The sequence below is a fragment of the Thiothrix winogradskyi genome (genome assembly GCF_021650935.1).
GTDB lineage: Bacteria > Pseudomonadota > Gammaproteobacteria > Thiotrichales > Thiotrichaceae > Thiothrix > Thiothrix winogradskyi.
Genome location: NZ_CP091244.1, coordinates 1,824,795 through 1,879,362 on the forward strand (window position 1 = coordinate 1,824,795; position 54,568 = coordinate 1,879,362).

At 53.2% G+C, this 54,568-nt stretch carries 62 protein-coding genes, 1 tRNA gene and 1 pseudogene (2 of these 64 only partly in view); 30 read left to right on the forward strand and 34 right to left on the reverse strand.

The window, feature by feature from the left end; all coding sequences use genetic code 11:
• On the forward strand, window positions 1-9,552 hold the 3' portion of the coding sequence (locus L2Y54_RS09240; RefSeq protein WP_236502016.1) for an IPTL-CTERM sorting domain-containing protein. It extends 4,581 nt beyond the left edge of the window; the window shows 9,552 of its 14,133 coding nt (coding positions 4,582-14,133); its start codon lies off the left edge, out of view; its stop codon occupies window positions 9,550-9,552.
• Between the two features lie 89 nt (window positions 9,553-9,641).
• On the opposite strand, the gene L2Y54_RS09245 is transcribed toward L2Y54_RS09240, so the two are convergent.
• On the reverse strand, window positions 9,642-10,250 hold the full coding sequence (locus tag L2Y54_RS09245) for a metal-dependent hydrolase (RefSeq protein ID WP_236501558.1): 609 nt from the start codon (window positions 10,248-10,250) through the stop codon (window positions 9,642-9,644).
• Between the two features lie 384 nt (window positions 10,251-10,634).
• On the opposite strand from L2Y54_RS09245, the gene aroC reads away from it, so the two are divergent.
• The 7 genes from aroC (at window position 10,635) to L2Y54_RS09280 (ending at window position 16,040) form a co-directional block, all read left to right on the forward strand.
• Window positions 10,635-11,732: a chorismate synthase gene (aroC, locus tag L2Y54_RS09250; RefSeq protein ID WP_236501559.1), complete on the forward strand. Its 1,098-nt coding sequence runs from the start codon at window positions 10,635-10,637 to the stop codon at window positions 11,730-11,732.
• Window positions 11,729-12,904 (forward strand): MFS transporter, encoded by a 1,176-nt coding sequence (locus tag L2Y54_RS09255; protein ID WP_236501561.1) that lies wholly within the window; start codon window positions 11,729-11,731, stop codon window positions 12,902-12,904. The genes aroC and L2Y54_RS09255 overlap by 4 nt, the downstream gene beginning before the upstream one ends.
• Entirely contained in the window at window positions 12,891-13,724 is an 834-nt protein-coding gene (locus L2Y54_RS09260; protein ID WP_236501562.1) for a biotin--[acetyl-CoA-carboxylase] ligase, read from the forward strand. The genes L2Y54_RS09255 and L2Y54_RS09260 overlap by 14 nt, the downstream gene beginning before the upstream one ends.
• 5 nt (window positions 13,725-13,729) lie before the next feature.
• Window positions 13,730-14,488 (forward strand): type III pantothenate kinase, encoded by a 759-nt coding sequence (locus L2Y54_RS09265; RefSeq protein ID WP_236501563.1) that lies wholly within the window; start codon window positions 13,730-13,732, stop codon window positions 14,486-14,488.
• Window positions 14,473-15,117, forward strand: coding sequence for an SPOR domain-containing protein (locus L2Y54_RS09270; protein WP_236501564.1), 645 nt, complete (start codon window positions 14,473-14,475; stop codon window positions 15,115-15,117). The genes L2Y54_RS09265 and L2Y54_RS09270 overlap by 16 nt, the downstream gene beginning before the upstream one ends.
• Before the next feature lie 129 nt (window positions 15,118-15,246).
• Window positions 15,247-15,597 carry a hypothetical protein gene (locus L2Y54_RS09275; protein WP_236501565.1) on the forward strand — a complete coding sequence of 117 codons (351 nt, stop codon included), beginning with the start codon at window positions 15,247-15,249 and terminating at the stop codon, window positions 15,595-15,597.
• Window positions 15,598-15,623: 26 nt separating this feature from the next.
• On the forward strand, window positions 15,624-16,040 hold the full coding sequence (locus L2Y54_RS09280; RefSeq protein WP_236501566.1) for a lysozyme inhibitor LprI family protein: 417 nt from the start codon (window positions 15,624-15,626) through the stop codon (window positions 16,038-16,040).
• Between the two features lie 3 nt (window positions 16,041-16,043).
• Here L2Y54_RS09280 and corA read toward each other — a convergent pair whose 3' ends face one another.
• From corA to def, 11 genes are all read right to left on the reverse strand, one after another.
• The gene (gene corA / locus L2Y54_RS09285; protein WP_236501567.1) at window positions 16,044-17,093 is read right to left on the reverse strand and encodes a magnesium/cobalt transporter CorA; all 1,050 of its coding nucleotides are present in this window, start codon (window positions 17,091-17,093) and stop codon (window positions 16,044-16,046) included.
• 139 nt (window positions 17,094-17,232) lie between these two features.
• Entirely contained in the window at window positions 17,233-18,135 is a 903-nt protein-coding gene (locus tag L2Y54_RS09290; protein WP_236501568.1) for a F0F1 ATP synthase subunit gamma, read from the reverse strand.
• Window positions 18,132-19,559, reverse strand: a complete 1,428-nt coding sequence (locus L2Y54_RS09295) for an alternate F1F0 ATPase, F1 subunit alpha (RefSeq protein WP_236501569.1) — start codon at window positions 19,557-19,559, stop codon at window positions 18,132-18,134. Before L2Y54_RS09295 ends, L2Y54_RS09290 begins: the two co-directional genes overlap by 4 nt.
• Complete coding sequence (locus L2Y54_RS09300; protein WP_236501571.1) at window positions 19,552-20,355, reverse strand: F0F1 ATP synthase subunit B family protein; 804 nt, start codon at window positions 20,353-20,355, stop codon at window positions 19,552-19,554. The genes L2Y54_RS09295 and L2Y54_RS09300 overlap by 8 nt, the downstream gene beginning before the upstream one ends.
• 3 nt (window positions 20,356-20,358) lie before the next feature.
• Complete coding sequence (locus tag L2Y54_RS09305) at window positions 20,359-20,637, reverse strand: F0F1 ATP synthase subunit C (protein WP_236501573.1); 279 nt, start codon at window positions 20,635-20,637, stop codon at window positions 20,359-20,361.
• A 30-nt stretch (window positions 20,638-20,667) separates the two neighbouring features.
• Window positions 20,668-21,339: a F0F1 ATP synthase subunit A gene (locus L2Y54_RS09310; RefSeq protein WP_236501574.1), complete on the reverse strand. Its 672-nt coding sequence runs from the start codon at window positions 21,337-21,339 to the stop codon at window positions 20,668-20,670.
• Window positions 21,329-21,613: an ATP synthase subunit I gene (locus L2Y54_RS09315; protein WP_236501575.1), complete on the reverse strand. Its 285-nt coding sequence runs from the start codon at window positions 21,611-21,613 to the stop codon at window positions 21,329-21,331. The genes L2Y54_RS09310 and L2Y54_RS09315 overlap by 11 nt, the downstream gene beginning before the upstream one ends.
• Complete coding sequence (locus L2Y54_RS09320; RefSeq protein ID WP_236501576.1) at window positions 21,606-21,935, reverse strand: AtpZ/AtpI family protein; 330 nt, start codon at window positions 21,933-21,935, stop codon at window positions 21,606-21,608. Before L2Y54_RS09320 ends, L2Y54_RS09315 begins: the two co-directional genes overlap by 8 nt.
• A 10-nt stretch (window positions 21,936-21,945) precedes the next feature.
• Window positions 21,946-22,347, reverse strand: coding sequence for a F0F1 ATP synthase subunit epsilon (locus L2Y54_RS09325; RefSeq protein ID WP_236501577.1), 402 nt, complete (start codon window positions 22,345-22,347; stop codon window positions 21,946-21,948).
• Window positions 22,340-23,770, reverse strand: a complete 1,431-nt coding sequence (gene atpD, locus L2Y54_RS09330) for a F0F1 ATP synthase subunit beta (protein WP_236501579.1) — start codon at window positions 23,768-23,770, stop codon at window positions 22,340-22,342. The genes L2Y54_RS09325 and atpD overlap by 8 nt, the downstream gene beginning before the upstream one ends.
• Before the next feature lie 136 nt (window positions 23,771-23,906).
• The gene (def, locus tag L2Y54_RS09335; RefSeq protein ID WP_236501580.1) at window positions 23,907-24,455 is read right to left on the reverse strand and encodes a peptide deformylase; all 549 of its coding nucleotides are present in this window, start codon (window positions 24,453-24,455) and stop codon (window positions 23,907-23,909) included.
• 99 nt (window positions 24,456-24,554) lie between these two features.
• Between def and L2Y54_RS09340 the strand changes: the two genes are divergently transcribed.
• The 9 genes from L2Y54_RS09340 (at window position 24,555) to L2Y54_RS09380 (ending at window position 32,267) form a co-directional block, all read left to right on the forward strand.
• A complete protein-coding gene (locus L2Y54_RS09340) occupies window positions 24,555-25,835 on the forward strand; it encodes an AI-2E family transporter (protein ID WP_236501581.1) in 1,281 nt (426 codons plus the stop codon).
• Between the two features lie 122 nt (window positions 25,836-25,957).
• A complete protein-coding gene (locus L2Y54_RS09345; protein WP_236501582.1) occupies window positions 25,958-26,470 on the forward strand; it encodes a HyaD/HybD family hydrogenase maturation endopeptidase in 513 nt (170 codons plus the stop codon).
• Complete coding sequence (locus tag L2Y54_RS09350; protein WP_236501583.1) at window positions 26,467-26,892, forward strand: hydrogenase expression/formation C-terminal domain-containing protein; 426 nt, start codon at window positions 26,467-26,469, stop codon at window positions 26,890-26,892. Before L2Y54_RS09345 ends, L2Y54_RS09350 begins: the two co-directional genes overlap by 4 nt.
• On the forward strand, window positions 26,873-27,985 hold the full coding sequence (locus tag L2Y54_RS09355) for a hydrogenase small subunit (protein WP_236501584.1): 1,113 nt from the start codon (window positions 26,873-26,875) through the stop codon (window positions 27,983-27,985). Before L2Y54_RS09350 ends, L2Y54_RS09355 begins: the two co-directional genes overlap by 20 nt.
• Window positions 27,982-28,641 carry a hypothetical protein gene (locus tag L2Y54_RS09360; protein ID WP_236501585.1) on the forward strand — a complete coding sequence of 220 codons (660 nt, stop codon included), beginning with the start codon at window positions 27,982-27,984 and terminating at the stop codon, window positions 28,639-28,641. The genes L2Y54_RS09355 and L2Y54_RS09360 overlap by 4 nt, the downstream gene beginning before the upstream one ends.
• Entirely contained in the window at window positions 28,638-29,915 is a 1,278-nt protein-coding gene (locus L2Y54_RS09365; protein WP_236501586.1) for a (Fe-S)-binding protein, read from the forward strand. The genes L2Y54_RS09360 and L2Y54_RS09365 overlap by 4 nt, the downstream gene beginning before the upstream one ends.
• Window positions 29,912-30,352 carry a hypothetical protein gene (locus L2Y54_RS09370; RefSeq protein ID WP_236501587.1) on the forward strand — a complete coding sequence of 147 codons (441 nt, stop codon included), beginning with the start codon at window positions 29,912-29,914 and terminating at the stop codon, window positions 30,350-30,352. Before L2Y54_RS09365 ends, L2Y54_RS09370 begins: the two co-directional genes overlap by 4 nt.
• Window positions 30,353-30,362: 10 nt before the next feature.
• The gene (locus L2Y54_RS09375) at window positions 30,363-32,084 is read left to right on the forward strand and encodes a nickel-dependent hydrogenase large subunit (protein ID WP_236501589.1); all 1,722 of its coding nucleotides are present in this window, start codon (window positions 30,363-30,365) and stop codon (window positions 32,082-32,084) included.
• A gap of 107 nt (window positions 32,085-32,191) precedes the next feature.
• Window positions 32,192-32,267: transfer RNA gene (locus L2Y54_RS09380), tRNA-Thr, on the forward strand.
• 254 nt (window positions 32,268-32,521) lie between these two features.
• Here L2Y54_RS09380 and L2Y54_RS21865 read toward each other — a convergent pair.
• From L2Y54_RS21865 to L2Y54_RS09425, 9 genes and pseudogenes are all read right to left on the reverse strand, one after another.
• Window positions 32,522-33,389, reverse strand: a pseudogene (locus L2Y54_RS21865) (IS982 family transposase).
• Window positions 33,390-33,498: 109 nt separating this feature from the next.
• Window positions 33,499-33,756: a hypothetical protein gene (locus L2Y54_RS09390; RefSeq protein ID WP_236501591.1), complete on the reverse strand. Its 258-nt coding sequence runs from the start codon at window positions 33,754-33,756 to the stop codon at window positions 33,499-33,501.
• 98 nt (window positions 33,757-33,854) lie between these two features.
• Window positions 33,855-34,079 (reverse strand): hypothetical protein, encoded by a 225-nt coding sequence (locus tag L2Y54_RS09395; protein ID WP_236501593.1) that lies wholly within the window; start codon window positions 34,077-34,079, stop codon window positions 33,855-33,857.
• The gene (locus tag L2Y54_RS09400) at window positions 34,076-34,732 is read right to left on the reverse strand and encodes an HNH endonuclease signature motif containing protein (protein WP_236501594.1); all 657 of its coding nucleotides are present in this window, start codon (window positions 34,730-34,732) and stop codon (window positions 34,076-34,078) included. The genes L2Y54_RS09395 and L2Y54_RS09400 overlap by 4 nt, the downstream gene beginning before the upstream one ends.
• A complete protein-coding gene (locus tag L2Y54_RS09405) occupies window positions 34,733-34,969 on the reverse strand; it encodes a hypothetical protein (protein ID WP_236501595.1) in 237 nt (78 codons plus the stop codon).
• On the reverse strand, window positions 34,966-35,160 hold the full coding sequence (locus L2Y54_RS09410; RefSeq protein ID WP_236501596.1) for a hypothetical protein: 195 nt from the start codon (window positions 35,158-35,160) through the stop codon (window positions 34,966-34,968). Before L2Y54_RS09410 ends, L2Y54_RS09405 begins: the two co-directional genes overlap by 4 nt.
• 1 nt (window position 35,161) lies before the next feature.
• Window positions 35,162-35,464, reverse strand: a complete 303-nt coding sequence (locus L2Y54_RS09415) for a hypothetical protein (RefSeq protein ID WP_236501597.1) — start codon at window positions 35,462-35,464, stop codon at window positions 35,162-35,164.
• Window positions 35,461-36,219, reverse strand: a complete 759-nt coding sequence (locus L2Y54_RS09420; protein WP_236501598.1) for a Rha family transcriptional regulator — start codon at window positions 36,217-36,219, stop codon at window positions 35,461-35,463. Before L2Y54_RS09420 ends, L2Y54_RS09415 begins: the two co-directional genes overlap by 4 nt.
• Window positions 36,220-36,296: 77 nt before the next feature.
• Window positions 36,297-36,458, reverse strand: coding sequence for an Arc family DNA-binding protein (locus L2Y54_RS09425; RefSeq protein ID WP_236501599.1), 162 nt, complete (start codon window positions 36,456-36,458; stop codon window positions 36,297-36,299).
• 558 nt (window positions 36,459-37,016) lie between these two features.
• Here L2Y54_RS09425 and L2Y54_RS09430 point away from each other — a divergent pair.
• The 4 genes from L2Y54_RS09430 (at window position 37,017) to L2Y54_RS09445 (ending at window position 39,473) form a co-directional block, all read left to right on the forward strand.
• Window positions 37,017-38,483: a 3'-5' exonuclease gene (locus L2Y54_RS09430; protein ID WP_236501600.1), complete on the forward strand. Its 1,467-nt coding sequence runs from the start codon at window positions 37,017-37,019 to the stop codon at window positions 38,481-38,483.
• A 4-nt stretch (window positions 38,484-38,487) separates the two neighbouring features.
• Window positions 38,488-38,706, forward strand: a complete 219-nt coding sequence (locus tag L2Y54_RS09435; protein WP_236501601.1) for a type II toxin-antitoxin system HicB family antitoxin — start codon at window positions 38,488-38,490, stop codon at window positions 38,704-38,706.
• 372 nt (window positions 38,707-39,078) lie between these two features.
• The gene (locus tag L2Y54_RS09440) at window positions 39,079-39,291 is read left to right on the forward strand and encodes a hypothetical protein (protein WP_236501603.1); all 213 of its coding nucleotides are present in this window, start codon (window positions 39,079-39,081) and stop codon (window positions 39,289-39,291) included.
• Window positions 39,288-39,473 (forward strand): hypothetical protein, encoded by a 186-nt coding sequence (locus L2Y54_RS09445; RefSeq protein WP_236501605.1) that lies wholly within the window; start codon window positions 39,288-39,290, stop codon window positions 39,471-39,473. The genes L2Y54_RS09440 and L2Y54_RS09445 overlap by 4 nt, the downstream gene beginning before the upstream one ends.
• 251 nt (window positions 39,474-39,724) lie before the next feature.
• On the opposite strand, the gene L2Y54_RS09450 is transcribed toward L2Y54_RS09445, so the two are convergent.
• The 13 genes from L2Y54_RS09450 to L2Y54_RS09510 all read right to left on the reverse strand — a co-directional run bounded on the left by L2Y54_RS09450 (window position 39,725) and on the right by L2Y54_RS09510 (window position 47,317).
• Window positions 39,725-40,843: a tyrosine-type recombinase/integrase gene (locus L2Y54_RS09450; protein WP_236501607.1), complete on the reverse strand. Its 1,119-nt coding sequence runs from the start codon at window positions 40,841-40,843 to the stop codon at window positions 39,725-39,727.
• Window positions 40,840-41,058: a hypothetical protein gene (locus L2Y54_RS09455; protein WP_236501608.1), complete on the reverse strand. Its 219-nt coding sequence runs from the start codon at window positions 41,056-41,058 to the stop codon at window positions 40,840-40,842. The genes L2Y54_RS09450 and L2Y54_RS09455 overlap by 4 nt, the downstream gene beginning before the upstream one ends.
• The gene (locus L2Y54_RS09460; RefSeq protein WP_236501610.1) at window positions 41,052-41,255 is read right to left on the reverse strand and encodes a hypothetical protein; all 204 of its coding nucleotides are present in this window, start codon (window positions 41,253-41,255) and stop codon (window positions 41,052-41,054) included. The genes L2Y54_RS09455 and L2Y54_RS09460 overlap by 7 nt, the downstream gene beginning before the upstream one ends.
• Window positions 41,256-41,425: 170 nt before the next feature.
• Window positions 41,426-41,584 carry a hypothetical protein gene (locus tag L2Y54_RS09465; RefSeq protein WP_236501612.1) on the reverse strand — a complete coding sequence of 53 codons (159 nt, stop codon included), beginning with the start codon at window positions 41,582-41,584 and terminating at the stop codon, window positions 41,426-41,428.
• 60 nt (window positions 41,585-41,644) lie between these two features.
• The gene (locus L2Y54_RS09470) at window positions 41,645-43,603 is read right to left on the reverse strand and encodes a hypothetical protein (RefSeq protein WP_236501613.1); all 1,959 of its coding nucleotides are present in this window, start codon (window positions 43,601-43,603) and stop codon (window positions 41,645-41,647) included.
• Window positions 43,604-43,607: 4 nt separating this feature from the next.
• Window positions 43,608-44,738, reverse strand: coding sequence for a transglycosylase SLT domain-containing protein (locus L2Y54_RS09475; protein WP_236501614.1), 1,131 nt, complete (start codon window positions 44,736-44,738; stop codon window positions 43,608-43,610).
• Window position 44,739: 1 nt separating this feature from the next.
• Window positions 44,740-44,991 carry a hypothetical protein gene (locus L2Y54_RS09480; protein ID WP_236501615.1) on the reverse strand — a complete coding sequence of 84 codons (252 nt, stop codon included), beginning with the start codon at window positions 44,989-44,991 and terminating at the stop codon, window positions 44,740-44,742.
• A 79-nt stretch (window positions 44,992-45,070) separates the two neighbouring features.
• Window positions 45,071-45,415 (reverse strand): hypothetical protein, encoded by a 345-nt coding sequence (locus L2Y54_RS09485; protein WP_236501616.1) that lies wholly within the window; start codon window positions 45,413-45,415, stop codon window positions 45,071-45,073.
• 42 nt (window positions 45,416-45,457) lie between these two features.
• A complete protein-coding gene (locus L2Y54_RS09490; protein WP_236501617.1) occupies window positions 45,458-45,709 on the reverse strand; it encodes a helix-turn-helix domain-containing protein in 252 nt (83 codons plus the stop codon).
• 267 nt (window positions 45,710-45,976) lie between these two features.
• A complete protein-coding gene (locus L2Y54_RS09495; protein WP_236501618.1) occupies window positions 45,977-46,258 on the reverse strand; it encodes a ParE family toxin-like protein in 282 nt (93 codons plus the stop codon).
• On the reverse strand, window positions 46,243-46,467 hold the full coding sequence (locus L2Y54_RS09500) for a DUF2281 domain-containing protein (protein WP_236501619.1): 225 nt from the start codon (window positions 46,465-46,467) through the stop codon (window positions 46,243-46,245). Before L2Y54_RS09500 ends, L2Y54_RS09495 begins: the two co-directional genes overlap by 16 nt.
• A 113-nt stretch (window positions 46,468-46,580) precedes the next feature.
• Window positions 46,581-46,877: a hypothetical protein gene (locus L2Y54_RS09505; RefSeq protein WP_236501621.1), complete on the reverse strand. Its 297-nt coding sequence runs from the start codon at window positions 46,875-46,877 to the stop codon at window positions 46,581-46,583.
• A gap of 23 nt (window positions 46,878-46,900) precedes the next feature.
• On the reverse strand, window positions 46,901-47,317 hold the full coding sequence (locus tag L2Y54_RS09510) for a helix-turn-helix domain-containing protein (RefSeq protein ID WP_236501622.1): 417 nt from the start codon (window positions 47,315-47,317) through the stop codon (window positions 46,901-46,903).
• A 70-nt stretch (window positions 47,318-47,387) separates the two neighbouring features.
• Between L2Y54_RS09510 and L2Y54_RS09515 the strand changes: the two genes are divergently transcribed.
• From L2Y54_RS09515 to L2Y54_RS09550, 9 genes are all read left to right on the forward strand, one after another.
• Window positions 47,388-47,651: a Cro/CI family transcriptional regulator gene (locus L2Y54_RS09515; RefSeq protein WP_236501623.1), complete on the forward strand. Its 264-nt coding sequence runs from the start codon at window positions 47,388-47,390 to the stop codon at window positions 47,649-47,651.
• Entirely contained in the window at window positions 47,648-47,779 is a 132-nt protein-coding gene (locus L2Y54_RS21695; protein ID WP_255697924.1) for a hypothetical protein, read from the forward strand. The genes L2Y54_RS09515 and L2Y54_RS21695 overlap by 4 nt, the downstream gene beginning before the upstream one ends.
• 17 nt (window positions 47,780-47,796) lie before the next feature.
• Entirely contained in the window at window positions 47,797-48,093 is a 297-nt protein-coding gene (locus tag L2Y54_RS09520) for a hypothetical protein (RefSeq protein ID WP_236501624.1), read from the forward strand.
• 455 nt (window positions 48,094-48,548) lie between these two features.
• On the forward strand, window positions 48,549-48,989 hold the full coding sequence (locus L2Y54_RS09525) for a hypothetical protein (RefSeq protein WP_236501625.1): 441 nt from the start codon (window positions 48,549-48,551) through the stop codon (window positions 48,987-48,989).
• The gene (locus tag L2Y54_RS09530; protein WP_236501626.1) at window positions 48,986-49,402 is read left to right on the forward strand and encodes a hypothetical protein; all 417 of its coding nucleotides are present in this window, start codon (window positions 48,986-48,988) and stop codon (window positions 49,400-49,402) included. Before L2Y54_RS09525 ends, L2Y54_RS09530 begins: the two co-directional genes overlap by 4 nt.
• Complete coding sequence (locus tag L2Y54_RS09535) at window positions 49,389-50,258, forward strand: guided entry of tail-anchored proteins factor 1 (protein WP_236501627.1); 870 nt, start codon at window positions 49,389-49,391, stop codon at window positions 50,256-50,258. The genes L2Y54_RS09530 and L2Y54_RS09535 overlap by 14 nt, the downstream gene beginning before the upstream one ends.
• 702 nt (window positions 50,259-50,960) lie before the next feature.
• A complete protein-coding gene (locus tag L2Y54_RS09540) occupies window positions 50,961-51,245 on the forward strand; it encodes a hypothetical protein (RefSeq protein ID WP_236501628.1) in 285 nt (94 codons plus the stop codon).
• Between the two features lie 52 nt (window positions 51,246-51,297).
• Window positions 51,298-52,773 (forward strand): terminase large subunit, encoded by a 1,476-nt coding sequence (locus L2Y54_RS09545; protein WP_236501630.1) that lies wholly within the window; start codon window positions 51,298-51,300, stop codon window positions 52,771-52,773.
• On the forward strand, window positions 52,764-54,568 hold the 5' portion of the coding sequence (locus tag L2Y54_RS09550) for a portal protein (protein WP_236501631.1). 196 nt of this gene lie beyond the right edge of the window; the window shows 1,805 of its 2,001 coding nt (coding positions 1-1,805); its start codon is at window positions 52,764-52,766; its stop codon lies beyond the right edge, outside the window. Before L2Y54_RS09545 ends, L2Y54_RS09550 begins: the two co-directional genes overlap by 10 nt.

Sequence of the window (54,568 nt, forward strand, 5' to 3'; positions counted from 1 at the left end):
AAGCAGCAAGGCAGCCTCAGCGGGGTAGTGTGGACAGATACCGATACCGACGGCGTGCGTGATGCTGAAGAAACCGGCATTCCGGGCGTGACCGTAAAGGTGCTGGACAGCAATGGCACAGTCGTTGCCACGTTGACCACGGACAATACCGGTGCTTATTCAGCGACTGATTTGCCACCCGGCAACTACACCGTGCAGATTGATCCGGCAACCTTGCCCGCAGGTTCACAGCAAACTGGCGATCCTGATGCTGTGCTGGATCATCAAACGGTTGCTGAGGTCAAACCGGCGCAAGCAACCAGCGGGTTGGACTTTGGCTATGTCGGCAACGTGTACCTTGGCGACCGCGTATGGCATGACCTGAATGCCAACGGTATTCAGGATGACGGCGAACCCGGTTTGGCTGGCGTCACCGTGATGCTGTATCGCGATGCCAATGGCAACGGCTTGGCAGAGCCGGATGAGCAACTCAAATCCGTGGTGACACCAGCAAGCGGTGCTTACCTGTTCGCTGACCTGTTACCGCTGGATTATTTGGTGAAATTCACCCTGCCCAATGGCTATCTGCGCAGCTCGTCCAATCAGGGCGCGGATGATGCGTTGGATTCCGACACGGATGCCGACGGGCAAGTAGCCGTTAGCCTGAAAACCGGCGCGAATAACACCATTGATGCCGGTTTCTACCAACTGGCAAAACTCGGTGATTACGTGTGGCTGGATGCCAATGGCAACGGTGTGCAAGATGCCGACGAACCAGTCATGGCAGGTGTGGAAGTGCAATTGCTGGACAGTGCCGGTCAAACCTTGGCAAGCACCACAACAGACAGCAATGGCAAATACCTGTTCAGCGACCTGACTCCGGCTGCTTACAGCGTCAAGTTTGTTGCCCCAACCGGGATGAGCTTCACCGCTATCAAGCAAGGTACTGATGCGGCACTGGATTCCGATGCGGATGGCAATGGTCTGGCAACAGTGACCTTGATTTCTGGTGAAACACAGCTTGGCATGGATGCTGGGATTACCCCAGCAGCTATCAGCGGACGTGTGTGGAGCGACAACCAAACTCCGAACGCCCAAGATGACGGTATCGGTACCGAATCCGGTGTCGTGGGTGTCGGCGTTAACCTGATTGACGTGAAAACCGGCAAAGTGGTGGCTACTACCACCACAGGTGCAGACGGTATCTATCAATTCACGGGTGTCTTGCCGGGCGATTATCAGGTACAAGTCATCGAACCTGCCAACATGGGCTTCGTCAAACAAGACCAGGGCGGCGACGATGCCAAAGACAGTGATGTCAATGTGGAAGATGGCAAGAGCCATACCTTCACCGTCAAATCCGGCGACAGCATTACCGATGTGGACGCGGGTATTGAACCGGGCGCACTGGGTGATCGCGTGTGGCTGGACAGCAATGGCAATGGTCTGCAAGACAGCGGTGAACCGGGCATTGCCAACGTCACTGTCAACCTGCTGGATGGCGGCGGCGCAATCGTTGCCACTCAAACCACCGATGCGACGGGCTTCTACAACTTCGCCGCCGTCTTGCCGGGCGAGTACACGGTACAATTCGTTGTTCCAGCCGGAATGACGCTGGTCACAGCGAATCAGGGCAGTGACAAAACGCTCGACTCTGACCCAGCAACCGACGGCAAGATTGCAGTCGCCATCGTTTCCGGTGTCGGCAACCAAACCGTGGACGCAGGGATTGTCCCCGCCAAACTCGGCGATTACGTCTGGCAAGACTTGAATGGCGATGGCAAGCAAGACGCCAACGAATCTGCGGTTGCTGGTCTGGTCGTCAACCTGCTGGATAAAGATGGCAAGCCAATGCTGGATGTGGGCGGTAACGCGATTACCATCACCACCGACCAAGACGGCAAATACCAGTTCATGGTATTGCCGGGTGAATACCGCGTCGGTTTCAGCCTTCCAGCCGGTGTTGCCGCGACCAAAGCTGATCAAGGCAGCGATGACGCTGCCGATTCCGACGCTGACCCTGCGACCCTGATGACACCAGCCGTCACGCTGGCATCCGGTGCGGAAGATGTCACTTTGGATCTGGGTCTGGCTCCGGCTACTGTCTCCGGTTACGTAATCGAAGACGCCAATGCCAACGGCGTACAAGACAGCGGCGAACTGGTGATCGTGGGAGTGAGCGTGACCCTCACAGGCAAAGATGCCTTCGGTGTCGACATCACCCAAACCACCACCACGGACGCCAACGGTCTGTACAGCTTCACTGTGCCAGCGGGTGAATACACCCTCAAGGAAACCAACCCTGCGGATTACTTCTCTAGTGGCAGCAAAGCTGGTTCGGCAGCGGGTGCAAGCGTGGTCGGCATGGATGAACTCACGACTCCTGTTGCTGGTGGCACTACCTCCGAACGCAATGACTTCTTCGACTACCGTATTGGCAGCATTGCCGGTCAGGTACGCGATGACGTGGATTACGACGGTGCATTGGCTGATGTCGAAACCGGTATTCCGGGCGTGACCATCATCCTGCTGCGTGATGATGTCGAAGTGGCAAGAACCGCTACCGACAGTGACGGTAAATACTCGTTCCCTAACCTGAAACCGGGTAACTACGTCGTGGTTGAAACCGATCTGGCACTGTGGGATTCCACTGCTGACATTGAAGGTGCAAACGACAACCGTGTGGCGGTCACACTGGCCTCTGCGCAACACAGCACTGGTAACGATTTCCTCGACAGCAAGCAGCAAGGCAGCCTCAGCGGGGTAGTGTGGACTGATACCGATACCGACGGCGTGCGTGATGTTGGCGAACCTGTGCTGGCTGGTGTAAGTGTTACGGTGCTGGATAGCAGCGGCAATCCGGTGGCGACCCTGACGACAAATGAGCAAGGTGTCTACAGTGCCGCTGACCTGCCACCGGGTACGTATACGGTGAAAATTGACCCTGCCAGCTTGCCTGCGGGTGCACAACAAACCGGCGACCCGGATGGTGTTAAAGATCACCAAACCCAGGCGGTAGTGAAACCTTCTCAGGAAACCAGTGGTCTGGACTTCGGTTATGTCACGCTGGTGTCGCTGGGCGACAAGGTATGGCATGACCTGAATGCCAACGGTGTGCAAGACGCGGATGAACCGGGTCTGGCAGGGGTGATGGTGGCGCTGTACCGCGATACCAACAACAACGGTATCCCTGATGCGGATGAGCAGGTGAAAGCCGTGCTGACCGATGGCACGGGTGCGTACCTGTTCAGCAAGCTGCTGCCGCTGGATTACCTCGTGACCTTTAGCCAGCCGGACGGTTATCAGCGCAGCCCTGCCAAGCAAGGTAGCGATGATGCGCTGGATTCCGACACCAATGCGCAAGGTGTGGTGGCGATCAGCCTGACGGCGGATACCACCGCTGTGGATGCCGGTTTCTACAAGCTGGGCAAGCTCGGTGACTATGTGTGGCTGGATGCTAATGCCAACGGTTTGCAAGAGGTGGATGAGCCAGCAATTACCGGCATGACGGTGCAATTGCTGGATAGCGCTGGGGCAGTGGTAGCAACCACTACTACGGATGCAACGGGCATGTACCAGTTCAAGGACGTTGTGCCAGCCGCTTACAGCGTGAAGTTTGTTGCACCGGAAGGCATTGCCTTTACTCAGACGAAGCAGGGGACGGATGCGGCACTGGATTCCGATGCGGATGCCAGCGGTGTTGCATCTGTGACCTTGGCTTCTGGGCAAACCATCGACACCGTGGATGCGGGGATTCTGCCAGCCGCTGTCAGCGGGCGGGTGTGGATTGACCGTAACGCCAATGGCTTGGATGACACTGAAACCGGCGTACCGGGTGTGCGGGTTAATTTGCTGGATGCCAAAACCGGCGAAGTGGTCGCCACCACGACCACGGGGGCAGAAGGTCAGTACAACTTCACGGGCATTTTGCCGGGTGAATACCTGATCGAAACCGTGCAGCCTGCCACTATGGTATTCGTCACGCCTGATCAGGGCGACGATGATGCCCGCGATTCCGATGTGCAAGTGGCTAACGGACGTAGCCCCAGCTTTGTACTGAATTCGTCAGCGAGCGTGACGGATGTCGATGCCGGTATTCAACCGGGCGAACTCGGCGATCATGTGTGGCTGGATCAGAACAATAACGGTCTGCAAGATGCCGGTGAACCGGGAATTGGCAAGATTACGGTGAATTTGCTGGATGGCAGTGGCAATCCGGTGGCGACGCAAGTTACCGATGCGACCGGCTTCTACAACTTCACCGGGGTATTGCCGGGGGATTACAGCGTGCAATTCGTATTGCCGGAATGGGCGCAATTTACGGCGACCGACAAAGGCAGTGACGATGAGCTGGATTCCGATGTCGATGCTGCGGGTAAAGTGGCTGTCAGCGTGGTTTCCAATGTCGGCAACCAGACGGTGGATGCGGGTATTGTGCCTGCCACCATCAGCGGTACGGTGCTGGATGACCGTAATGCCAACGGTGCGCAAAACGATGATGACAAGCCGGTGGCGGGTGTGGTTGTGACGATTACGGGTACGGATGCGTTCGGCAACCCGGTCACGTTGGAAACCACTACGGATGCAGACGGTAATTACAGCATTGCCGTACCGCCTGGTACTTACACGGTCAGGGAAATCAATCCGTCGGATGCGGTGTCGACAGGCAGCGAAGCCGGAACACAAGGCAGCGCGGTGGCAGATAAAGATACCCTCAACGTTAACGTGAGCAGCGGTCAGGTATCAGCCAACAATGACTTCCTTGACTACATGCCAGCACGTCTGAGTGGTCAGGTGCGTGATGACAGCAATGGCAATGGCGTGCTAACCGACGCAGACAGCGGTATTGCCAGCATCAGTATTGGTTTGTGGCTGGAAGACACACTCGTCGCCACGGAAATGACGGATGCCGACGGTTACTATGTATTTGAAAATCTGTTACCGGGTACTTACAGCGTGCGTGAAGCCGATCGTAATGGTTGGATTTCCACCGCTGATGTGGATGGCGCAAATGACAATAGCATCAGTGTGACCGTGCAATCGGGTGATGACAAACCGGGGCAGGATTTCCTCGATACCTTGCTGGCGAACATTACTGGGCAGGTGCGCGAAGACACTGACCGTGACGGTGACTTGCAGGATGCTGACCAAGGCATGGCTGGCGTAACTGTTACCTTGCTGCTGGATGGCAAGCCGATACAGACCACCACAACCAATGACAAGGGTGAATACAGCTTTACGGCTGTGCCACCGGGTAACTACGTGATTAGCACGACTGATCCTAACCCGTATGCCCCCAGCGGGGATGTGGATGGCGGTCAGGATGGCGAAGTCGCGCTGACAGTCATTTCGGGTATCGCAGTGACGGATCAGGATTTCCTCTACGCCAGCGTGCTGGGTTCGTTGGGTGATTTGGTGTGGCTGGATCGAAACAACGATTCCTTGCAGGATAGTTCTGAGCCAGTGCTGAGCGGTATCAAGGTGGTGCTGTCAGGCAAGGATAGCGCGGGTAATGCAGTCAGTCTGACCACGACCACCGATGCTTCCGGTAACTACTTGTTTACTGCGTTGCCACCGGGTGTGTACACGCTGGAATACCAGTTGCCGCTGGGTATGCGTTTGACCTTGCCAAATCAGGGTAGCAATGAAGCGCTGGATTCCGACCCGGAAATCCTCAGCCGTCAGGTGACTGTCACCTTGACTGCCGGGGAACATAACCGTGATGTCGATGCCGGGGTACGCCCAGCCGCTGTCAGTGGTTCCTTCTGGGAGGATAACAACGGTGACGGTTTGCTGACGCACGGTGAGCGTCCACTGATGGAGATTCCGGTACGCTTGTACACCGACCCGAATGGTGACGGTGATCCGGCGGATGGTGAGTTGGTCGGCACAACCAGCAGCAATGCTGGCGGTGATTACGGCTTTAGCGGGCTGATGCCGGGTACTTACGTGGTGGTGGTGACACCGCCTGCGAATTACCTGCCGGTAACACCTAACCAGGGTGATGACCCCAATATCAATAGTGGGGTCTTGGCAGACCGCAGTATGCCTGTGACGTTGGAGTCCGGTGATAATGTGGACAAGAACGGCGGCTTCTATGAGGTTGGCAGCTTCGGCGACCGCGTGTGGCTGGATCTGAATGGCAACGGCAAGCAGGATGCGGGCGAACCGGGTATCCGTGATGTCACGCTGGCATTGTTGGATAGTGCAGGCAAGCCGGTCATGAATCCGCTGAACCCTGAGCAGCCTTACCGGGTGGTGTCGGACGTCAACGGTGAATACCGCTTTGATAACTTGCTGCCGGGCCAGTATTTCGCGCAAATCGACAATCTGGATGGTTTTGTCCTGACCCAGACCGATGCGGGTACTGATGACGCAATGGATAGCGATGCCAATGCGAATGGGCGGATGTCAGCGGTGGTGCAATCCGGTCTGCATAACCCGGCTGTGGATGCGGGTCTATTGCCAGCCAGTGTCACTGGACGGGTGTGGATCGACCACAACAGCAGCAATGGTATCGACGATGGCATGTATCCTGAACCCGGTGCGGTGGGTGTTGTGGTCAATTTGCTGGATAAGGATGGCAAACTGGTCATGACCACCACCACGGGCGTGGACGGTATCTACAGCTTCGTCGGTGTTTTGCCGGGTGAGTATCAGCTCGAATTCGTGACCCCGGACAATATGAAACTGGTGGCGGCGAATCAGGGTGAAGACGATACCCGCGATTCCGATGCTGACATTGAAACCGGGCGTTCACCGCTGTTTAGCGTGACTTCCAGCAAGGTGGTGCAGGATGTGGATGCCGGTATTCAGGCTGGTGCATTGGGCGACCGCGTGTGGGTAGACCTGAATGAAAACGGTGTGCAGGATGCAGGCGAACCGGGCGTGGCGGGTGTAACCGTCAAGCTGATGGATGGTAATGGCAAGGATGTTGCCCTGACTACCACGGATGCTTCCGGTTTCTACGCCTTCCGCGATGTCGTACCGGGTACTTACACCGTACAGTTCGTGCTGACCGATGACATGAAGCTGACCGTGGGCAATCAGGGTGACGACGATGCGATTGATTCCGATGCTGACCCGGCAACCGGTAAGGCAACGGCAGTGGTAGCATCAGGTGCGCCGGGCAATCAAACGGTGGATGCCGGTATTCTGCCAGCCAAAATCGGTGATTACGTCTGGCTGGATGCCAACAAGAACGGCGTACAGGATGCAGGTGAAATGCCGCTGGCAAACGTCACCGTTCTGTTGCTGGACGAAGCCGGTAACATGGTGGCAAGCACTGAAACCGATGCTTCCGGCAAGTACCAGTTCAGCGTACCAGCCGGTAGCTACAGCGTGCAGCTCATTGCGCTGGATACTGCCTTTGCCACCGCTGGGCAAGGTGACGATGCCGAGCGTGATTCCGATGTGAATAGCATGGGGGCAACGCCGCTGGCAGCATTCACGTCCGGTACAACCAACCTGACGCTGGACGCAGGCATTTTGCCAGCTACCATCAGTGGCAAAGTGGTGAATGACCTGTGGGCAAACGGCACGGTTGAACCCGCTGATGGCGTTATTGCCAATGTCACGCTGACACTCAGCGGCACGGATAGCTTCGGTAATCCGGTCAGCCTGAGCACCGTATCGGCAGCCGATGGCAGCTACCAGTTCTTAGTGCCGCCGGGTACTTACACGCTGACTGAAACCCAGCCGCAAGGCTATGTGTCAACCGGCAGCAGTGCAGGCACGGGCGATGGTAAAGTCATCAGCCACGATCAGGTGCAAGTGAGCGTTGCCAGCAATGCCACGGTGCAGAACGTCAACTTCCTTGACTATGATCCGGCATCCTATGTGGTGCTGAGCGGCAAGGTGGTGGATGACCGTAACCACAACGGTGTGGAAGATGCGCAGGAAAGCGGTTTGCCGACGGTGACTGTCACCCTGTTCACTGACCCGAACGGCGATGGCGACCCGGCAGATGGCGTGGCAATCGAAACCGTGACCACTGACAGCAGCGGCAGCTTCACCTTTGCAGGTGTTCCGCCGGGGCAATATCTGGTGGTGGAAACCGACCCTGCCAACTACGAGTCCACCGCTGACAGCGCAGGCGCTAACGACAACCGTGTGCCGGTCACGCTGGTTTCCGGGCAAGTGCCGCCCAAACCGTTGTTCCTTGACGCCAAGCCGCAGGGTAGCCTGAGTGGTCAAGTGTTGCTGGATGCTGATAATGACGGCGATCTGGCTGACCCGGATAACGGTTTAGTCGGTATCACGATGCAATTGTTCAGCGACCCGAATGGCGATGGCAACCCGGATGACGGTGCAAGCGTTGGTAGTGTCCTGACCGACGAAACCGGGCGTTACGTGTTTACCAATGTGCTTGCCGGTAACTGGGTGGTGGTTGCTACCGACAAACCGGGGCATGTTTCCACGGCTGATCTGGCAATGCCGAATGACAACCGCATTCCGGTCGTCGTCGATGTGGTCGATGGTAGCAGCGTGTGCCGCTTGCCGGATGGCAAAACCACTTGTACCGGGCTGAACTTCCTTGATGCGCAACTGAACAGCGGTATCCTCTTGCAGAAAACCGCTTACCAGGGGCATGACGCTGGGGCGAAGTGCGGCACGGAACAGGCAAAAACCGAGATGACGCTGGTAGACCTCGACAAGGACAAACGTGAAAACGTCACCTACTGTTTCGAGATCACCAATACCGGCGACAACTGGTTAGCACAGGTGGCATTGCTGGATGAAACCCTTGGCTTGAGCGCTGACAAGCTCAAACCGCTGGGTAGCGTGCCTGCCTTGTTGGCACCGCTGAGCAAGGATGCCAATGCCCGTATCCGTTACTACTACGAGCATGTCATTACTGCGGGTATCGTCAATAAAGCCAGTGTCACGGCGAAACCGGCACAGCCAGACGGTACGCTGCTGGGCGATGCGCTGGATGCCAGCAGCCAGAGTTCGGTCAATGTCCGCTTTGTGTTTGACCCGCCAACGGCCCTTAAGACGGTCACGGCAACCGGCGAACAGGTGATGTTGTGGCAAATGGTGTGGATCAACAGCAGCAGCGATACGGTTGCAGGTGTGGAAATCTACGACGGTGTGCCAGAAGGCACGTATTACGCAGCAATGGAAGCCGGAGCGCACGTCAGCGCAGACGGGGTTTACTGTGAAACACGTGGTACTTCACGCACCGACATTTGCCGCTACGAAGCCCCCAGCAAGGAGTTCCCACGCGGTCGGGTCTTCTGGAAAGGGAGCATCGGTGCAGACTTGGGCAATACCACGGAAGAGACAGCCACGAATGAAGTCGTGATTCGTTTCTACAGTGTCTTGAACCAGGTGGGTGAGCAGCAAACCATCGAAAACCAGGCTAGCTCCAGTTGGGATATGAATGGAGATGGTAAACCGGAATACGCGGATGTCAGAACGGATAACAACAATACTGACCAATCCGGTGATAGCACCAGTATCTCTATCGGTGCACCCACTCAAATTCCAACCTTGGGTGAATGGGCGTTGTGGATGCTGAGCTTGCTGATGCTGCTGGTAGCCTTTGGCTACCGGCGCAAAGCCAGCTAAGGTTTAACCACCGGTAATCCGTAAAAAATAAAGGGGCAGAATATTCTGCCCCTTCTGTTTTTCTGTAGATGCCAAATCAGGCTTGTGAATTAAAATCCCCACAGCGCAAAAAAGCTAACAAATCCAATAGCCAAAATGCTGTAAAACTCAATAGCACGACCCCGGCCGATAGGTGTTAACGCTGAGCGCATCCCGGTTGGCGTTTCCACAAAGCGCGTATTGTCCAGATCGTCGAGTAACAAATGCAGCAAGTAACTGGCACTGGATGCTAAAAATGCCGGAAGTGCCGCTGCTGCCCCCACCGTCAGATAAGCAACCCACGCCACCCCCAGAGAGAGACAGACCGCTGCAATCGCAGAATGCGTATGCCCGCCCCGTTTCATAATCTGGCTCAACACTTCCCAAAAGCGTGACACCATGAACAAAGCGATAGGTATTGCCAGCAATAAGTCAGTCGGGCGGTAAACAAACTGAATGCCGGGTACGATGATGGCGGCTAAGCGACTCAGGTATTGCACCACTTTAAAACCGCTGGATTGCGTATCATCAATATCGGGTAGTAAACCGCCAACGTAACCGCTTAATGCGGTGATGCCGATAATTTCCCAGCCCAGTTGTGGCGCTATGATGGAAGCTACCGCAGCGACACCTATGCCTGTCGCCACTGCTGCTAAATGGTGTGTGCTGTTATCAGCCATGTTGTTGCCCCTGTTAATCGAATCATTGCTCTTTTGACTTGAGTTTCACCCCATCCCCATGAAATGAAACCGTCTATTTGCTTAGAAAGATCGGGCCGGAGAAGTTCCGGCCATCCTTAAATCCCCGTCATTATTAATAGGGTGCTGCTTGCGGGGAACAGGCGCACCTTCCTCTCCTAGCGATTGAATTCTGATGTGATGGCGTGAAGCCGCGTAAAAAGAGGGGGGACATCGGCTCCCCCCATTCGGGCTTTTGCGTCGGTTAGACAATGTATTTTTTATGATAAGTTTGGCTAATCCTATAACAGCTAAGCTGAATGGGAGATAAATGAGCAATAACAAAAGGGCTGCAAGGGTTTTTCAATAGCTGCTACAATCGCACTCATGTCAGGAAATACCTTTGGAAAACTATTTTCCGTGACCTCCTTCGGTGAGAGTCACGGCCCCGCAATCGGTTGCATCGTGGATGGCTGCCCGCCCGGACTCGCCCTCACCGAAGCCGATATTCAAATTGACCTTGATCGGCGCAAGCCGGGGCAAAGTCGTCACACCACCCAGCGGCGCGAAGCCGACGAGGTGCAAATCCTATCGGGCGTATTCGAGGGTAAAACCACGGGTACGACGATTGCGCTGCTCATCCACAACACGGATCAGCGCTCGAAGGATTACGGTGATATTATGGATCGCTTCCGCCCCGGTCATGCCGATTACACGTATTACAAAAAATACGGCTTCCGCGATTACCGTGGGGGCGGGCGTTCGTCTGCCCGCGAAACCGCGATGCGTGTCGCTGCCGGGTCGATTGCCAAAAAGTGGTTACTGGAACGTTACGGCGTGGTGATTCGCGGCTATTTGTCGCAACTTGGTCCCATCGTTGCAGAAGCCTTGGATTGGGATGAAATCGCCAATAACCCCTTCTTCTGCCCGGATGCCAGCAAAGTGCAGCCGATGGAAGATTACATGGATGCCTTGCGCAAAGAGGGTAATTCCGTGGGAGCGAAAATTACCACGGTAGCGTCTAATGTGCCGCCCGGCTGGGGAGAACCGATTTTCGACCGGCTGGATGCGGATATTGCCCATGCGATGATGTCGATCAATGCGGCGAAAGGCGTGGAAATCGGTGCAGGTTTCGCTTGCGTGGCGCAAAAAGGCACAGAGCACCGCGATGAAATTACCATACAAGGTTTCCTCAGCAACCATTCTGGGGGCGTATTGGGCGGCATTTCGTCGGGGCAGGAAATCGTGGTGCATACCGCGTTCAAGCCGACTTCCAGTATGCGTTTGCCGGGGCGTAGTGTGAATTTGGATGGCGAAGCGGTGGAAGTGATCACCAAAGGTCGCCATGACCCGTGTGTGGGGATTCGTGCGACGCCGATTTGCGAGGCAATGCTGGCGATTACGTTGATGGATCATGCGTTGCGGCATCGCGGGCAGAATGCGGATGTGACGACGGATTTGCCGGATATTCCCGCTTCAGCATGAAGAACCCCTCCCCCGGAGTAAAGCCGCCTTATGGGCGGCTTTCGGCTTTCTACTTCGCCTATTTTGCGGCACTCGGTGTATTTGTGCCGTATTGGACGGTGTATCTGAAAAACATTGCCGGATTTTCACCTGCGCAAATCGGTGAATTGATGGCGGTGTTTATGGCAACCAAGATTGTTGCACCGTTCATTTGGGGCTGGTTGGCGGATCATACCGGGGAGCGCTTGCGCATTATTCGTATGGCGAGTTTCCTGTCAGTCGTGTGTTTCACGGGGGTGTATTGGCAGCACAGTTTTGGCTGGATGGCAGTGGTCATGGCGAGTTTTGGGTTTTTCTGGAATGCGTCATTGCCGCAATTCGAGGCGTTGACCCTGAACCATTTGGGCAGTGATATTCAGCGCTATAGCCGGATTCGTTTGTGGGGGTCGGTGGGTTTCATTGTGATGGTGGCAAGTTTGCCGCCCGTGTTGGCAGGGGATAATGTCGCGCTGGTGGTGGATGCGTTATTGCTGTTGTTCGTGGGCATTTGGTTAGCGACTTGGTTGGTGCAGGATAAGCCACACGCGGCGCATACCTTGCCTACCAGTCGGTTGCGGGAAGTGTTGCGGCATCCGGCGGTGTGGGTATTGTTGCTGGCGTGTGCCTTGCAACAGGCGAGTCATGGCGCTTATTACACGTTTTTCAGCATTTATTTGGAAGATCACGGCTATTCGCGCCAGTTTACCGGGTGGATGTGGGCGTTGGGGGTGCTTGCCGAAGTTGGCTTGTTTGTGGTGATGCATCGGCTGATTGGGCGGTTTGGGGCAAGCCGCTTGTTTGTGCTGGCGTTGCTGCTGACAGCGTTGCGTTGGGTGGTGCTGGGAACTTGGGCGGATAATGTGGTGGTGCTGATGGTGTCGCAGTTGTTTCATGCGGCAACTTATGGTTTATTTCATGCGGCGGCAATTCACTTGGTGCATCATCAATTTCCGGGAAAATTACAGGGCAGGGGGCAAGCCTTGTATTCTGGGCTAAGCTATGGATTGGGTGGCGCAATGGGCAGTTTGCTCAGTGGTTATGCGTGGGAGTATTGGGGCGCAGCACCAACTTTTTACGCAGCAGCAGGCATTGCGGCACTCAGTTGGTTATTGGCATTGATTTATGTGCGGGAGGAAGCCCATGTCACTCACTGAATCGTTTGAACTGTTTGAGCCGTTTGAACCGCTTGATCCCTTTGAACCGTTACGTGCCAGTGAAATTCGCCGTCGGCTCAGCACCGGAGTGCTGTGGTCAATGGAGGAAATTCACGTTTTTCCTGAATTGGAATCCACTAATGCTTGGGCATTGCAGCACGGTGTTTGTGGGGATGTGTGTATCGCTGATCAACAAAGCGCTGGGCGCGGTCGTCGTGGGCGCGAATGGCAATCCCCCGCTGGGATGAATGTGTATTTGTCGGTGCGCTGGTGTTTCAAACCCGTGCCGGAACATTTGCCGCTGTTGAGTTTAGTTACCGGCTTGGCTGTCGCCGAGGCGCTCGAAGATTGTGCAATTCACGGGCACGGTCTGAAATGGCCGAACGATGTGTACTATGATGGCAAGAAGTTGGGTGGTATTTTGCTGGAAGCGGTCGGTTCGCTGAAAGATGTGGTGATCGGCATTGGTTTGAATGTGAATATGTTGCCTGAATCCGGTGCGGCTATCGACCAGCCGTGGACAAGCTTGCAGCAGATTCGTGGTGAGCCAGTGGAGCGCCATGCCTTGATGGTGGCGATATTGCAGCGCTTGATTCCACGTTTGAAAGCGTTTCCCCGCTTGGATATAACGCAATTCCAACAGGATTGGCAGCGCCGCGATTTATTGCAAGGACGCGAGGTGTTGGTGCAAAGTGGTACGGAGACCCTGCAAGGACTTGCGTCGGGTGTTGATAATCGCGGACAATTGAAAATCACTTTATATGATGGATCAATAAAAAATCTATCGTCGGCGGATGTTTCGGTGCGATTGGGAATGTAATGGTCATGGTGTTGCTGGTAGATGCAGGCAATTCACGCCTGAAATGGTCGGAGCTGGATGCGAGCGGAAACATTTCTGCGCAGCAAGCGCTGGCTTATGGCGAGCGTCCGGCGTTGGCAGCGTTTTTGGATTTGCTGGATGCCTATCCTACTGTGGGGCATATCACCTTGGTGCATGTGTTGACGCATTTGTTTGCGGACAGTGTGCAAGAAGCGTGTGCGCAACGCGGTATTCATCTGCACAGTGTGCGTTCTGTGGCGCGAGCGTATGGTATTCGCAATGGCTATCAGCAACCGACGGCATTGGGAGCAGACCGGTTTGTCGGTTTGGTGGCAGCACAGCACTTGGCGGCAGGTAAAGCCAGTATTGTGATTGATTGCGGTACGGCGATTACGGTGGATGCGCTGGAATGTGACGGGCAGCATTTGGGTGGTTTGATTTTGCCCGGTTTGCAGTTGTCGGCAGATGCGCTGATTGCACGGGCGCAAGGCAGGCTGTCGTTGTCGTTTGAACAGCCGACGATTGTGGCGGACAGTACTGGCAGGGCGATTGGCAGCGGCTGTCTGTTTGGGGTGATCGGGGCGATTGAAGGCATTTGTGCGCGGATGCAGCAAACGCTGTCTGCCCCCGTGGTGCGGATTTTGACGGGTGGTGATGCTGAATATTTGCGCTCATGGTTGCACGGGGATTATCTATTGCATCCCGATTTGCTGATGCAGGGCTTGGCTTATATTACGGAGCAGGAAGCATGTACCAGTTGTTGATTGTGCTGTTATTGATGAACGCATCCGTGTTCGCTTGGAATGTGGTGTTAGCGCCGGAGGTGCAGGAGTCCCGCCCGGCATTGGTTGAGCCGACGATCCCCGCGCTGGAATTGCGTCAAGATGTCGATGATGTCGTGTACAGCAGCGCTAACGCAGGCACGCAAAGCAGTTGTTACAGCATCGGCCCTTATAATAGCGAAAAAGCGGCGCAATTGGTGGCAGGTAAAGTGCGTGGTTTTGGTTTGGCCGTTTCGATACGTAAGCTGCACAGTATGCAGACCCTGAATTTTTTCGTGTATATCCCACCCGCGAGTGATTATGGGCAAGCGGAGCAAATGGCGCGGGATATTGCTAAAAACGATGTACGCGATGTGCAAATTATCACGCAAGGGCCGTATCAAAATGCTATTTCCCTCGGATCTTTCAATAATTTAAATAAGGCGAAACGCCACGCCGAATATATCCGTTATTTGGGGTATGACGCGCAATACACCGAACAGCAAGCCTCTCTCGATGTTTTCTGGGTGGATTATGACGAGCCATTCGGCACGAATGCCCCGGTGCAGGTATGGAGTGCCGCTGTCGATTTAACGTCTGAAGTACAACGAATTCCGCGAGCTTGCCGTTAACCTGTCATTCTGGTGGGTTTTGTCTGTGAAATTCGACCAAATATTACGATCATCCCCCCTCACTTGACAAACTTGTCCTATATAAATGCTTTGGATGATTCTGAGTCCTTGGTGTGAGTGGGGTGAGTGATGGTTAGAGTTGAAGTGCCGCAATATGCTACCTGGCAACGTTCCTTGTTTTGGTTGGGGTGGCTGTCATTATTAATACCGGGTTATTTCATTAGCTACGGGTTTACCTTGGTGGGTTCGCTGGTATTGAGCGGTTATACCGAAACCGTGGATTTGGTACTGGTGTTGATCATGGGGACGGCACTGCTTGAGCTATTGCTGATTGCGATTTACACCTTAACGCGCTTTTGGTTTCAGGAAACCTCTTTTCGGCGTTTGGCACTGTGGTTAGTGTTGGGTGCTGCGGGAATTCCGCTGGCAGCTTTGCTGGGGTGCGTCTATGCTTATGCGAAACTGGTGTTGTCGATGTAAGTGCAATGAGCGTGGGAGAAGATGTGATGCGATACGTGTTAGCGGTGGCAGTTGCGGTAATGTTTGCATTGCCGGTGCAAGCGAAAACAGCTCAGGATACGATTGACCTGACCACGGAAAGTTGTTTGAACACTAACGATTCCACTGCTGGGATGTTGGAATGTTTTAGCCGTGCTGAAAAGGAGTGGGATACGGAACTTAACCGCGTCTACAAAGCCTTGCAAAGTCAGCTCAAACCAACGGCACAAGATGCCCTCAAACAAGCACAACGTGCATGGATTGCACAGCGTGATAAGGAATTCGAGCTAATCAATGCGATCCACAAGCAAATGGACGGCACGATGTGGATTGCGGTGATGGCAGGCGAACGCGCTGATGTGGTCAAAACACGGGTGTTAGCTTTGCAAGATTATCTGGATTTGCTGACCGAAGGGGCGCAATAAGCGTCACAACCATTTGCGCCATTTGAATGCCGCGAGCATTCCGATGGCGAGTGCCAGCATAATTCCCCAGATGATGAAATAGCCATACTCCCACTCTAATTCTGGCATCACTCGGAAATTCATGCCGTAAACGCCGACGATGAAGGTCAGGGGGATGAAAATCGTCCCGACCACGGTGAGCACGCGCATAATGTCATTCATCCGATTGCTTAGGCTAGAAAGGTAAATATCCAACATGCCGTTGAGCATTTCGCGGTAGGTTTCGATTAAGTCGATGATTTGTACCGCGTGGTCGTAACAGTCGCTGAAATACGGGCGCATCGTGGCATTCACTAATTCTGCGTCGTGTTGAATCAAGCGGCTAATGACTTCGCGTTGCGGCCATAAGGCACGGCGTAATAGCAAAAGATCGCGCTTGAGTTGGTGCAGGGTGTGGAGTATGGCTTTATCAGGTTTTTCTAATACCCGATCTTCCAGCGCTTCAATTTGCTCCCCGATGTCTTCTAACAGTGGGAACGCGGAGTCGATCACCACGTCCACCAGTGTATACAGCAAATACTCTACGCCACGGGTACGCATACGTCCAAAACCTTGTCGCAGGCGTTGGCGTACTGGCTCAAAAGCTGCTCCGTCGCCACTGCAAAAACTCAGCAAATGCCCATTGCCAATGAACAAGCTGACTTGTTCCAGCACAATGTCGTCCTCAATCAGGTGGGGGAGGTTGAGGATCAGTACAGCGTGTTGCTCGTGAAAGTCGATTTTGGGGCGTTGCCCGCTATTGAGAATATCTTCCAGTGCCAAGGGGTGTAGCCCGAAAGTTTCCCCCAGTTCACGGATAGCAATCGGGTCATTCACACCGGTGACATCCAGCCAATCGACTAGGGTGTTTTGTTGTGCGTGTTGGCACTGCTGTGCTGTGGGGGAAGAGGTTTCGCTGAAGTTTTCACCGTCGTATTCAAACAGGCGGATATGGGTGGTGTCGCTGGTGCTGTGCCGGGTCAGCGTACCGGGCGGTGTGCCGGGTGGGTGATAGCGTTTGCCGAAGGTTTCCATGAGTCTCCTAGTTTATACGTAAATCACGAGACAATCTCGCTCAATAACAACATCAGCATCCGCTCATCAATCGGCGAAGCGCTAAAAGACACAATAGTGGCACTGAGTATGATTTTAGGGGTGTGTTTTCATACGCTGACTATGATTTTAGGGGTGTATTTTGCAAAGTGCATCCAAATCCCGCCAGCACATCAAACAATTCCGCATCAATTCCTTCCTGCCGGAGCTGGTGATAAGAATGCGTCAGCCCCTCCAGCATTTCGCCGATATTCTTTTCCGCCCGCTGCATGGTAGCAAGGCGGCTGGCGTTTTCGCTGGCAAGCGATTCGGCACAGGCGCGGAACAGCGACACAAACAGGTATTCGCGGATCAAGGCTGCCAGCGTCTGCAAGCTGGAACCCAGCGTTTCTGGCAGTTTGTTGGTCAGCCACGGTTGCGCCCGCAATTGCTGTTGCCAAGCTGCATCCAGCGGCAGCAGGCGCTGGTTGACTGGTTCATAATGCCCGGAAATTTCACCGGGGCGGTTGTGGTAGAGGCACAGGCCGCTGATCTTGCCGCGTTCCCGCGCTGTTTCCACCGCTACGACCAACTGCCCGACCAGTGTAGTCACCGCATTGAGCGAATTGGGTACATGCAACAAATCCACCAGCGGCAAAGTACTGTCTTCCAGCCGGTCACGCATCCGTTCACCCACTACCCACACCTGCTTGTCACCGGGCAGTGCGCTCAGCGAGTGGGTAACGTAATCTGCCAGCAGGTCGTTGAATTGCCCCACTAAGCCTTGATCTGTGCCGAATACGATTACTCCGGTAGCCACATTGGCGGAAGCTTGGGGTTCCGTTACTAGCAGCGGTACGTCCGCTTGGCGCAAACAAGCCATCAGCCCCAACTCGACTGTGCGGTTGTATTCCTCCAGCGCGTGAACGGCGCGTTCATACTGCCCGATGTTGGAAGCAGATAACGCCTTCATGGTGCGCACCACGGACTGGAGGTCGGCGGTGCTGTCGATGCGGTGGCGCAGTGCTTCAATACCGTCGCTCATGGCAGTGGCCTGAATCCGGCGGCAGCATACACTTGCTGTTCGGCAGCTTGCATCTGTTCCAGCGGTACATCATCGAATTTGCCTTCGCTTAGCGCTCGCAGCAGGTTGATTTGCGCGGCAACTGGCACAGGCGCGTGTTCGGCTTGTTGCAAACAGGCGCGGATGCGTTGCCCGTGTGCCAGAATCTTGCGGGTATTGTCGTCCAGCCGCGTGCCGAAGCGGGCGAAACCTTCCAGCTCCTCGAACTGCGCGTAAGCCAGCTTGAGGCTGCCCGCGACCTTGCGGTAATCCGCCAGTTGCGCCTTGCTGCCGACCCGTGACACCGAACGCCCCACATCCACCGCCGGTAATACCCCCAGCTCGAACAGTTTGGGTGACAGGTAAATCTGTCCGTCGGTAATCGAAATCAGGTTGGTAGGGATGTAGGCCGACATGTTCTGCGCCTCGGTTTCAATGATCGGCAAAGCAGTCAGCGAACCGCCGCCGAAGCTGGGGCGCAAGTGCGTGGCACGTTCCAGCAGGCGTGAATGGACGTAGAAAATATCACCGGGAAACGCTTCCCGTCCGGGCGGGCGGCGCAATAGCAAGGAAAGCTCACGGTAAGCCCGCGCATGGTTGGTGAGGTCGTCATACACAATCAGCACGTCGTGACCTTGGTGCATGAAATGTTCAGCAATGCTGGTAGCGGCATAGGGGGCAATATAGGTCAGCCCCGGCGGATCGTTGCCTTCGGTGACAACCACCGTGGTATAAGCCATTGCCCCGTGCTCACGCAGGCTGGCAACCACTTTCGCCACTGCTGAAGCCCGCTGCCCGATGGCGCAATAGATGCACACTACGTTCTGATCGTGCTGGTTGAGGATGGTGTCGACCGCAATGGTGGTCTTGCCGGTCTGGCGGTCGCCGAGGATCAGTTCGCGTTGCCCGCGTCCGATGGGAACCAGCGCGTCGATTACCTTGATGCCGGTCTGCAAGGGCACGCTAACCGGGTCACGATCCATGATCGGCGCTGCCGGGCGTTCGATCGGCAAGCGTTGGGCGCACACCAGCGACCCACGGTCATCCAGCGCCTCGCCCAGCGGGTTGATGACGCGCCCCAGTAAATCATTGCCTACCGGCACATCCATTACCCTGCCGGTACGTTCCACTTCGTCACCAGCTTGCAGATGCCAGTAATCGCCCAGCAGCACCACGCCAATGTCGGTTTCGCCGAGGTCAAAGGCAATGCCGTACAGCTCGCCGGGGAATTTCACCAGTTCTTCAAAGCCTACATTCGGTAAGCCAGTGACGTGAGCAATGCCGGTGGCAACGTTGCTGACATGCCCGACTTCACGTGCCTGCAAGGTGGGGGTAAAGGCTTCGCGTGCTGCGCGAATGCTTTGGAAGGCGGCGTCTAGCGTGGTTTGCAAGTTGGGGTCATACATGGGCAGGCTCCGGGGGCGAGACGGCAGCAGTGGTCGCCAGCGCAGAGCGGATTAGTTCGCCAATGCTGGCTTCCAGTGCTGCCAGGTATTCGGCAATGCTCCATTCCAGCTTGTGCCCGTTGCTGATCAGTTCAATACCGCTGAGCAGTTCCGGCTCCAGTTCAAAGCGGATGCTGGGCTGGATAGGTAATAGGCTACGTATTGTCTGGGTGAGGGCTTTCTGTTCATTGGGGGGCAGCAGGAAGGCGCTGCGGATCACGACCTGACAGGCTTTTTGCCCAGCGGGGGTACACATTTGCACTTTTTCTGCCATGCCCAAGGTTTGCAGGCGGTCGATGAAGACTGCCACCATGCGGGTTTCCAGCCCGGTATCAGCCAGATCCGCTAGGGTCTTGCGGGTAATGGCGAATACTTCCTGACGGGTACGGTTGGCAATGCCTTGGGTCAGGCTTTGCTGTTCCTTGTGCAGGGCTTCCTGCCATTGGTTGCGCAGGCTGGCGGTTTCATTGCGGGCAGCTTCCAGCAGTTGCAGGCGGGTGGTTTCTGCATCTGCGGTGGCTTGCGCCAGCAAACCGACCTGCTGTTGTGCGAGTTCGGCATTGCGGCGCTCAAACTCGTTGCGCTCCGCAGCGGCAGCGGCTTGTGCATCCTGTGCGGCTTGCATTTGCTGGGTAAGGCGCTGTTCGCGGGCATCAATCGCATCCAGCACCGGCTGGTACAGGAAGCGTTTCAGCAGCCACATCAGGATCAGGAAATTGACGACCTGAGCGGCGACGGTGAACCAGTCAATTAACATGGCTTAACCTCCACTGGCAGCAATGGCGTGGTTCCAGAATGGATTGGCAAATATCAGGATCATGGCAACCACGAAACAGTAAATCGCAATCGACTCAATCATTGCCAGCCCCACGAACAGGGTGCGGGTAATGGTGGCAGCGGCGTCCGGCTGTTGAGCCAAGGCGCTGAGTGCGTTGGCGACGGCACGACCTTCGCCCAGTGCCGGACCAATGCCGCCAATGGCAATGGTCAACCCGGCAGTGACAATGGAGGCAATCGCAATTAGGGTGATGATGTCCATGGGTTATTTCCTTGTAGGGTCAAACATAAGTCAGGCTCCTTCCCCGCGTGTCGCGGCAGCAATGTACACCGTGGCAAGGATGCTAAAGATATAGGCTTGCACTATCCCGGTCAGCAGGTGCAGCGCGTGCATTAATACCGGGAAAAAGAACGGGGTAATGGTCAGCAGAATGGCGATGATCATGCCGCCGCTCATGATGTTGCCGAACAGGCGGATCGCCAGTGCCAGCGTGCGGGAAATTTCGCTGACAATATTGAACGGCAGCATTACTGGCGTTGGGTGTAAATAGGACTTGAGGTAGCCTAATACACCAATTTCACGGATACCAAATAGTGGCACGGCAGCAAACACGCAAATCGCCAACGCGGTACTGGTAGACAAGGAGCCAGTAGGTGGCTCATAGCCGGGGATGATTGCCGCCAGATTCGCCACCACAATGAACAGGAACAGCGTACCGATGAACGGCAGGTAACGGCTTGACTGGGCAAGGCCAACTTCCTCAATCTGTGCCTTTATTCCCAGCACTACCACTTCCAGTACATGTTGCCAGCGCGGAATGTGGATAGCGCTGCTCAGCCTGCGGGTCAGCAGGAAACAACCGCCACCCAGCGCCACCATCAATAGCCAAGTGGTGATAATGGTCAGGTTGAGTTTCACCCAGCCGTATTCCCAGAACACCACATTGTCGGTACTAAGGTGCATGATTCACCTCCTGTGGCGAAGCCGCAAATCGGGTCAAAAGTATTCGTGCAAACACAAATCCTGCCACCATCGCCAGCAACCATTGCCAATTTTCAGCCCCAACCACATAAAACCCAGCCAGCGTAACGCCAGTGCGCAGCAGGAAACTTCCCATAAACCACAGCGCAGGGTTGGGGGCAGTACTGCCTTTGCGCACCGTCCACCACAGCCCGCCGAAGAAAAAGCCACCCAGCGCCATGCCAGCCAACAGCGGTAATGTCAGACTCTCAATCATGAGGTTGCTCCTTGTCATCTTGTTCGTCGTGCATGGCGCGAAATTCTTTCCTGACCCAGAAAATGACGTTGATACAGCCTAGAAATAGACCCGCTATCAACAGGTTCAGCGTCCAAGCGTAGCGACCGGGGCAGCATTCATCCAACCACCAGCCAATCACCAATCCCAGTAATACCGGCACGGCGATTGACCAGCCGACGATGCCCAGCAAGCCCAGCCCGCGCAGCACCCGTGGCTGACCTTGCCGTTGGGCTTTCAGCTTGCGCTTGGCCTTTGTGCCCAGTTTGCGCAGGAAATCGCTGTCATCGTCATCTGCTTTCATCTTGCTTGCCTCATGTCTGCTGGATACCGCTCAAACGGCGGATGAAACCGCTTTCCAGTTTCGCCAGCGCCGCCCGCAGTTCGCGTTCACGCTCATCCAGATTGAGGAATTCCTCTTTCACCGCTGCATACAGTTTCCCCAGATCAGCGTCGCCTTGAGCATTGCGCACTGACACCCGCACCTCCTGACCAGCCTTGACCAGAATGCCTTCATCCACCGCGATGAAAACCTCGCCGTCCGCTTCGGTGGTGTAAGCAAGGATGCCCGGTTCCAGTGCCGCCACGCAGTCCAGCCGTTGCGGCAGCAGGCCGTACAGACCTTCGCGTGTATCCACTACCATGCTTTGCACCCCGTGTTTGTCGGCAAACACCGTAAACGGCAGCAGGATTTGCAGGTGCATCAGCTCAGGCATGACTGGCCTCCTGGCGTTTGGCCTCGTCGATGGCACCGATCATGTAAAGCGCACTTTCCGGGTAATCCTTGAATTCATCGTTGAGGATGCGTTCGCAGCCATCCAGTGCATCGTCCAGACTGACGGTTTTGCCCGCCATGCCGCTGAATTGCCCGGTGGTGTAAAACGGCTGGGTGAGGAAACGTTCCAGACGCCGCGCCCGCAATACCACCTTGCGGTCTTCCTGCGACAATTGCTCCAGCCCCAGCATGGCGATAATGTCCTTGAGGTCTTCGTATTGCGTCAGGGTACGGCGCACCGCTTGTGCTAGATGGTAATGGCGTTCGCCAACAATGCCGGGGGTGAGCATTTTGGAAGATGATTGCAGCGGATCAACCGCCGGGAACAAGCCTTCGCTGGCACGCTTGCGCGACAATACAATCGACGCCGACAGGTGCGAGAACGTATGTACTGCCGCCGGGTCGGTGAAGTCATCCGCAGGCACATACACCGCCTGGATTGAGGTAATCGCTCCGGCGGCGGTGTTGGCAATGCGTTCTTCCAGTTGCGCCAGCTCCGTCCCCATCGTTGGCTGGTAGCCGAGGCGCGACGGCATTTGCCCCATCAGCCCGGAAATTTCCGACCCAGCCTGAATGAAGCGGAAAATATTGTCGATTAGCAGCAGCACGTCGCGTTTTTCGTCATCGCGGAAATATTCCGCCATCGTCAGTGCGGCATGACCGACGCGGAAACGGCTGCCGGGCAGTTCGTTCATTTGTCCAAACAGCATTACCATGCCGGGTAATACGCCAGCATCCTGCATCTCACGGTAGAGTTCCTCGCCTTCGCGGCAACGTTCGCCGATGCCACAGAACAGACTGACACCGTGGTGATGCCCGACCATATTGTGGATCATTTCGGTCAGCAATACGGTCTTGCCCACGCCTGCACCGCCGAACAAGCCCGCCTTGCCGCCGCGTTCCAGCGGAACCAGTACGTCGATGACCTTGATGCCGGTGATAAACACTTCGGAATGGGTGGAACGGCAGGAAAGTGAGGGTGGGGCGTGGTGTACCGAACGCCATTCGACGTTTTCGGGGGGCGGCAGCAGGTCAATGGGATTGCCGAACACGTCAAACATGCGTGACAGGATGCTGTTGCCAACGGGAGCCATCAACGGCGCGGCGGTATCTTCTACGGGCATTCCCCGCGCTAACCCAGCGGTTGGGGTAAGGGCAATAGCGCGTACCCGCTGGCTATCCAGTTGAGTGAGGACTTCGAGGACGATTTGCTGGTCTTTGCCAGTGCGCAGCAAGGTACGGATGTGAGGCAGACGTTGCGGGAAATGGGCATCAATGACACTACCCCGCACTGCCGTGATATTGCCGATATTGGTCGGTGGTGGCACGGCAGATGGATTGGTTTCTCGTAGATAACGCTCCATACATACACCCATAAATTGCTAGATACTTCTAGATGTTTATGACGGTACTCTATGCAGAGTGCCTTGTCCTTGATGAAAGTGGACAAAAGCACTGAACGTTGAAACCTTTACAATTATGTTTATTAATCCGTGGAAATCATGCGCTGGCAGCCGCTGTCATCTGTTGGAAGATTGCTTCACTGACAATAGTTCCCTCATCTTCAACCCGTTCCACAAAGAGGATGCCATCCAGATGGTCGCATTCGTGCTGGATGATGCGGGCAATAAAACCTTCGTAATCGGCTTCCACGCTATCACCCCGGCGGGTCAGGTAACGTACCCGTAAGCGTGCTGAACGTGCCAGGGGAGAGCGCAAGCCAGGTACACTCAAACAGCCTTCCCAGCCAGTGCAGGTCTCTGCCGATTGCCATAGGATTTGTGGGTTGACCATGACCACCGGCTCCATCAGCGGCGCATCCGGGTAACGTGGATTCGGGCGTGACGCAGCAATGATAATGCGTAACGGCGCAAACACTTGCGGGGCAGCAATCCCCACCCCGTTAGCTGCTTGCAAGGTTGCCAGCATGTCATCCAGCAAGCGTTGGATGGCGGGATCGCTTAGGTCGGTTACGGCGCGGGCGGGCTGATGCAAGATGGGTTCATCAGCGGCGGCAATCGGTAAAATACGGGTGGTTTCTGGCATCATCGGTTGCGTTGAGTGGTGAAGGGTGTTTAAGGCAAACCACAATATTTTAACACGAAAGTGATACACTGCATCACTTTAACCCTTGCCGAGAATTGATGGATGCTACCCGATAATGACAATAGTAATGTGGGGTTGTTGCCTAGCCCGATACCCCGTCAAGCGCCCTTGCGCTGGGAACACGTATTGCCGCTGTTAACCCGCTTGGTGGTATGGGGAATTATTCTCGGTTTGCTGACCTTGCTCAGTTCCTTTTTTGCCCTGATTTTTCTGACATTTGTGTTTGCTTACCTGCAATCGGGGATTGTGGATGTGTTAACGCGGCGAATGCGGTGGCTGCGTGTGCCGGTGGTGATCTTGGTAGGATCGTTGTTTCTGGGGGCGATCATCACGGTCAGTTTGTTTTTGGCTCCGAAGGTTTATCAGCAAGCCACCGGATTTGCCAAAGGCTTTTTCGTGTACATGGAAACCATTGATACGGAAGTGCTGAATCTGGCGGAACGTTACCCTTTGTTGCAAGAGGCTATCCCAGAATTACGCCGCCCGCCTGCATCCACGCCACAGAATCCGGGCATCCCTGAGTGGGCAGCATCGCCACCGCCAGTGCCGCCCGTACAAAATGGGGTTGTTATCGCTGGCAGTGTGGCAGAATCCCCCGCCGTACAACGCACCTTTAGCCAGTCGCCCACGGGTTTGTTGGTGGAATTATTGACCAGCAAAGAAAAGTCGGTCGATGGTCGCGAGGCAGTGAAAGTCGCGTTGGATCAGCTCACGAATCTCAGCCGTCAAGCCTTAGCAATCCTGACGACATTTTTATTGGCGCTATTGTTTGGGTTTTTAATTGTGTTGGATTTGCCGCATTTGGCAGCCAGTGTGCGCGATTTGGAAAACACCCGCTTGCGGTTCATTTATGTGGAGGTTGCCGACAATATTTACCAATTTGGCAAGGTGCTCGGTCACGCGATGCAGGCGCAGTTTTACATTGCGTGCGTGAATACGGTGTTGACGGCGATTGGTTTGCATGTGTTAGGTATGGGTGAGCACATGGCGTTCTTATCGGTGTTGGTGTTCCTGTTTAGTTTTGTGCCGGTGGCGGGCGTATTTATCAGTTCTATCCCTATCTGCTTGATTGCATTAAATATGGGCGGGTTGAATTTGATGTTGTTGAGCATTGCCTTGATTACTCTTATCCACTTGGTGGAGGGGTACGCGCTGAATCCGCTCATTTACGGGGCGCGGTTGCGAGTGAACCCGGTAATTGTGCTGATTATCCTCACCGTGGGGGGCAAGCTGTTCGGCATTTGGGGGTTAATATTGGGTTTGCCGGTGTGCATTTACTTGTTTGGTCATGCGATTCGTTACCGGAAACCGCCACTTTCCTAACTAAAGTCAAGGTTTGGCCTACTTGTTTGCCTGATGCCGGTTTGTGTTGACCCATGTCAAACTTGGTGCAGTGAAAGCCTGCACAATGCTGCTGGTGGCAACGAAATAATAAGTGGTTAATCATGTTGGTATTAGGTATTGGCAATAGTCTGTTGCAAGACGAGGGAATTGGTATCCACCTCCTGCGTTTTATGCAGAAACATTTTCCGGCATTCCCGGATGTGACGTATCTGGATGGCGGGACGCTGAGCTTTACCCTTGCCAGCGATATTGAGGAACATGATCACTTATTGGTGTTGGATGCGGTAGAGCTACACGCCAGGCCCGGTACGTTGTGTTGCTATGAAAATGAGGCGATGGATCATTTTCTCGGCACAGCCAAACGCAGTGCGCACGAAGTCGGTTTACTGGATTTGATGGACATTGCCCGTCTGACCGGGCATTTGCCGCCACACCGCGCTTTGGTCGGGATTCAATACCAAACGTTTGGGTGGGGTGAACAACCTACTTTCAAAGTCAAACACAATATCCCGTTGGCAGGTCGTCTGGCTGCTAATATCTTACAAAAGTGGGAGTTTGCAGCGCACCCACCCTGCATCTCCCATCACGCACCTAAGTTGGAGATAGTTTCATGAGTTTAAACGCTATTCCTGTTCACACTGAAACCGTTGCTACCGGCAATTTGCGCCCCGTCATGCACGAAATCCGCCAAGCTCTCAGCGACTTAATCGTACACGGCACGCACGGCATGATCGACTTGCACAGCTTGCCGTTCTCCCCACAGGAATACGCTGCTCTGGATGAGTTTCTGGGCGAAGGCGAAATCGACCTTACTCTCAATGTGCTGGGCAAAACCCGGTTGCGCGAAAGCGGTTACGCGGGTATCTGGCGCATTGAACACTTTGACGACAACGACAAACGTATCGGTTATTTCATCGAAATTGGTCATGTGCCGGAAATCTTGCGTTCCCAATGCGACGACATTAAGGAAGGCTTGGCGGCAATGACCACAATTCTGGCGATGGAGGAAGACAATAATGAGGATGCAAACACCTAGTCCTTATGAGCAAACCCTAGGCGAACACCTGCGCTCGCAGGGTATTTCGCGGCGGGGTTTCCTGAAATTCTGTGGCCTGCTGGCTTCCAGTATGGCTTTAGCTCCGGCGATGATTCCGAAAATCGCCGCTGCCCTTGAACAAGCAAAACGCCCTTCGGTGATCTGGTTATCCTTTCAGGAATGCACGGGTTGCACCGAATCCTTAACCCGTTCGCACAGCCCTAGCATTGAAGGGCTGATCTTTGACGCGATTTCCTTGGATTACCATCACACCTTGCAAGCCGCTTCGGGCGATGCTGCCGAACACGCGCGTGAAGAGGCGATGAAGGAACACTACGGTAAATACGTGCTGGTGGTGGATGGCTCGATTCCGCTGGATAACCCCGGTTACTCCACCATTGCGGGCATCAGCAATCTGGATATGTTGAAAGAAGCCGCCGCTGGTGCTGCTGCCATTATTGCGGTCGGCACGTGTTCTGCCTACGGTGGTTTGCCGAAGGCTGATCCGAATCCAACGGGGGCGGTGTCCGTATCCGACATTATTAAAGACAAACCGATTATCAACGTCCCCGGTTGCCCGCCGATTCCGGTGGTGATTACCGGCGTGATTGCCCATTTCCTAACCTTCGGGCTGCCCGAATTGGATAGCTTGGGGCGTCCGAAGGCTTTTTACGGGCAAAACATCCACGACCGTTGCTACCGCCGTCCGTTTTACGATCGCGGCCTGTTTGCGGAAACCTTTGATGACGAAGGCGCGAAAGCAGGCTGGTGTTTGTACAAACTCGGTTGCAAAGGGCCTGTAACCTACAACGCTTGCGCCACCACCAAATGGAACGATGGCACGAGCTTCCCGATTGAATCCGGGCATGGTTGCATCGGCTGTTCCGAACCCAACTTCTGGGATTTCGGTGGCTTTTACAAGGCATTGTCCATTCCTACGGGCGCATCGGGGCAGAACGTGGTGTATGCCGCTGCCGCCGGTATTGCTGCCGGGGTTGCCATCGGTGCGATGAACAAAAAATCCAAAACGGAGGCGGCAAGTTCACACCAAACCGTGACCGTTGAGGAATTGAATCAGGAGTCAGGATCATGAACGAAGTTGAGTTCCTGCAATGGGTCAAAGGCCCTGCTTTCAGTATTGCCCTGTTTATCTTTGTGGCGGGGTTAGTGCTGCGCCTGTTTGAAATCCTGTCGTTGGGTAGAAAAGTGAATTACGCCGTGCCGAAGGGCGACCCGATGCAAGGCGGATTACGTGAAATTTTCCGCCGTTCTGTGCCGGATAAGGCAACGTTTCAGCGCTCAATGCTTACCATTGTGGCGGGTTATGTGTTCCACATTGGTTTGTTTGTGGTGATCTTTTTGCTGGCAGCGCATGTGGAAGTGTTTAAAAGCGTACTTGGCTTCGGCTGGCCTAACTTGTCCACGCCCGTGGTGGATGCGTTTGCAGTTGTTACCATGATTGCGTTGGTGGTGGTGCTGATCCATCGCTTGCAACATCCGGTGAAACGCTTCCTCTCCAGTCCCGGTGATTACGTGGCGTGGGCGGTGACGTTTGTGCCGTTGCTGACGGGCTACATGGCTTACCACCATTTGTTGTTGTCGCCACAGATGATGCTGGGGCTGCATATTTTGAGCGTGGAAATTTTGCTGATCGTGTTCCCATTCACCAAGCTGATGCACACTTTCACGGTGTTCCTGTCACGCTGGTATAACGGGGCTTCGATGGGATTGCGGGGGGTGAAATCATGAGTACGTTAACACTCGAACGCGGCATCAATGCTTTCAAAGCGCAGATTGATGCGCCTATGGCCAGTTTCTTCAGCTCGTGCGTATCGTGCGGGATGTGTGCGGAAGCCTGCTTGTTCTACACCGAAAACCCTGAGCCACGCTTTACGCCGATCTACAAACTCGAACCGTTGCGGCGCGTGTGGGAACAGGAATACACCTTGATCGGCAAGCTCAAAGCCAAGCTGGGGTTGAGCAAACCTGTCACCGATGCGGAACTCGCCGAATGGCAGGAACTGGTTTACAACAACTGTTCCTTGTGCGGACGTTGCACCCTGATTTGCCCGGTCGGCAATGACATTACCTATATGATTCGCAAGATGCGCGAAGGCATGGTGGCTTCCGGTCACGCGCCGGAAGGCTTAATTGGTGCATCCACCCGTGCGGTACAAATCGGTAGCCCCATGGGGGTAAAACTCCCCGCCTTGCAAGCGCAAGTCCGCCATCTGGAAAAATCCAGCGGTCTGGAAGTGCCTTTCGACAAGGAAGGCGCGGAATACCTGCTAATGCTGTCCTCGATGGAAATCATGAACTACCCCGAATACTTGGGGGCGGTTGCCAAAATCCTCACCAATGCAGGCAAAACTTGGACTCTGAGCAGCGAATGCTTTGAAGCTACCAACTCCGGCATCCAAATCGGTTCGTCCGACATTGCGCGGGAACTGGTTAGCCGGGTTGTGGCGGCTGCCGAAAAGCTCAAAGTCAAAACGGTGATTAGCCCCGAATGCGGTCACGCTTACACCGCGTTGCGTTGGGATGGGCCTAATCTAATCGGTCGCCCTTACACCTTTGCTGCCAAACACATTGTTGAAGTGTTGGACGAACTACGGGCAGAAGGTTTGCTACAAACCGAAGGCTTCGAGGAATCCAAACTCACCTTCCACGACCCGTGCCAATTGGTACGTCGTGGTGGCGTGGTCGAACAGCCGCGCAATCTGCTGAATATGGTGGCGAAAAACTTCGTGGAAATGGCGGATCATGGCACGCTGAACTGGTGCTGCGGCGCAGGCGGTGGCGTGAGTGCCAACGAAGACGCTGAAGAAGTGAAAATGAAAGCCTTCCAGCGCAAGAAAAAGCAACTGGACGAATTGCATGTGGATACGCTGGTGACTGCGTGCGCCAACTGCCGCATCCAGTTGGAAGAAGGCATGGAAGTTAACCAAATGGACATCCCCGTGTTGGGCTTGACCGAAATGATTGCTGAACACTTGGTCGAACGTAAGGGAGGTGCAGCATGATCACCAACGACGCCGATTTCAAACAGGCACTTGATAAGCTGGATTTGCCGCAGCAACGCCGTGTCGGTGCAGCTTTTGTGCGCAACGTGTTGGCACTCAACCCCGCCGTAACCAAAGTGGTGGATGCTGCTGCCAACGAAGACACCACTGCCGATGAACTCGCCGTAGCCTTCAAGCAAGCCAAAGCCGCCGCGCTCGATAGCCATACCCGCTGCGGTTCGGACAGCGATTGGCAGGCACAGGCAGGTTATTTTGTTGCCCGTGCTGCCACTGCGTTAGTTGCCCCTGACAAGCAGGCCAAAGCACCCGCGTGGGAAGCCGCCGTCAATGCACGGATGGCACGTACTTGTGGGCACATTGATGCCTCCGACGAATCCATGCACGAGGAAAGCGAAGCACAGTATCGCCTCCTTGAGCAATTCCTGAACGACATTTGAGGATACTGAAATGACTGAACGTGTCGTTGTCGACCCTATCACCCGCATCGAAGGTCACTTACGCATCGAAGCGCAAATGAACGGTAACACCATCGAACAGGCGTATTCCGCCGGGACAATGGTACGCGGTATTGAAATCATCCTGCGTGGGCGTGACCCGCGTGACGCTTGGGCTTATGCGCAACGTATTTGCGGCGTGTGTACGCTGGTGCATGGCATTGCCTCGGTGCGCTCGGTGGAAGATGCGCTGAATTACAGCATTCCGCCCAATGCGCAACTGATCCGCAACCTGATGATTGCGGCGCAATACGTGCATGACCATGTGATGCACTTCTACCATTTGCACGCGCTCGATTGGGTGGACGTGGTATCCGCACTCAGTGCCGATCCCAAAGCCACTTCTGAGTTGGCGCAAAAGATTTCCCCGCACTGGCCGAACTCCACGCCGGGTTATTTCTCTGACCAACAAGCCAAACTGAAAAAGTTTGTTGAAGCGGGGCAGTTGGGTATTTTCGCCAAGGCGTATTGGGGGCATCCCGCCTACAAACTGCCACCTGAAGCCAATCTGATGGCAGTGTCACATTACCTCGAAGCCCTTGCATGGCAGCGCGATGTGGTGAAATTGCACACCATTTTCGGTGGTAAGAATCCGCATCCTAACTTCCTCGTCGGTGGCGTGCCTTGCCCGATTGACCTGAATTCCGATTCTGCCCTCAATATGAAACGCCTGTCGCAAGTGCAGGACATCATTAAGAAAATGCAGGTATTCGTCGATCAGGTCTACGTGCCGGATACGTTGGCGATTGCCAGTTTCTACAAGGATTGGTTCAAGCAGGGTGAAGGCTTGGGCAATTTCATGACCTATGGCGATTTCCCTGAAAAAGGCATGGATGACCCTGCGTCGTTCCTGATTCCTTCCGGCGTTATTCTCAACCGCGATTTGTCGAAAATCCATCCGGTGGATTTGAATGCGGAAGACCAGATTCAGGAATTCGTCGCGCACTCTTGGTACGACTACAGCGAGGGTAAGGACAAAGGTTTGCACCCTTACGCGGGCGAAACCGAGTTGAATTACACCGGCCCTAAACCGCCATACAAGCAACTGGAAGTCGATCAATCGTATTCGTGGATGAAATCACCGCGCTGGAAAGGACAGGCGGTCGAAGTGGGGCCATTGGCGCGGGTGTTGATGTTGTATGCCACTGGGCACGAACACACTAAATCGCTGGTCGATTACACCCTGAAGTATCTGGATGTGCCGGTGGACGCGCTGTATTCCACGATGGGGCGCACGGCTGCTCGCACGCTGGAAACCAAGATCATTGCTGACAAGATGCAGACTTGGTTCGACCATTTGATTGCCAATATCAAGGCGGGCGATACCAAAACCTTCAACGAAACCTTGTGGGAACCGTCGAGCTGGCCTTCCAAAGCGCAAGGTGTGGGTTACATGGAAGCCCCGCGTGGTGCGCTGGCTCATTGGATTGTGATCAAGGATCAGAAGATTGCCAACTATCAGGCTGTCGTGCCGAGTACCTGGAATGCGGGGCCGCGTGATGTGCAAAATCAAGCGGGGGCGTATGAAGCGTCATTGCAAGGTCATGTGTTGCATGATCCGAAGCAGCCGGTGGAGATTTTGCGCACTATTCACAGTTTTGACCCGTGCATTGCCTGCGCAGTGCATGTGACTGACCCGGATGGCGAAGAGTTGATTAAGGTGAATGTGCAGTAATAATACCGTTGGTCGGTGTTACTAGAACGCTCATAGATTAGAGTAGTAAGTGCACAAAAAAATAGTTGCATCGTCTGAAATGATTCTATAATATTCGCGTCTCCCAAGCCGGCGTAGCTCAGTTGGTAGAGCAACTGACTTGTAATCAGTAGGTCCCGCGTTCGATTCGTGGTGCCGGCACCAATAAGATAAAGGGTTGTAGCGATACAGCCCTTTTTTTTCGCCTGTCGTTTAGGAAAATGTGCTGGTGGTTTAGGAAAATGATTGTGTTGGTTTGTCCTGTTCCGACATCGAGCGAGATGCGATAGTGGTAAGGCATGGAAAAGCCCACGCGGGGTGGGCTTTTGATCAGGGGCTGTATTTGTCGGCTTAGGACGCGCTAGGCGGACATTTGGCTTCCTAGCATAACCTGAGTTCGGGATAAGCCATCCCTCAATTTAGATCACAACCAATGCTGATGTTTTTAAATCCAGTGCTGGTTTTTTATCTTGATAGGCATATGACACCAAGCCAGCAATGATGTTAATCATATAGTTAGTGAGTGAACGGTGGCGTGAATGCTCAATTTGTGAAATATTTTTCAACTGATCATTGATGGTTTCGATGATGCTCCGTTTACGCAACATCAGTGTATCGAACGTGTCACGCGCCACGGGTTTCATGTTTTTCTTCAGCGAGGTAATCCATTCAACCCCTTGCTCTGCCAACGATTCTGTCAATGCCTTGGAAATGTAGCCACGATCACCAAAGACTTTGCCGACCACTTTTTTCAGCAACGTGGAACGGGCTTACGGTCATCGGTATTACCCGAAGTAATGGCAAACGATAAAATATTGCCGCAGTCATCCACGACCAAATGAAGTTTGAACCCATAAAACCAGCCTGTTGACGATTTACCCCGCCTGCGTCTTTGCGAAAGGTGTGATGACGTGGAATACGCAAATTTTCACAGACTTTCAAGGGGGTAGAGTCTATGAAGGCAATACCTCGCCCCGTTTCACAGCGTTGCTGCATAAACAGGGTTAGTGGCAAAAGAACACGCGGCATTAACTCAATAAAACGTTGATAACTAGGGAGTTGCGGGAAATGACCCTTAAGAAATACTTTGACATGACGCTCATAATACCACTTGAAAGTACGATACCCCACTTGGTGGTAATGCACCAAAATCGTCATGATTTCACTATCGCCAAGACCACTGTGGCGACGACGATGCCCGCCTTTCGGGGTCAATAACGTTTTGTTCCATTCGGGATGAAAGTCCTGACAAAAATCGTCAATGGCACAGAATAACCGTGTTAGCATCTCAGTAGCAGCCTTTGGTGGGGTCAATGTTGTGTGTGGTTACTCACATTCTCCCATGAAAGGCTGCGCCTTACCTTATCCCGAACTCAGGTTAGCATAGTGTTAGCGGCTACGCGGAAAGCGGGTCGATTGCCCTCAAAATCATGCGGCTACACACGTCCTCATGAGGATCATAAATAACCCAGTCGTTTTGTTCCTGATCGTATGGATGCACCCGGTCTTTCAAGCTGATTTGGTGATTTTTTGGGTACTTTTTGTGAGGTTCGGCGGCTCGGTAGATGCTCTCCCTGTTCGCGCAGGTTTGGCAGGCATCAACAAATGTCCGGTTGCGGTAAAAATCCTCATTAGGATTAAATGATTTATTCATTTCTGGTCATCTCAAAAATAAGGAAATTGAAATAAGATGCTAACGCCAGCGACAAAAAAGGCGGTGGTCATCCAACCACCGCCCGTGCGGGTCGCCTCTCAACGCGGCGGGTTGGGGGGTGTTGTGCTGCCTGCGTCTGCTTGGATGGTTTCGTGCCATTCCCATGCTATGGCGGCGGCGTTGGCTAGTTCCCTTGCTTTGTTGGTGTAGTCTTTGTTGAGTCCGCCGAAATATTCCATTTCGCCGGACACTTCTGCCATTAGTCGTACCATGTTTTTGACGCGGTTGGCAAGGTCTTGCTTGTCTAGAATGATGTTGCTCATGTTGTGCCTCCGTTCCGGGCGTGTTGGTGGTGTTTGGTTTCGAGTTTGCTGATTAGCATGACGGTTGGTTTTAGGTCGTTGGGTGCTGTGTCGTAGTGGTTGCGGTTGAGTTGGGCTAGTTCAGCGCGGGACACTAGCGCCAAGTTGCTTAAGGTGATGTTGGCTTTGTCGCCGTCGAGGAATTTTAGGGTGTGGCTTTTGGGGATTTTGCCGTGGGCTTGTTCCCAGATTAGCCGGTGCGTGGTTCGCCATTGGTTGGGTTCGGCGACTTTTGTCCATTGGTAGCCTTCCCTGGTGCGGGTGCTGCCAACGGGGCGCGAGGTGTGCGGGGTGTTGCCCGTTTTGAAGCAGCCTTTGCCGTTGCTGAGTTGCAAGCCTTTCTTGCCTTTGTTCCATGTTTCCTGACCACGCTGAAAGCGCCCGTCATTCCCTGTTTGCCAGCCGTGGCGTTTGCAGAGGGATTGGAGTTGCGTCCTGGGGATGTTTGTGCCGAAGGTTTGGTTGTATTGGCGGGTGAGTTCGGCGCGTGGTAGGTGGCGGTTGTTGCTGACGAAGAGCAATTGCCGGGTGGTGTAGGTTTTCTCTAAGTGTGCTGGAATCCCAAGCTCGTCCCTGAGCTTTTTGTCCAGCCACTGGTTGTGGCTGGCTGTCATTTATTTGGATTCCAACATTTCGGGCAGGTTTGTAACGGGGGTTGCGGAATGTTCTTGCTTGAACTTTTCCGCATCCAGGGCGAGTTGACCGATTTGCACGAGCTGTTTGGCAACGCCGGTGATGGCGCGGCTGCGCTCGATCTCGCTGGCGAGTGCGTCCCCTTTCAGGTCTTCATCCCCTAGCCGTTCCAGTTGGGCAAAGAGGTGGTTGTTTAGGTCGACGAGTTTGTTTTTCATGCTGTTACCTCGCTTGCCATTTTTTCGGCTAGGGCTTTGACGTTTACTTGGATGTCGCAGTAGAGCTTTTCGATGTAGAGCGCTTCGTCTGCGGTGAGGTCGATCATGCTGTAGCCGGTTTCGCTGGTGAAGGTGCGCAGTTGGTCGGCGGATTCGGCAATTTGTTGTAGAAGTTGTTGCTTGGTGATCATGTTATTCCCCGGTTGCTACGGTGATTGTATCAGTGTGTTTCCAGGCGATGATGTTGCCGTGGGTGTCGAATGCCCAGCACATGGTGGCGGCTGGGTCGCAGTCGCAGGCGATGCGTAAGCCCTGCCCTTTTTTGCGCAGTTGGTCGGCGCGGGTGGCGCAGGCGCTGCTGTAGGGGTGGTCGCTGATGAGCTTGACGTCGAGCGGTTGGCTTTCGGCTTTGGCTGACCCTATGGCGAACATCAAGCCAACGGCGGTTGCACCAAGGATGGCGACCATTAGTACTTTTGCGGTGTTGTCGTTCATGCTGCCATCCCCCATGCCAGTTGTTGTTGGCGGGTGGCGACGATTTTGGCGATGCCTTCGTCAAAGTCGGCTTCGTAGCTGGCGCGGTCGAAGCCGTTGCCGTTGCGGATGACTTCGCGCACGAACTTTTTCTCGACATCCATGACCATGCATTTGAAGGCGAACGCGGCTTTTTCCATTGCCAAGGTCATTGCCAAGGCGTTGTTGAATTGCGTGGCGGGTAGGTTTTGGATGGTGCTTTCTACCTCGAAGGCGTTGCGCAGTGCGGCGTAGGCGGCATGTGACGCGGGGCGTGGTACGTGGAAGTTGCGTTCGATTTGCGCCATTAATACCGCGAGGTGGTTCATTTGGGTGGCGCTGATGCGCTCCACTGCGGGTTTGGGTTTGCCCAGCAGCGCGGCTTCCATTGCGTCGAAGGCTTCGATGTAGTCCATTTGGATGTCGGAGGCTTTTTGTCCGTTGTAGCCGTTGACCAGTTTGATGAAGCCAGCACGGTTGAGCATGTACAGGGGTTTGTTGACCTTGTGCCCCAGATTGTTGATGACGGGGTATGTGTCGATCTGGAACATGTGGGCTTCTTTGCCTGCGTGCCGCCCGGCTTGAATCTTTGCAATCTGCTCTTCGATGTCGCGAATGACATGCTTGTGTTCTTTGTCGAAATGGTGCGCCAGTTGCAGGCTGGTGCAGAATACTTGCCCGTCTTTGACTAGCAGTTCTGGTGCAATTACTTGTGTGTTACTATTTGTCGTAGCCATGATCTCTATCTCCAAAATGTGTGAATGGTTAGGGGCTTTGGGTGTGTCACCACCCTTTGCCCTGATTAACTTATTTCCTATTGTTCCCTTGCTGCTTCGCCTCCCATCACCTGCTTGAGAATTCGATTGATCTCGGCATTCATGCTTCGATCCCCTTTCTTTGCTCGCTGAACCAACCATTCCCGCACTTCCTGCTGTAGGCGCACTGACGTTGGTGGTTGGCGTGCTTCTTTGTTCATAATTGACTCCCATGTATTCAACATGAATCCATAGTATTTCTTATTGGTATTGTAGTCAATAAGCATCCAAAGTATTTCTTGCATCTTTTTGACTACAACGTGAATATCATCAAATGAACTCAGATATTAGACCAGCACCCTATTCTTTACGGATTGACCCAGCGATAAGAGCTAGGCTTGAAGCCTTTGCTAAGGCTGGCAATCGCTCATTACATGCCGAAATTATGATGCGGCTAGAGGCTACCCTTGAGGAGTCCAAATTTGGGCTTTCCGAAAATATCAGTGGGTTAGGTGGTAGTGAGGGGTTGACGGCGGCGCAGCGGGCTGAAGTTATTGAGTTGATTCGTAGAGAGCTTGGGGGTGGATGATGCTTGAGGCATTGATTTATTTGTTTCGCAGGCACAAGTATAAATTTGTGCGCAAGTCGCTAGAAGGAACGAAGGTGTTTCCGTGTCAGCGGAGTAGCAAGCATTGGGAGTGCTTGTGATGCTGAGGGTGATAGGCGGCGTGTGAGGTTTTTATTGGGGCGTTAGGTCTTTGCTAAATGGGGGTGTCGTCATGCAATCTAATAGGCGTGGTTTCTGTTATATTTGCCTTAATAACATTGTTACAAGGTTTGTAACGGATGATATGTCCATATGCCAACGATGTATTACTGATTTAATAAAATTTGGAAAGATAAGCAAGTCAGGTGATTGGGGTGTTTTTACCGTAAAATCAATAATTGATGAGTATCAGTATGAGATAGTTGAATCAAACTATGAATATGAGATTGCAAAAGGGAGTTATTCGTTAGAAAGGTTGCCAGTTCCTCCGTTAGAGCCTGATCCTGACGATATTATGCGTCAAGTAAAATATGAAGTAAGGAAAAGCGAGGGATTCTTAAAAGGAATATATCGTTCATTATTTGACATGGAGTCTAGGGCTAATGATGAAGCTTCTATGTTTGATAGCAAGTTCGCTATAGCAAAATGCTCTTATGATAAAAAAATAAATATGTTTATTAAAGATCGTGAAATTTTCATAAATGAACGCGATGAGTTTATAAAAAATAGAGAAAATTATATTTCTGATAAGATGCTATGCTGGATTGAGTCTATAGTTTATGAAAAGATTGAGGCAAGAGAGTTGCTGTGCAAGAGAAGTGCAGAGAATGTGAATACGGGAGAGATTATATCTTTCGGTGTAGCATGGATAGCTAAATTACTGAGGGCATACCATTTTAGTCTTATCATGAGGGATGACTGTATTGTTGATAGGCTTCCAGAGGAAGAGCGCAAGAATCTTAATCAGTCTATTCTCAAGAGGGATGGTTATAAGTGCATGATTTGCGGAGAGACCTATAAGAACAGAGGGCTTGAGGTTCATCATATTATACATCTTGAGCATGGCGGAACGCACAGTCATGCCAATTTGGTGACATTATGCGTGGTATGCCATAACAAACAACATGATTACACTATAAGTAATAAGAATAATGTCAGGAAGGTTAGGCGCGGTGGAAGGTTTATTGCAGTTGATATTGAGACTACTGGGTTTTCAGCGTCCGATGAAATAATTGAGATTGCTGCTATTCTGTTTGAGGATAGTTATCCAAAAAGAAAATTTGGAGGATTGGTTTATACCGATAAACCAATACCTTATTATGCTTCAAAAGTGAATGGCATTACGAATAGCATGTTGATTGGAAAGCCATTGATGTCAGATGTGTTTCCGAGATTTATAGAATTTGTAGCTGATATTGATATTGTTGTCCACAATAAAAGTTTTGATGAAAGGTTTTTGAGGCGTTATGCTGATGAATATGGATTTGTCATGAATAACCGTTTTATTGATACTTTGGCTATTGCTCGCGATAAGCTTCCAAATTTAACAAGTTATAAGTTAGGGAACTTAGCTTTCTATTTTGGAATGGAGGGGGTTAATCTTCATCGTGCACATGATGATGCGCTAACGGCGGGGATAATTTATATAGAGCTTTTAAATATAAAAAAACGAAGAATAACAAAAAAATTGAAGGAGTAAGGTTATGCGTTACATGGTGGTGATTGAGCAAGGTGAAACCAGCTACGGCGCGTCTGTGCCAGATTTGCCCGGCTGCATCGCGGTGGGTGAGACTGAGGCGGAAGTGCTGGAGTTGATTCAAGAGGCTATTCAGTTTCATTTGGAAGATTTGGCGGAAGGTGGTGGGCGCTTGCCTGCCCTGGTTTCCAAGGGTGTGTTTGTGGAAGTGCCGTTGGCTGCTTGAGGTGGGGTTTTGGTGGGTATTGAATTGGGAGTCACTGATACCGCCAGCATTACCGTGCTGACGGCTCAGTGATAAAACCCCTGATGGGTTACGCGATCCATCAGGTGACGGCAAAGCAGCAACCGCCCGTGATTCCGGCTTGCGGTAACAAGCACGGCTCATGGTACGGGGCGGCGAAACCGTCATAAGAGGCCGATCAACTGATCGACCGACAGCGGTTTAATGATAACAGCACGAGGGTGTTTTTGTCATTGCGCCCATTTCGAGGGTTGGCGCGGGATGGTGGTGGGGAAAGGTTAGGCGCGGGGTTGATTGCCTTATTATGAGGCAGTGCTACACTGGGCAGGTGTTTCGATGCTTAGGTGGTGAGTGATGATTCAACAATACAATGCTTTGATCCAAACCGATGGGGAATGGTGGTACGGCTGGGTGGAGGAAATACCCGGTGTGAATGCCCAAGAGAAGTCAGAAGCTGCCCTGCTTGCGTCTTTGCGTGAGGTGCTGGTGGAGGCCATTGAGATGAACCGCGCTGATGCAAGGTCAGCCGCGAAAGCAGGATACCGCGAAGTCAGCCTTGCTGCATGAAGCGGCTGGATTTGTTGCGGCACTTGCTCCAGCACGGCCGCGAACTCAAGCGTGAAGGTAGCAATCATTCTTGGTGGTGGAATCCTGAATTAAATACCCGCTCTGCTGTTCCGCGCCATCGGGAGATTGTTGACCCGTTGGCGTGGAAGATTTGCCAAGATTTGGGGATACCACGGGTGTAATTTTTCTGGAGAATGCAAAAGCGCGTAGTGCGTGAAATTGCATCAAAACGGCTGATTAGTAATCAGTATAAAAATCTTTCTGAATCAAGCAAGTAAAGATAAGAAAAACCTATCGTTAGGAAAAGGAAAAACGGCGTTTAGGAAAAAAAGTGAACCGGATAGGAAATCCGGTTAGCCCTTGCCCTGCCCTTTCTTTTGTCACTATAACATTAGACGGTTTTATGTCAAAACAGGGCTAACGGTAATTAAGATTATTTGCTGGGGGTGTGGCTGGGAATGTTGCGGTCGTAGCGGTTGCGCATGGCTTCGGTTTTGTGACCGGCGATGTGTTTGCTATCACTATCTGAGATGCCCTTGGCTTTGATGAGGTGCAAGTTCCAGTAGATTTCCCCCAATTCGGTGGCTTCCATTTTCTGCTTGAGGGTTTGCATGTAGGTGTTCACGCCTTCGGTGGTGATGGCTTCGCCGTTGCGTTTGCAGATCAGGTATGGGTCACGCACGGTTTGTTTGTCGGTTTGGTGGAGTGCTTTGGCGGCGCGGACGGCTTCGCGCAGGCGTTCCGACCAGGTGATGATGTTGGAGCGGCTGCCTTTGGTGCGGCGGGTCTTGATGCCCTCTTCCGTGATGTCACTCAGGCGTATATCCAGCGTTTCACAGCCGCGTGTGGCTAACAGGTAGGTGAGTTCAAACAGTGCGGGTAGCCAGGGGCGGATGGTGGCGGCTATTTCGAGTTGGGTCTGGTATTCCGCGTCGGTGACGTAGCGGGATACGGGGGTTTCTTTGTATTTTTTGAAGCGGCTTAGGGGGTTGGCCTTTATGCCCAGGTCGGGGATGAAGTTGATTGCCCAGGTGATGGCGGTGCTGAGAAAGGTGGTTTCGCGGTTGACCATGACCACGCCCTTGCGTTCGCGGGATTGGTAGTCGTCGAGGCGTTTGGCGGCGATTTGGTGCAGTAGCGGTTGGTCGAGGGTGCGGACTTGCAGCGCGGCGAGGGTGCTGTCTTCGCCGTTGATCTTGAGGGGGTGCTGGAGGATGCGTTTGAGTATGTCGGCATTCTTTTGGCTTTTGGGGCTGAGGGTGATGAATTCGCGGGATTCCATGTAGCGCTCGACTATCCAGCCGAGGGTGTTGCGGGCGTGGGCGCTTTGCAGGCGCATGGATTCACGCGCCTTCAAGTAGGCGGCGTAGATGTCGTCGGGTGGGTCGCCTGCCCTGCCCAGGGCGATGGGTGGGCGGAGGAAGCCCCCCTTGTCGTAGGGGAGCACCTCCTTTTCCGCTGGGGTGAGGTGTGGGCGGTAGACGATGCGCCCGTTGGCTTCGTGGACGTAGCGGATGTTGTAGGCGGTTTTGAGGCGGCGGGGTCGGGTCATAGTTCTACCGTTTGGGGTGCGTCGTTGAGTTCGGTGTCGGTGTGGCGGTATTTGCGGTTGATTTTGAGCGCCGCTTCAAACGCGCCGATGGTGGTGATGGGTTTGCCATCGGGTCTTAGTAGGAACTTTACGCGCATCTTTTCTAGGTTGGCGATGACTTGGCGGCGGTTGTTGCCGCCTACGTGGGTTTTTAGCTCGTCGTAGTTGATTAGCATGGCGTTGCCTCCCCTGCTGCTTCCAATGTTTTAACTAGCTGCTTGGCATTATCCAAAGCGGCGCGGTATGCCATGCCCGTTGCAACGCCAGGCCATTCGATTTCCGTTTCCAGGTCGTCAAGGATGGCAATGGCTAAATCGGCAGCTTCAGTGAGTTTATCCAAATCAAGCATTGCGGTTGTGGTTTGTTTTTTCATGGTAATCTCCTTTTTAAAACGGGTAAAGCCCGGAGTATTTTAGCACTCTGGGCGGTGGTTGGGTTTAAATTGCTGGGGTTATATTCATTGCATTCCGGTTATTATGGCGAGTCCGACAAATACCCCAATGATGAAAAGTACGGGTTTCATTTTTCTATGCCCTGCTTTGGTTAAAGGGATAAGGTAATTTTGCCGACCGCGAATACAGCGATTAGCAAAGCTGCAATGATTTTATAGGTTTCCCAGTCTGGCACTAAGCCCACAACCGTGGCGATTGCGCCTCCTATTAATAAGCCGATCAGAATAATAATTTGTTCTGCGATATTCATTTTGTGTTTCCTTCCCCGCTTTCGCGGGGTGTCAGTTATAAAATAATACTTAAATAGTGATTAGGCAGCGTACTTAATACGGCGGCTTGGGTTAATTAGCCACTCAGGCTTGCCGCAACTGCTATCCGTGTACTCTGGATTCTTGGTTAAGACCTGCTCTCTTGCTAAGGCATCAAATACAAAAGCAAGGATTGTTCTGCGCTGTGGATTGCTCTTGCCAATTGAATGACCTTTTAAAGCCACCGCACACTGACCGTTATCTGTAACGCTGATCCGCTGAACTATGCCCTGATCAATGCCTTTCCAGATGATTTCCAGTGCCCGATTTTCCATGTCTGACTGGTCATTGTTCGGCTTTTGTTCGCCATGTTGAACCGTGTTGGGAACCATGTTGGTCTGACCGTGTTGAACCATGTCGACATGGTTGTCGTGACCGTGTTGAACCATGTCGACATGGTTGGCTACAGGGTCAGAAGGGGGGGGTTGTACGGCTTCGACACGGTTGTCGACACGGGTAGGTTCGGGCAGTGGCAGGGGGTAAATTGCCTCTGCTTTGCCCAGTGCAGGGGAGTGAATGCCCGTGCCGTCTTTGTGCTGATCAGCAGGGAGCTGTGCCACTGGCGCTTGCTTATTGTCGGTTTGCACGAAACCGATGGGGCGGGTTACAGGTGTGGGGTCGGGTTGTGGGGCAGGTGGCGCGTCAGTAACCACGGCGCTCATGACCGGGGCGCTAGTGTGTAGGGCAGGGGCTGATTGTTTGGCTTGTTGGGCTAGTGCTTGCATTTCGTCGCGCTCCTTTTTCAGTTCGTTGTAAATCCATGCGCCGTATTTTTCATAGTCGCTGTATTCCAACTGATGGGTTTTTGACAAACGGCTTAATTCAACTTTTGCCGCGCTTTTAATGTGATTCTGGGTTAATGGCAATGCGCCGCTATTAACCATGCTGGTGATGACTTTATAACAGTGTCTGCCAATTTCGTTATGACTCATAAAGGGCAGGGCAGGCGCTTGCTCTTGTTGCTTTTCCGCTTGTTGCTTTGCGGCGTGTTCCGCTTCGCGCTCCGCTTTGACGGCGTAATCAACTGGCAGCCCGATTGATTCATCATATTGTTGCTCAGCAACGGGAGAGGGTTTAATTGAATGGTTTGATGTCGCGTCTAATTGTTCACGAATGCTCAATATTTCTTTGCCGTTAAAACGGATGGTCATTTCAAGCACGATAGTTGCAAGCAAGTAGATAACAAAACCGCTCCAGACGTTGATTTTTTCAGTGACGCCGAATAAACCTAGGATTTGCCCGATGATTTGAATAATCCAACTGGCTTCCGCTGTTTCCGTGCCGTCAGTGTTTTTGGCGTTGGACTCCCCAGAGGAGCGTGACTTGGTGGCGGCATCGTATTTATTCTTAGCGTTGATCTTTTCATTGTAAGAGGCCTTCAGCTCTTCGACTTGCGTCTTGTAGTGTGAATAGCTTTTCCAGCCTTTGGAAATGACCGCAGCAACCGTACTGCCGGATGGCTGACCATCGGCTTTCATAGCAGGGGATTGGAGCAGGGCATTTACCTTGGCGTCACGCTCTTTTTCAAGTGCGGCAACATCGAACGCGGCGGCATACGCGAATTCACGCGCTTGAGCATCCGCCTGCTTAATGTTCTCCAGGCTGGTGTTGAACAGACTGCTGTTCGCCATCTTTTCTTCGGTCGCCCCTTGTTCCGAGTGCATGTGTGTCCCAACCCCGGTAATGATTGAAAACGCCACAAAAGTCATGAAGAACTTATTCGAGTGTCCTTTTTTGGCTGCCATGAGTTTGGTGAACTCATAAGTGGCAACAAAGAACAGCCCCAAGACCGCCGCGAAGATTGCGGGGATGTCAAAGCGCGTGAAGCCATGCGTTGGCAGGGATGTCCAATACCATGCTGAAAACCCGAAAGCGGATATTGTCGCGAGTTTCATTAGTAGTTGATGATGCGACAGGTCTTCGAGTAGAATCTGACGCGGAGTTTTTTCTTGAATAGTCATTTAGTTAGCTCCGTAGCTGGTTGTATTTCGCAATTATCTTTGTGACGTAGTTGCGGGTTTCAGGGTAGGGCGGGATGCCGTTGAATCGTTTCACGGCTCCCGGCCCTGCGTTGTAAGCAGCCAGTGCCAGTTCTACCTTGCCGAATTGTTGGAGCATTTCGGCAAGGTAGGCTGTCCCTAATGTGACGCTGGTTGCTGGATCAAATAAGTCTGGGTTTTTGATGCCCAAACGCTTAGCGACTTCCAAGCCAGTCGATGGCTTTAGCTGCATCAGCCCGTGGGCTTTGCCGCTGCTTGCATTCGGGTTGAATGAACTCTCTTTCCACATCACCGCCTGAATCAGCAGGGGGTCAACCCCGTGTTTTTCCGCCGCTGCATTGATCAGGTGTTTGTATGCCATTGCTCCTATCTTTCGCTGTTGCTTGTCCCGCACTTCATAATGGACGTGGGGTCCAGTAGAGCGCCCGGTATTGCCAACGTAGCCGACAATATCCCCCGCCTTTACTTGCTTGCCTGCTTTTATCCCCTGTGCGTAGGCGCTCAGGTGACACATGCGGGTTTCTTGCGTGCCGTGGTCGATAAAGAGGGCGTACCCACACGCCCCGCGTGCGGCTGCTAGTGTTACCGTGCCGTCGCCCGTTGCTTTCAGTGGCGTGCCGTTGGGTGCGGCGATGTCCACGCCAGCGTGCCAAGCACGAACCTTGGTGACGGGGTGGGTGCGCCAGCCAATGCCGCTGGTGATGCGCCCTTCGACGGGGTATCCACTGACAATGCTGCGAGATTGCAACGTGCTTGGCGGTGGTGCGGTCGGGCTGTTTTTGGGTAGCGCATTGCTAACCAGTGCTGCCGCACAGCTCCAGCACATCAGCAAGATGAACATGGTTTGCTTGCTGCTGGCGACGTAGCCGACCGCTTGGCGTTTTACTGGCTTGTCTAGCCATGACGCTGGGGGTATCTCCTCGGTGACGATGGTGGTGACGATGGCGGGTTGCTGCTTGGCTTCCCGCCGTTTGGCTGCTAGGCGTTTATCAGCAGCCAGCTTGGCTAGGCGGATTTGCATCCGTACAACGTCAATGTTGCCGTTGTTGAGTGCATCAATCGCGTTAGCCGTGTGGAGCTGATACTGCTGTCTCATTTCAGCTCCAGCGCCGTGCGTGGTTAGTGACCCATGCCGCCAGGGCAGGGCAGAGGATTAACGCCAACAGCCATTGCGCAGTGATGTTGCCGTTCACGCCGTCCATGATGGCAGCAATCAGGCTTAGGCTGATAATCAGAGGGAGCCAGCGTTGCAGCCAGCCGCCAATGGCGTGCAGCGCGGCGACTAGTGCAGCCCGACGTTGCGAATGTGCATCATCAATGTGGTATTGCCCGGAGTGTGTTGTTAACATTGCTGTGTCTCCTGACCCGCTTCCGTCGCCAAAACATCGGCGGGTCTGTTGATGGAAGCCCCTCCCTGAGGGGCTTTTTTTATGCCTTGAGTTCTAAGCTGTAGTCGCGGCAACGGTCTTTGAGGTATTCGATGGGGTTGCCACCGAAGGTGTTGACGTATTCGCAGAGGCTGTTGAGTAGCTCGAATTCGGGGTCGGACTGATCGCACACCGTTGATTCAAGCGCATCGTCCAGCTCCATGCGCAACTCGGCGGCTTCCTCCTTTTTGATGATGAGTTGCTCTTCGTAATGCTTGCGGCTGGCGGTCATCTCTTCGAGCTGTTGCTCCAGTTTGCTGCGGGCGTTGCAAAGCGCTGTCATTTCAAGCGCCATGTTGCTGATGATGGCTTGCAGTTCTTCGCGGGTCATTTCGGTTAAATTCATGTTATTGCTCCTGTTTTAAAAAGTTGCCATGTTGAAAAGGGATTAAGATTGAGATTGTTTCCATGTCCGCAGGGTGTTGCGGTTGATGCCGAGTGAGATGGCGGCTTTGAATTGGTTGCCGTCGTGGGTGGCGATGGCGGTTTCTGCCATTTCGCCGTAGACGGCTTTTTGCACGTCGTACCAGATTCTGCTGCGACGTGCGTCTTCTGTGCCTTCCATTGGCAGGGTGGCGAGTTCGTCTTGCACGGCGATGCGGACGGCGCGGAGTAGGGCTTGTAGGGATTCTTGGTTCATGTGTCTTCCTTCGTTGTTGCGTTTGTCGGTTGGTTTGGTAACTGCCTTGTTTTGAGGCAGTTGGGATATATTAGGTATAACTAAGTTTATGCGTCAAGTGAAATAATTAGTTAAACCTAATATTTTTTAGGTGCGGCTTGATTTGTGCGCAAAGCGAACAGGAAACGAACAGGCGGGCGGGCATTCCCTTCGGCTACGCTCAGGGAGCGGGTGGGGTGGGCGTAAAAAAACCCGCGTGGGCGGGGTGGTGGAGCGGGGAAGCGGGCGTTATTTGCCGGAGAGGAGTTTTTTGTATTCGCTGTGCGTGCCTATCCATAGCCACAGGTAGTTGCCGCCGCCTTGGTAACGCGCTAATGCGCGGTAGTCTTGGCTGACCCGTGCCGCCCAATAGGGTGTGCCGGTTTTGGGTTGGAAGCGGAGGGAATGGTGGTGTGGGTCGGCTTTGAGTAGCTGGTATTGTTTTTTGGCAAGCTGTTGGATGGCTTCTGGCAAGGCGTTGTAGTGCCGCCAGAAGCCGGGTGGGGCGTAATGGGTTAGATCGGCTGGCATTGGCCCGACTCATACGCTTGGATGTCGGCGGCAAAGAGTGCATCCAGCTTGCCGCTTTCGGCGTCGGCTTGGATTTGCTTATCCCATGCGTCGTCTAGGGTTTTTTGGTGTTTAAGGTTGAGGAATTCCATGAAGTCGAGAACTTCACGCGCTATGTCTTCGGGTAGCAGTCGCGCCCGGTCTGCCAGAATTTCTGCTGTTGTCATCATGCCCATATCGTTTCTCCCGTAACTCACTGGGGGTAGTATAGCAACTGCCTCTTTATGAGTCAGTAGGTGGGCAATATTGGGGCGGCGCTTCCCAATTTGGTATGCTTGGCGCTTCAGTGATTCTCTTCTGGAAAAACCCACGATGGCTCTTGATCGAAAAACAGAATACGCACAGCTACGCCTTGGCTTTGTAGAGCGATGTATAGTTGAACGAACGTATCTAGCCCGTGGGTTACGTCGACTTGGTAAAGAGCTTCGTTCAGCATGGTACAATTTTTGGCATTACACTGTTGTAATGCACTTTTTACCGTTCGTGCGATGTTTTGCAATCTCAATATATCTGCTGGTTGCCCAGCGGTTGCGGCTTCCACTGCCATCAAAAGATGCGTGGGGCGTAGATTATTTGCCATAAGGCTTCTCCCTGGTTGTGGTGTTACTTTTTCCCCATGACCTTGCTCAATTCTTCCCAGGCTATTTTGTTTTGCTGTTTCTGAGCTTCAAGAGTCTGCACGATTTCGGTTTTTTGCTTATCCGTTAGCCCTCGGAATAGCTCTAGCAGCGCTATCTCTTGTGGTGACGACGGTGATTCGTCATTGCTTGCCTGATCGGGCGGGGAGGGGTGTTCAAGTGGTGCTAGGTTGCCGCCATCCCTTCCGGTAAGTAGCCATTCTGGGGATACGCCCAATACGCGAGATAGGCGCATTAGATTTTCACCCTCAATGCTTTTTATTTTTCCACTTTCCCAGTCAGAAACGGTTGGGGCGGACACACCAACGCGCCGCGAAATCTCTATTTTCTTTAGATTGGCGGCGATTCGTGCTTTTTTTATTCGATCTGCGATTCTTTCCATTAGGCAATCCTAACAGTATAAATTTTAGTTGTGCCTTGACTTTTAAACTTAGGTGTAACTAATATTAGGAATGGAAGCACAACAGGTCATCGAAAAATTAGGCGGAACGATTGCGGCAGCACGAATTCTTGGTGTCAAGCCGCCATCCGTAAGCGAATGGAAGAAGAATAATTCCATTCCAGCGTTGCGTATCTTTCAGTTGCGCGTCTTGCGCCCCGATCTGTTCAGTCCTAGCACTACTAGCGGTACGCCTGCTTTGGTGCAAGCGCCAGCGGTTGACGATCAGCGGTCTTTGGTGGCTGATGGTCGGGCGGCGGAAGAGGTGAGGGCATGACTGCTACACCACCATGCTGGTCGTTTGAGTGCTTTGTGTTTGTGCTGTTGGTGCTGGGGTTTCTGGCAGTGACGGCGGTTGTGGGTTTGATAGTCGTGGGTTTGCTGCGACTGTGGGATGGGATTTGATGGACAGGAAGACCGCAATGAATGAAGTTCTTAATCGTGGGTTGGGCGTGGAATATTCCGCATCGAAGCATGAAAAAGAGCGTGAAGATTTTTTGTTGGCGGGTCGCCTGCTGGAACAAGCCAGCAGACAGTTTCCTAAGGATTTAGCGGCTGATGCGCAGCAAATTGCTAAGGCTGTGGTTGCGCTTCGGAGCGGTCTTGAGCAACAGCATCAAGAATCACGCGGTAAACAGTCGCAATATTTTGTGCTTGTTCCAGTGACTTTGCTGAATCAGTCGTCTGGAGAGGATGGGAGTTGCCCAGAAGGGCAATGAGGATGTCGGCAGCAATCTGCTTGTCGGTGTTGGTAGGCATAGCGTTTCCTTTCGGTTGGGGTTGTTGAAGTAAGAACCGCCATTCTAGCCGAAAAAATCCTGTAGCTGGGCAGGGGAATAAAGCCAGCGGGAACACTCACCCCAAGTAGAGGGCGACTTCCGACATTAGCCCGCCGGAAGCAGACGTTAAGGGAGATGTGCAGGATGCTGCACCGTCCAGCCGGAATCCCTTGTTGGTACATGATGTTTTGATGGACTTCCCTGACCTCTGGGAATAAGCCCGACACTCACCCCAGCGGATACGCAAATAACGGGGGAGTCCTTCAAAGCAGAATGCTGATAAGTGCCAGAGTTTTAATCCCTTTTGAGCAGGGTGTAACGCTGGGTTTTTGATAGGCAAAAAAAATCCCACTCAAACGGTATTGCAAGTACCTCGTGGGATTGGAAATATCTACATGCAAAGTATACAACAAAACGACCTGAAACCCAATCAAATCAACGCATCCAGCCCGATAAGCGGCGGTGATTGTCAGCCGAAAGGCTACCGTTTGGCGCATATGCAGTTGACCACCAAGCGGGTTGATTGCAACGGCGTGACCGCCACCTATGTGAAACCGACCCTGTGCTTGATCATCAATGGCGAGATTCGCCGCGTGAGCGATTGGGCGGCACTGCACGGCGTTAATGCGCATACGTTGCGGAGCAGGGCAGAGCGCGGCTTTCCGCTGGATGAGTTGTTTGTGCCGCCCCACCAGCGCCCCACCAAAGTTAACCCCAAAGCGCAAGCCAAGCGTGACCAAGCCGCCGCCGAACAAGCTAAGCGCGACACTGAGCGCCGCCGGTTTTCGCGGCTGTTGGATCGGATGTTTGCGCCTTGTGTGCGGGGTGGGGTATGACCGTTATTTTCAAGGGTCGCAATCAGCCAATGTCGGTGGTGAGTAGCCATTACAAGCCGTTTTTCATGGCTAAGGTTATGGCGGAGCAGGATGCGCTTCCTCGGAATAAGGAAGAGATTAAGCATCAGCGTGATCGTCGTATGCAGGCATTAGCAGCGGATAGTGTGGATAGTTATATTAATGACCTGTTGTCATTGCCCGTGATTGATAAGGAGGCGGTAATTGGCGCTTCAATTCGTCTAGGGTGGCGTATCCGCAAATTCAATCAAAATACCAAGCATGACGTGGTTGTTCGGTGCCAAGAGTATGTCGATCGACTGGCGGATCTGGAGACCCGCAACCCAGCTATCAGTAGAGCTGAGCTTAAGGTAACGGCTCGGAAGTGGCTAGGAGAGTGTTATGATATTCGCTGAGGCTCGCTCGCTAAAAAATGACGGCTTGGATGCGTTAATCAAGACGTGTGAGTTAAAGCCATTGGTCTTCAGGCCGATTGTTTCGAGTGGCTCGCGTTGCGGGCATGACAAGGAATCCCCGCGTTTCCAGCTCATTGAAGACTATGCGCAAAAGCATGATACAGAGCGTGACATTTATGGTCACAAGTGGCGGCCCGCGATTCTGCATAGGATTATGGGTGATTTGAAGGAGTTTTATAGCAACCCTGAAAAGCATCCGTCGATGTGTTTTCATTTGGTGAGAAACGTGGTGAAGGCGCGTGGCGCTAATCTGCGTTTGATCAAGTCACAATTCCGCGAGGGGATGACGCGCTATCTGGCTGTTTGCCTGCGGTTTCTCGATCTCAATACCATGCTGATTGGTACGTATGATCGGTTCTTTAAGTTTCATAACTTCACTATCGACTACTTGGCACAACAAGCGGGTATTAGCGTGACTCAAGCCGAGAGGGCGCACCAGTTCTGGAAGCAGAAGGGCGTGTTGGTTTCGGAGGGCAATGGCGATGATAAGGTTTGCGTGGATAATGGCGATGGTACGTTCTCTGGGCGTGCGTCTCCAAAGCGAATCTCGGCGCATATCTTTAGCTACTTTGGTCTGAAGGATGCCTTGCGAGATCAGCGCCAGAAGGCTTCTGAGCGTCTTTCCAAGAAGAAGGAAGAGGCTGCCAATGAGTTGTCTTCCCAGGAAGAGGCTGCTAGGCGTATGCGCCATGAAAAGCTGATGCGTGATATTTCTGAGGTTGTAACAGGCAAGGCTATTGATGCCAGTAGCCTGCCTAAGAAGGGCGACTTTCGTTCATTGATCAATGATCTGTAGCCTAAGTTGGCTTATCACAGGATAGTTGCGCCCGAATTCCACGTAACTGCCAGTCAAGCAGGCGAACGAGCCATATTTTTATACATTCCTCCTCCTTATACCCGCCGATGCGGGTATTTTTTTGCCTATAGAGATGACCGCCGGTTGTTATCCACAGTGACATTAAATTATCTGCGGGGCTTGATCAGGCGTTGTGAGGGTGATGCATTGGGTCGGGTATGTCGGTGTAGTTACCCACAGGTGTTTAATGGTTTTCTGCTGGTATAAGGTAGGTTTTCCTGTTGCATCTTAATCACTCTTTCTTTTCATTAAGAAAAGAGCGTTACACGCTAGTTTGTATAAGACGGCTATCGCCGAGGCGAAGCAGTGCTTCGCGGAAGAATGGGGTTTTGCAGGCGCGGAGTGAGGGGATTGGGCTTGGAAGGGTTTGAAGCTCGCGACTGGACTTGGGTGGTTGGTGAGTGTGAAGAGAAGAGGGAGGAAGATCGGGAGGGGAATAGAGGTTTGTCGATGGGTGATAAATTTTGTTGTTGCAGGATGTCACAGAAATCAGTACAGTTTAGGCATTGTCGCCAGAGGTGGCAGTTAGCAAGATTCTTAAGCCCGGTTGGTTTGTTCCAGTCCGGGCTTTTTTGTGGGCGTTTGATTAATATTCAAATAAATTCAAACGTTTAGTGGCGTGGTTTCGGCGGGGGTTTGGTTATGCCGCGTGGTGGGGCGCGTAGTGGCGCTGGTCGTCCTAAAGGGACTGTGGATGAGAAAAAGAAGCAGGTTAGGGATATTGCCGCCACTCATAGCACGTCAATGATTAACATCCTTGTGAAGCTTGCGCAAAACCCGAAGAAACCGGACAACATTCGGATATTGGCTATCCGTGAGGTGCTTGATAGGGGCTTGGGTAAGCCTCGGCAGGAAATTGATGCGACGGTGAGCAAGGGTCATGAGGAATGGCTTGAGCTGATGGAAAACCTTGGAGCGAGTGAATAGCGTGTTTGAGAGTGAGATGGGGTTGCGAAAGAGATTGTCGAGTGACTTTTTCTTGTTTGCGTCCCATTGCCTGAAGATTCGCACCAAGAGCGGGGCGATTAAGCCGTTGGTGATGAATCAGGCGCAGCGGTATTTGCATGATCGGTTGGAAGAGCAGTTGCGACGTACTAATAAGGTGCGGGCGTTGGTGCTGAAAGGTCGGCAGCAGGGGGTTTCTACTTACACTGAGGCGCGTTATTACTGGCGGGTGATTCACCGCAAGGGTGTGCGGGCGTTCATTTTGACCCATGAGCAGGAGGCGACGAACAATCTGTTCGATATGGTTTCCCGCTATCACGAGAATAATCTGGAAATGGTTAAGCCTTCTACTGAGGCGAGCAATGCTAGGGAGTTGATCTTTGGCAGGCTGGATTCTGGGTATAAGGTTGGCACGGCTGGGAATAAGGGCGTGGGGCGTTCGAGTACGATTCAGTTCTTTCATGGTTCCGAGGTGGCGTTCTGGCCCCATGCGGATGAACACGCAAAGGGGATTATGCAGGCGATACCGGATCAGGATGGGACTGAGGTGGTATTGGAGTCGACTGCCAATGGGCTGGGGAATTACTTTTACCAGCAGTGTATGGCGGCGCAGGCGGGGGAGACGGATTACCAACTGGTGTTTATCCCGTGGTTTTGGCAGCCGGAGTATTTCAGTGCGGTTGAGGTTGGGTTTAAGCGCTCTGAGGATGAAGAGGAATTGGTTAGGCTGCATGGGCTGAATGATGGTCAGTTGGTGTGGCGACGTAAGAAGATTGCGGAATTGTCGGTGGGTGGGGCGGATGGTACGCATTCTTTCCGGCAAGAATACCCGTGTACGGTGACTGAGGCGTTCCAGGTCTCGGATAGTAAGAGTTTGATTAAGGCGGTGCATGTGATGGCAGCGCGTGCCGGTGATTATCGGGATGTGTCTGCACCGTTGGTGATGGGGGTTGACCCTGCACGTTTTGGGAAGGATTCGACGGCGTTTGTGTTGCGCCGTGGTCGGGAAATTGTGGCGACTGAGAAGTTTCAGCGTCTGGATACGATGGAGGTCGTGGGCAGGATGTTGGATTGGGTCAGGTTGCATAAGCCGAATAAGGTGTTCGTTGATGTGGGCGGTTTGGGTGCTGGCGTGGTTGATCGGGCGCGGGAGCTGGGGTTTGATGATCTGGTGACGGGGATTCAGTTCGGGCAGCGGGCGGGCAATGCGGTGTCGTACTCGAATAAGCGTGCGGAGATGTGGGGTCTGCTGAATGAGTGGTTGCAGGATGCGCCGGTGAATATTCCCGATAGTGATGAGTTGCATGGTGATTTGACTGCGCCTGAGTATGGCTATGACAGCAATGGACGTTTGAAGCTGGAGGATAAGGATGCGTTGCAGCAGCGCTTGGGGCGTTCGCCTGATTTGGGGGATGCACTGGCGTTGACGTTTGCGTTTCCAGTGGCACGGGATGAGGTTAGGCGCGGTGCGTCGGTTGGCTCTAGTGCTGTGAGGGCTGCATGGGCGTGATGGATGCGCGTAAGGCTGATAGCGCTTCAGTGGATCAAGTTGATGATGCACTGTTGGAGTCTGGGCAGTCGGTTAAGGTGTTGTCGGATCTGGCGGCGCATGTGCGCAAGTGTTATCGCGAGGCGAAAGAGGCTAAGCGGTTGGTGGAAGAGCAGATGCTGGATAACTTGCGCCAGCGTCGTGGGGAATATCCACCGGATAAGCTGGCGGCGATTCAGAAGCAAGGATTGTCTGAGCTGTTTTTGAAGCTGACGGATAGTAAGTGCCGTGGGGCTGAAAGCTGGATTCGGGATGTGTTGTTGCCCGCCGGGGATAAGCCGTGGACGATGGATGCTACGCCGTTGCCGGATTTGCCTAAGGAATTGCAGGTGATGGTGGCGATGGAGGCGTTTCAGCAGGGCATGGGGCAAGAGGATGCTGACGAGCTGCGTGAGGCGGTGATTACCAAGTTGCATGAGGATGCGGATGAACGTGCTTCCAATATGGAGCGCTTGTGTGAAGACCAGCAGGTTGAGGGCGGGTTTCGGAATGCGTTGAGTGCGATTATTTCGGATGTGGTGACGCTGAAAGCTGGAATCATGAAAGCACCGGTGTTGCGTAATGAGAAGCACCTGAAGTGGGGTCGGGATTTTAAGCCGGTGATGGATGAGCGGGTGACGATGTGCTTTGAGCGGATTTCACCGTTTGATCTTTACCCTGCACCGGGGGCTACGGACTGCCAGCGAGCGGCGTTTGTGATTGAGCATCACCATTTGCAGCCGGGGGATTTGGAGTTGTTGCTGGGCGTGGCGGGGTTTGATGACGCGGCACTGAAGGCGGTGATGGAAGAGTTCGATGGGAATGGGGCTGGCTGTAAGTGGTTGGATGTGTCGGATGATGTGTCGGATTTGCAGAAGTCGGAATTTGAGAGTGGCACGACACTGGCTAACCCGTCGAGTGAGATTGATGCGTTGCAGTTCTTTGGGCAGGTGAAAGGGCAGTGGCTGAAGGATTGGGGTTGGTCGGGTGAGGTTGCACCAGACCGCTGGCATGAGGCGGAAGTGTGGCTGATCGGGGAACACGTGATCAAGGCGAAGGTGAATGAGCATCCGTTGGGGTTGCGACCTTATTATCATACTGGGGCGGTGAAGATTAATGATCAGTTTTGGCATCAGTCGATTCCTGAGTTGATGACGGATTGTCAGGATATTAGCAATGCGTCGGCACGTAACCTTGTGAATAACATGGGGATGGCGTCGGGACCGCAAGTGGCGATTGATGATGGGCGCGTCAGGAAAGAAGATCAGAACGATCTGATGTACCCGTGGAAGATTTGGCACTTTAAGCCGAATGAGCATGGTAGCAACTCGAACCCTATTCAGTTTTTTCAGCCTCAGTCGAACTCGAATGAGTTGATTGGGGTGTTGCAGCATTTTAAGAATTTGGCGGATGAGTTGACGGGTGTGCCTGCTTATACCCAAGGCGTGGGGAATGCTAGTGGGGCGGGGCGTACTGCGTCGGGTTTGTCGATGTTGATGGGTGCGGCGGCTAAGGGTATTCGGTCGATGATTTATAACATTGACATCGACATTATTGAGCCGGTTTTGTATGCGCAGTTTGTGTGGAATATGTTGTATCACGATGATGATTCCGTGAAGGGTGATATTACGATTAAGCCGCGTGGTGCTGCTGCACTGGTGGTGAAGGAGCAGTTGCAGGTTAGGCGTGGTGAGTTCTTGGCTTCAACGGCTAACCCGGTTGATCTGGAGATTATCGGGGTTGAGGGCAGGGCGGAGTTGTTGCGCGAGATGGTGAA

Excerpts from the sequence above, each read along its gene's own strand:
- L2Y54_RS09245 (WP_236501558.1), bottom strand. The coding sequence starts at position 10,250 with ATGGCTGATAACAGCACACACCATTTAGCAGCAGTGGCGACAGGCATA.
- aroC (WP_236501559.1), top strand. The coding sequence starts at position 10,635 with ATGTCAGGAAATACCTTTGGAAAACTATTTTCCGTGACCTCCTTCGGT.
- L2Y54_RS09255 (WP_236501561.1), top strand. The coding sequence starts at position 11,729 with ATGAAGAACCCCTCCCCCGGAGTAAAGCCGCCTTATGGGCGGCTTTCG.
- L2Y54_RS09260 (WP_236501562.1), top strand. The coding sequence starts at position 12,891 with ATGTCACTCACTGAATCGTTTGAACTGTTTGAGCCGTTTGAACCGCTT.
- L2Y54_RS09265 (WP_236501563.1), top strand. The coding sequence starts at position 13,730 with ATGGTGTTGCTGGTAGATGCAGGCAATTCACGCCTGAAATGGTCGGAG.
- L2Y54_RS09270 (WP_236501564.1), top strand. The coding sequence starts at position 14,473 with ATGTACCAGTTGTTGATTGTGCTGTTATTGATGAACGCATCCGTGTTC.
- L2Y54_RS09275 (WP_236501565.1), top strand. The coding sequence starts at position 15,247 with ATGGTTAGAGTTGAAGTGCCGCAATATGCTACCTGGCAACGTTCCTTG.
- L2Y54_RS09280 (WP_236501566.1), top strand. The coding sequence starts at position 15,624 with ATGCGATACGTGTTAGCGGTGGCAGTTGCGGTAATGTTTGCATTGCCG.
- corA (WP_236501567.1), bottom strand. The coding sequence starts at position 17,093 with ATGGAAACCTTCGGCAAACGCTATCACCCACCCGGCACACCGCCCGGT.
- L2Y54_RS09290 (WP_236501568.1), bottom strand. The coding sequence starts at position 18,135 with ATGAGCGACGGTATTGAAGCACTGCGCCACCGCATCGACAGCACCGCC.
- L2Y54_RS09295 (WP_236501569.1), bottom strand. The coding sequence starts at position 19,559 with ATGTATGACCCCAACTTGCAAACCACGCTAGACGCCGCCTTCCAAAGC.
- L2Y54_RS09300 (WP_236501571.1), bottom strand. The coding sequence starts at position 20,355 with ATGTTAATTGACTGGTTCACCGTCGCCGCTCAGGTCGTCAATTTCCTG.
- L2Y54_RS09305 (WP_236501573.1), bottom strand. The coding sequence starts at position 20,637 with ATGGACATCATCACCCTAATTGCGATTGCCTCCATTGTCACTGCCGGG.
- L2Y54_RS09310 (WP_236501574.1), bottom strand. The coding sequence starts at position 21,339 with ATGCACCTTAGTACCGACAATGTGGTGTTCTGGGAATACGGCTGGGTG.
- L2Y54_RS09315 (WP_236501575.1), bottom strand. The coding sequence starts at position 21,613 with ATGATTGAGAGTCTGACATTACCGCTGTTGGCTGGCATGGCGCTGGGT.
- L2Y54_RS09320 (WP_236501576.1), bottom strand. The coding sequence starts at position 21,935 with ATGAAAGCAGATGACGATGACAGCGATTTCCTGCGCAAACTGGGCACA.
- L2Y54_RS09325 (WP_236501577.1), bottom strand. The coding sequence starts at position 22,347 with ATGCCTGAGCTGATGCACCTGCAAATCCTGCTGCCGTTTACGGTGTTT.
- atpD (WP_236501579.1), bottom strand. The coding sequence starts at position 23,770 with ATGGAGCGTTATCTACGAGAAACCAATCCATCTGCCGTGCCACCACCG.
- def (WP_236501580.1), bottom strand. The coding sequence starts at position 24,455 with ATGATGCCAGAAACCACCCGTATTTTACCGATTGCCGCCGCTGATGAA.
- L2Y54_RS09340 (WP_236501581.1), top strand. The coding sequence starts at position 24,555 with ATGCTACCCGATAATGACAATAGTAATGTGGGGTTGTTGCCTAGCCCG.
- L2Y54_RS09345 (WP_236501582.1), top strand. The coding sequence starts at position 25,958 with ATGTTGGTATTAGGTATTGGCAATAGTCTGTTGCAAGACGAGGGAATT.
- L2Y54_RS09350 (WP_236501583.1), top strand. The coding sequence starts at position 26,467 with ATGAGTTTAAACGCTATTCCTGTTCACACTGAAACCGTTGCTACCGGC.
- L2Y54_RS09355 (WP_236501584.1), top strand. The coding sequence starts at position 26,873 with ATGAGGATGCAAACACCTAGTCCTTATGAGCAAACCCTAGGCGAACAC.
- L2Y54_RS09360 (WP_236501585.1), top strand. The coding sequence starts at position 27,982 with ATGAACGAAGTTGAGTTCCTGCAATGGGTCAAAGGCCCTGCTTTCAGT.
- L2Y54_RS09365 (WP_236501586.1), top strand. The coding sequence starts at position 28,638 with ATGAGTACGTTAACACTCGAACGCGGCATCAATGCTTTCAAAGCGCAG.
- L2Y54_RS09370 (WP_236501587.1), top strand. The coding sequence starts at position 29,912 with ATGATCACCAACGACGCCGATTTCAAACAGGCACTTGATAAGCTGGAT.
- L2Y54_RS09375 (WP_236501589.1), top strand. The coding sequence starts at position 30,363 with ATGACTGAACGTGTCGTTGTCGACCCTATCACCCGCATCGAAGGTCAC.
- L2Y54_RS09390 (WP_236501591.1), bottom strand. The coding sequence starts at position 33,756 with ATGAATAAATCATTTAATCCTAATGAGGATTTTTACCGCAACCGGACA.
- L2Y54_RS09395 (WP_236501593.1), bottom strand. The coding sequence starts at position 34,079 with ATGAGCAACATCATTCTAGACAAGCAAGACCTTGCCAACCGCGTCAAA.
- L2Y54_RS09400 (WP_236501594.1), bottom strand. The coding sequence starts at position 34,732 with ATGACAGCCAGCCACAACCAGTGGCTGGACAAAAAGCTCAGGGACGAG.
- L2Y54_RS09405 (WP_236501595.1), bottom strand. The coding sequence starts at position 34,969 with ATGAAAAACAAACTCGTCGACCTAAACAACCACCTCTTTGCCCAACTG.
- L2Y54_RS09410 (WP_236501596.1), bottom strand. The coding sequence starts at position 35,160 with ATGATCACCAAGCAACAACTTCTACAACAAATTGCCGAATCCGCCGAC.
- L2Y54_RS09415 (WP_236501597.1), bottom strand. The coding sequence starts at position 35,464 with ATGAACGACAACACCGCAAAAGTACTAATGGTCGCCATCCTTGGTGCA.
- L2Y54_RS09420 (WP_236501598.1), bottom strand. The coding sequence starts at position 36,219 with ATGGCTACGACAAATAGTAACACACAAGTAATTGCACCAGAACTGCTA.
- L2Y54_RS09425 (WP_236501599.1), bottom strand. The coding sequence starts at position 36,458 with ATGAACAAAGAAGCACGCCAACCACCAACGTCAGTGCGCCTACAGCAG.
- L2Y54_RS09430 (WP_236501600.1), top strand. The coding sequence starts at position 37,017 with ATGCAATCTAATAGGCGTGGTTTCTGTTATATTTGCCTTAATAACATT.
- L2Y54_RS09435 (WP_236501601.1), top strand. The coding sequence starts at position 38,488 with ATGCGTTACATGGTGGTGATTGAGCAAGGTGAAACCAGCTACGGCGCG.
- L2Y54_RS09440 (WP_236501603.1), top strand. The coding sequence starts at position 39,079 with ATGATTCAACAATACAATGCTTTGATCCAAACCGATGGGGAATGGTGG.
- L2Y54_RS09445 (WP_236501605.1), top strand. The coding sequence starts at position 39,288 with ATGAAGCGGCTGGATTTGTTGCGGCACTTGCTCCAGCACGGCCGCGAA.
- L2Y54_RS09450 (WP_236501607.1), bottom strand. The coding sequence starts at position 40,843 with ATGACCCGACCCCGCCGCCTCAAAACCGCCTACAACATCCGCTACGTC.
- L2Y54_RS09455 (WP_236501608.1), bottom strand. The coding sequence starts at position 41,058 with ATGCTAATCAACTACGACGAGCTAAAAACCCACGTAGGCGGCAACAAC.
- L2Y54_RS09460 (WP_236501610.1), bottom strand. The coding sequence starts at position 41,255 with ATGAAAAAACAAACCACAACCGCAATGCTTGATTTGGATAAACTCACT.
- L2Y54_RS09465 (WP_236501612.1), bottom strand. The coding sequence starts at position 41,584 with ATGAATATCGCAGAACAAATTATTATTCTGATCGGCTTATTAATAGGA.
- L2Y54_RS09470 (WP_236501613.1), bottom strand. The coding sequence starts at position 43,603 with ATGACTATTCAAGAAAAAACTCCGCGTCAGATTCTACTCGAAGACCTG.
- L2Y54_RS09475 (WP_236501614.1), bottom strand. The coding sequence starts at position 44,738 with ATGAGACAGCAGTATCAGCTCCACACGGCTAACGCGATTGATGCACTC.
- L2Y54_RS09480 (WP_236501615.1), bottom strand. The coding sequence starts at position 44,991 with ATGTTAACAACACACTCCGGGCAATACCACATTGATGATGCACATTCG.
- L2Y54_RS09485 (WP_236501616.1), bottom strand. The coding sequence starts at position 45,415 with ATGAATTTAACCGAAATGACCCGCGAAGAACTGCAAGCCATCATCAGC.
- L2Y54_RS09490 (WP_236501617.1), bottom strand. The coding sequence starts at position 45,709 with ATGAACCAAGAATCCCTACAAGCCCTACTCCGCGCCGTCCGCATCGCC.
- L2Y54_RS09495 (WP_236501618.1), bottom strand. The coding sequence starts at position 46,258 with ATGCCAGCCGATCTAACCCATTACGCCCCACCCGGCTTCTGGCGGCAC.
- L2Y54_RS09500 (WP_236501619.1), bottom strand. The coding sequence starts at position 46,467 with ATGATGACAACAGCAGAAATTCTGGCAGACCGGGCGCGACTGCTACCC.
- L2Y54_RS09505 (WP_236501621.1), bottom strand. The coding sequence starts at position 46,877 with ATGGCAAATAATCTACGCCCCACGCATCTTTTGATGGCAGTGGAAGCC.
- L2Y54_RS09510 (WP_236501622.1), bottom strand. The coding sequence starts at position 47,317 with ATGGAAAGAATCGCAGATCGAATAAAAAAAGCACGAATCGCCGCCAAT.
- L2Y54_RS09515 (WP_236501623.1), top strand. The coding sequence starts at position 47,388 with ATGGAAGCACAACAGGTCATCGAAAAATTAGGCGGAACGATTGCGGCA.
- L2Y54_RS21695 (WP_255697924.1), top strand. The coding sequence starts at position 47,648 with ATGACTGCTACACCACCATGCTGGTCGTTTGAGTGCTTTGTGTTTGTG.
- L2Y54_RS09520 (WP_236501624.1), top strand. The coding sequence starts at position 47,797 with ATGAATGAAGTTCTTAATCGTGGGTTGGGCGTGGAATATTCCGCATCG.
- L2Y54_RS09525 (WP_236501625.1), top strand. The coding sequence starts at position 48,549 with ATGCAAAGTATACAACAAAACGACCTGAAACCCAATCAAATCAACGCA.
- L2Y54_RS09530 (WP_236501626.1), top strand. The coding sequence starts at position 48,986 with ATGACCGTTATTTTCAAGGGTCGCAATCAGCCAATGTCGGTGGTGAGT.
- L2Y54_RS09535 (WP_236501627.1), top strand. The coding sequence starts at position 49,389 with ATGATATTCGCTGAGGCTCGCTCGCTAAAAAATGACGGCTTGGATGCG.
- L2Y54_RS09540 (WP_236501628.1), top strand. The coding sequence starts at position 50,961 with ATGCCGCGTGGTGGGGCGCGTAGTGGCGCTGGTCGTCCTAAAGGGACT.